Origin of the sequence: Ferrimonas balearica (assembly GCF_019802055.1) — a bacterium.
Lineage (GTDB): Bacteria > Pseudomonadota > Gammaproteobacteria > Enterobacterales > Shewanellaceae > Ferrimonas > Ferrimonas balearica_A.
In genome coordinates, this window is record NZ_JAHVHW010000007.1 from 917,732 (window position 1) to 975,402 (window position 57,671).

Consider the following 57,671-nt stretch of genomic DNA (forward strand, 5'->3'; position numbering starts at 1 on the left):
TTCAGGATGTGGCACTGGCCTTTGAGCCTGCGGAGGGCGATGAACTGAACCAGCCGCCCCGGTCCCCCCGGGAGCGGATCTTTAATCCTCTTATGCTGGAGCGGGTGTTGACCTCGGCGCTCTACATGGGCGTGGTCAGCTTTGCGGTGTTTTACCATGCACTCGAGCTGGGCATCGCTGAGGATGCAGCAAGAAACCTGACGCTGCTGATGATGGTGCTGTTTGAGAACGTCCATGCACTGAACAGTCGCTCCGAGCGCCAATCACTCTGGCGCCTGCCATTCTTTGGTAACCCTCTGCTGCTAATGGGGATCCTTGTTGCCCAGGGGATTCATCTTGGCGCGATGTTTTGGCCTCCATTGGCGCAGATACTGCAGATCAATCCGGTGACTTGGGGGCAGTGGGCAGAATTGCTGGCGCTGGCTACTACGCTACTGGTGGTTGATGAAGCGCATAAGTGGCTAAAGAGAAGACAGAAAATCAGAATCAGCCAGGTCGAATAATAGACGGAATGGCCATTTCACCATGACACGCCCAAAAGTGACTTTTCTTAAGCCAAAACGTCCAGTTCTTACAATGGCGTTACAACAAATGAATCTAAATTCTGATTCGGCCTGATAATCTCATTTAAGTGGTTCTGAATGGATATTTGTCTGGTTTTGTCGAATGTTTAGGCAGTTTTATGGCCGGCTCTAACGATGTAAACCAAGCGCCTTTTTCAGCCTCCCTAATTATTAGCAAGTTGGCATCTAAGATGAACTTTTACTCTAATTTGGGTGAATGTTTACTCTAATTTGTCGCTCCGATTCATTGTCGACACTAGGCGCTTTATACGTCGAGACAGTCGCCCACCGACTCTGATGGTGCCTTATGGATGAGATTCAGGATTTTGTGTGTGATACCGTGCATTGCGCACTGTGCAAAAGAGACGATAAAGACAGGGCGTTGGGGAAAGAGATCAGCTACCGATTTTGCTCTGATGACGATGCCTTCAATCAAAGGGCACTATTACTGCTCCCCGGTAAGGATGAATATCTAAAATGCAGTAACTTTGTGGTGCGGGCATTATGTATGTTCATCAGAAACTTAGGTGAGCCAGTAGCCAAAGAACAATTGGCAAAGTTTGTATGGGCAGGTCGAATGGTAGGAAATAATAGCCTGCCGGTACTCATTAACGATTTGCGTAAAGTGTTGAAGGGTTGTCGATATCGCATCGTAACGCTTCGGGGTGTCGGCTATATGATGGTTGAAGATGCCGTGGAGTCTGACACTAATGTTGATTGATTCGGGCTATTGCTCATTCACCACCACCTCCTCCTCCGGCACTTTCGGGGACCTGGCTTGAACTGACAACCAGAGTCCCGATTGCTTCATCAGAAAGCCAAATACGCCTCCCAGTACCAGTGATGGAACGACCAACTGCCATTGGCCCGCAGCCGCGAAGGTGGCGCAACAGCCAATAAATGTGCCGGGGATGAAGGTCAGCCAACTTTGTCGGGACTGAACACACATCAGGAAGGCCACCAGACCGGTTAATCCATATCCAAGCATCTCGGTACCCAGCCAATCACTGCCGGACAGGATCAACATGGCCCAAAAGACACCGGAGAGGTTGGTGGCCAGGCTCACGCCCAGACCTTTAAGGCTGTCATCCGGTGAGGCGAAGTAACTGGTGCAGCCTAGGAATCCCGCCCAGGTCAGAAGCCCTAAAGCGACAGACAACCAACCCCAAATCGCAGAGAGAATACCTGTTGTAACAGCGATGGCAACGAGAGTAGTCATGGCTTGCTCGCATATGAATGAAATTCACGGGCGAGTGATACTACCTCATTAGAACCGGAAGGCGAGTGATCAAGATCACGTCGGTTGAGGGTGGCCATCGTACGCGAAGTGGAGTTGGGTTTGGAGTATTGAATTGCGCCCACAATGCGGCAGTTCGCTTTAACGCAGGCGACAGGCTGATGAACGGTGGGTCAGAATCGAGTGTGGTCCAACCCGTGGCTGAGCCAATACGCTTCGTTATAGACGGCTTGCGCCTCCAACTGGGAGCGACCCGCTTGCTTGCATTGAGCACGATCCAGTGACATCACGCCGCTTTCTTGGCGTCGGTTGATCTCTTCGCCAGCAAAGTTTTTTAACGTGAGATTCTCACCAAAGTAGGCGTGATATTCGCACAGCCGGATGTCACTCCAGCTCCGAATGTTACTGAGATCCCAGGCTGAGATTGAACAGCCCGTCAGGGTAAGTAGCCCCATCATCATTAATGTCAGTCTCATGGTTCCACCTCCTGATGGAATGGGCGACCAACCGAATGTTGCAATAAAGTAATAGCGTCCAAAACGCGACAATACTGTGGTCGGGATCCGGTTTTGCTTTGTTTGTGTTGCTTATGGGCAAAGCTGTGACGGCGATCCCCTGTTCATTGCGCGGAGGGAGGGTGCTAAGAAGCCCCCAACCTTGCGGTTAGGGCTTCTTAGGGTTATTTGGTCGGCCAGAGAGGATTTAACCCGGTCCGACGCTCGGTCCGACCTCAAACGCCAGCGGCGTTTAGCCGGGGGAGGTCAGATGCAAAAAAGCCCCAACCTTGCGGTTAGGGCTTCTTAGGGTTATTTGGTCGGCCAGAGAGGATTTGAACCTCCGACCCCCGACACCCCATGACGGTGCGCTACCAGGCTGCGCTACTGGCCGAAAACGAGGCTTAGTTTAGGCCCTTCAGTCTGGGATGCAAGGGCTTTTTTCTCTAATGAAATCGTTTGCTTAGCCTTTGTGCAATTCGGTTAATCCATCGGCTCAAGCTGACTTTTTCATGCGCTTCAGCGCGCACTTACAGGCTTTTCCCTGAAGGGCAGGGCAGCTTTTACAGGGACGGCGTTTCAGGGGGGTCATCGGATCAAGAGAGCCGGGGAACAGGGTAAACACCGGTGCTTTACCTTCATCCAGAATCGACTTTACCCACGAATCTGCCAATCGATTTCGTTGCTCCTTGGAGAGGTCAGGCAGCGCGCCTTGCTCCTTCAGCGCTTTCTTAAGGGTTTTGACCACGGCCTTGGTGGTTTTCTTATCCCGCTTCTTTTGGGCTTTGGCTGCTTTTCCCATTTCCGACTCCAGAGATCACTCGAGAACGCATCCATTGTAAATGGGATGCGTTCTCATTCAAGTGAAATTTATTGTGGGTGAAGCGTCAAGTCGGGTTTTCCGTTAATCGGAGCGAGCTGGGTGGCCCGGTATTCGCCTTTGGCGTACCGTTCCGCCTGGTCAGCAAAGTGGGGGGAGAACGGAATGCCACTTTGCCCCAACGGGGAGATGGCGTAGGCGGAGTTTGGCGCGCCAATATCCACCAGACGCCGCGTAGAGGGGCCAAAGGTGGCGATGGGAGTCTCACTGCCATATTGATACGCCATATTGTTGATTGCCCGCTTGGACCCGGTAATGGGCAGAGCAGGCCCCTCCAATAATGCAGCCAATGCTGGAACCTGTCCCATCGGATGACGATGACGCATCTTACCCTGCTCCTGCCAGGTTGGGATGGGGTCAGGAAGCTGAGCAAGGGCATCGGCCCAGGCGGAACGTAAAATGCTCTTCTGACTGTCGTATTCTGCCGTGGCTTGATGATCCCACCAGGGCGAGCCCGGGTCATTCAGCAGCTCCGCCATAATTCGGTCAACCAGCGACTGATGCTGCAGGGCGCTGAACAGCTCCGGGCCAAGCTCATCCGCCAAAGTGGCTTCCAGCAGAGACTGATACACCGCTTCAATCAGGGTTGGGCCGGCACTGTCCACACTGTAGCGACCGTCCCAGCGGGCCAGTAGAGCCCGTTCCGGACTGTCGTCAATGGCATCCAACAGTAAGGCTTTTAACGCCAGAGCCCGGCCATTACGGGAGTCGGTCTGAACCGCTTTGAGTTGCTCTATGCTCCAGACCTCTTGCGCCGACAGCGCTTGCTCAAGGGTCGCTGGTCGGAAGATGGGGGCATAGTAGCCGGCTCGCTCCATCGCTTGCCAAGGGGCGCCGTAGGGATGGTTTGCCGAGAACACGATGCCGGATTCCGGGTTGATAAAGCGAGGGTTGTGCTCAAAGGGGTGGTAACCCTTTGGCAGTGTCGCACTCAGGCTACCATCCAGTATCAATGCCCCGCTGACCCCGTCACTGCGCTCCAGATAACGGGCCACAGCCCATTTGGCGATGTTGCCTTCCGAATCCCCATAAAGCACGTTCACACCCGGTGACCATATCGGCTCCAGTGCGGCCTCAAACTCCTGCAGATTGGTGCTGTTCAGCAGTTGGTAGAGCCCGGAAAGCGGGCGATTACGATGCTCTGTGAAGGTCCACAGTAGAGCGGTGGGCTCTGGCAGGCCAAGCACACCATCGACCAGAGGCCCATGGACACTGTGGCGGATCAACAAAGGTTCGGGTTCGCTGCCCTTGACTGGGATCGATTCGGAGTGAGCGATAAAGGGCACCGGCTCATCATCTAGAAGATAGTGGTCTCCGTCGGCATTCAGTTGGTACAGATCCGCGTCATCATTGAGCAGCATGGTTAAGCCCCATGTGCGCTCGGGAGTGCGGCCCAGCAGTGGAAGGGGAAGCCCGGGGAGATAGAAGCCGTAGAGCTCGCGGGTTGGGGTGCGGAGGTGCGCTTCGTACCACACCTGGGGCGTTGAGAAAGCGATGTGGGGATCGTTGGCGAACAGCGGCATACCTGTATCACTGCGTTTGCCACTTAACACCCAGCCGTTTGACCCTTGCAGCGTCCCCAGGGGCAGCAGACCGTCCAGCTTGTCGGCAAAGGCGCTCCAGGCGACGAACTGCTCGCTTGATGGGGTGGCGGCGTACTGATCGGGCCAACCGCTGACCAGAGCGTGATGATAGATAGGATCCAACTGGCCAACCAGTGCGGTAAGCAGCGGGTCCTGCTTGAAGGCGCTGGTAAAGCTGTGGGCCATGTAACTTAAGGTCGCAAAGGCATCGACGCGGCTGAAGGGCTCGGGCTCAGATTCGAGCAGATGATATTCCAGCGGCATCGGGAGTGAGGCAATCGCTTGGTTAACTCCCTGGTAGTATGCGTCCACCCAAGCGGTCAGCTGTGGTTCACTGGCTTCCATCTGGCTGGTTTGAACCGCTGCCCACTGGCGTGTGCCCAGGGTTCGAAACAGTCGATCCGTTTCCAGCGCCGGCGCACCGAACAGAGCTGCCAGTTCCCCTTTGCCAACGCGACGCAACACATCCATCTGGAACAACCGCTCCTGTGCGTGCAGCCAGCCAAGTGCCCTCAACGCATCGGTGTCGGAGTGCGCCTCAATGGTCGGGACACCATAGTCGTCAAACTTGATGGCAACAGAGTCCTCAAGTCCCGTCAGCGTCCTTCCGCCAGAGTACTTTGGCTGCTGATGAGTGATGCCAGCCCAGGTGGCCGCTGCCAGTGCGCCTGCCAATATCAGCAGAGCCCCAATCCATCGGTTCATGATTCCTCCTTAACCAGATCACATTAGGTTAACCATTGCGGACGACAGATCACAGTCTTGCAACGGGCTTACATTTGGAAACGATTCATGCGGGCTGGAAAATTGACCGAAATAGTGGGGAAGACTAGGGTTGAGCCTACGGGACAGGTTTCCCAACCACCCGTTGACAACCAATACCCCCGCCACCTGCGGGGGATTTTTTTGCCTGTGTGCCAGCCAGGGATAATTAGACTTGGCGCAACGCTAGGCCCGGCCCCAAACGCCAACGGCGTTTAGCAGGGGGCGGATACGAAAAAAGCTCCAACCTTTCGGTTAGAGCTTTTCTCTTTAAAATGGTCGGCCAGAGAGGATTTAACCCGGTCCGACGCTCGGTCCGACCCCCAAACGCCAACGGCGTTTAGCAGGGGGCGGATACGAAAAAAGCTCCAACCTTTCGGTTAGAGCTTTTCTCTTTAAAATGGTCGGCCAGAGAGGATTTGAACCTCCGACCCCCGACACCCCATGACGGTGCGCTACCAGGCTGCGCTACTGGCCGACAACGGAGGCCATAATACGTTTCCTGAGGGCAATTGCAAGCGCCACAGGGGTTAAGTGCTTTATCTTTGCGCAATCCCCACGTTATCGGGCAAGGAATCGACGACCCTCATCCATCACACCCAGCAAAACCTGCACATCAAGGCCCGCATCGCGGCGTCGTTTGTACTCGGGGGAGTAGACCCGGTAATCGCCGTGCTTATCGATCACCGTGATGGATTTCGCGGTACGAATGGCAAAGTACCGATCGTTCCCCATCACCAGGAAGGGGTGTGCCGGTGGCTGGTACAGGGTGTCGCCGAGACTGTAGTCCGTAGTCGGGTTTTCACAGCTCAGCAGGCGGGTCATCAGGGTGCCGACCACGCCGTAGTGGCTGGACTGGTGTGGGGCTGTCCAGCCGTTGTCTCCCGGGAAGTGCACCAACATCGGCACTTGGGTGGATCCTGAAGAGAAGTTGCGCTGTGCGCGTGTGCTGCTGTCTGTGGTGAACATCTGGCCATGGGTACCGGTCACAATCACCACAGTATCCTCTCCCACACTGTCCAGCAGGCGATCCAATTCACCATCCAGGAAGTGCAGAGACTGCCGGTACTGGTTGTAAAGTACCTGCTCGGCGTAATTCAACCGCACATCCGCTTTAACACTGGGGATCCCAACCGAGCCAATCGGCGTGCTGTAGTAGGCCGGTGAGTGGTAGGTCACCAGAGCAAATTGCGGCCCCTCAGCGCTCTTCAGGTACTGGAGTACGGCATCGGTGGTCTCGATGTCTTGCTCGGCCAGATTGTCCTGCTCCTCCACTGACGCCAGACTGAAGGGAGCCAGCATCGCGCTCAGGTTGCGGTTGGTGAGCAGTCGACTGTCGCCAAACAGCGTGAAATCGTAATCCCGCTTGGCAAGTTGCTCAATCAGAACCGGCGTTTTCTTGTCCGCATTCAGTGATGCTTCATAGGCGGGCAGCATGCCGTAGAGCAGGCTGTAGAGACCGTTCTGATAGTCATTGGCACCACTGTAGTGGCGGGGGAACCAGTGATTCTGGGGCGCCCGTTCAAGCAGTTTAGGCATGGTTTGCTGGTCCACCATATCCGCACGCCAGGCCTCTACCGCAACCACCAACACGTTGGGGCTGGATTGCGCATGACACTGGAGGGGGGACAAAGGGTAGGCCAGCTGTCTGGTCGGTGCGGCCAGACGTTCCGCTTCGACCAGACTGTCCTCATCCACCAGACCCTGCCGGGTCATAAAGCTTTTCGCCGTTGCCGGGTAATGCAGCGGGAACATGTCGTCCTGCTGAGTGATAGGGCGATAAACGGTGGCGTCGGCCCAGACATGGACAAAGTGAGTGGCGAAAAAGCAGGTAATCAGGGTGCCAACGATACGGGTGCCAAGTTTGCGCCGGCGGATCCGGTGCAGCCGTTTCCACAGGCCGTTCGCCAGAACCAGTTGGAGAGCCAACAGCAGCAGTGGGCCGGCAACCAGCATTGGCGTATTGAACAGCGCGAGGAGGTCACTGGCTGCGACGTCGAGTACGAAGGGATTCAGGTGCAGCCGGTAGTGATCAAAAACCAGGGTATCGAACAGCAGGGCACTTTGGGCCAGGGTGGCCACCACCGCAGCGTAGCCGCGCAAAATCCTGGAGAAGGGCAGCAGCAGCGTCACCGGGAACAGGGTCAACAGATACACCGCGAAACCCAGGAAGGCGAAATGGCCCACCAGGTTGGTCAGCAGATAAGCTTGTCCCAACAAGGTATCCGGCCAACCCTCGGTAGCGATGTAGCGAGTGGCGATAAGCATCGCCAGAATCATGTTGAAAAAGGTGAACCAGTGTCCCCACAGCACGAGCTGTGACACCTTGTCCTTCTGTTGATCTTGTGCGTGCATGCGGTGGCTCGGCGCCTGTATGTGCTGTTTATCCTACGGTGAAAGAAACGACAATTCCAGCCAAGAATTTCAGCTGTTTAGGCGTCAGAACGAGCGTCAACGGAGGCTTTCAGTGCTTCGGCAAACTGTTCAGCCAGAGGAGCACGCATTGCCGGGCTGACTTTACTGTTGATCAGTACTGTCGCCGCATTGCCCAGAGCCATCAGTGCCAGGTCAGTCGGGGTCTTATTCTTTTCCAGTACCAGCAGCAGTTCGTGCAGCAGTGATTCAACCTGTTCGTTGGTGTATTTGGAAACGATTGCCATGAAGGGATCCTGTTTCGTGATTTAAGGGAGGGAGTTCGGGCACTTAGCCCTTGCCGGAGTGGCGCGGGATTGTACCTGAATCCGTCGCTTGCGTCGCCCTTGCCGAGCGAAAAAAAGGGGGATGCCCTTTGGCTTCCCCCTCTTATAATAGGTGGCTTTGTGCCCCAGTCCTTTGTGGTGTCTATGAGCCTAAAAATCGACCAAGCCATCCTGCACGCCGTAATCCGTGCCGATGATGGCCAGTTGCAGTGCAAACTGCGCCCCCAGCCCCTCAGCCATTCGAATGCCCTGGATGATCTCGTCGGTGAACTGCACCGCCTCTATACGGCTAAGGCCGGTAAAGGCTACGGGCACTTTGGTGTGCCCGAAGGAAGCGATGCCGAGCCAAATGACGCGTTTCGCGAGGCGTTGACCGCCTGGCGCACCGGCAACAAAGGGTTTGTGGAGTTTTCCGCCGAAGCGGGCCAGCTGCTGGGTCAGGAGCTGGCCAAGTACGATTTTGCCACTGGTGGTTACCTGTTGATGGCGGCATACAACCACGTTGCCTCCGACTATCTGTTTGTTGCTCTGCTGTCACCCAAGCCATCCGTGTCGGTTTCCGATGAGATGGAAGTGCAGGGTTCCGAGCATCTGGATCTTAGCAATCTTCAACTTGCCGCCCGTGTTGATTTGACCGAGTGGCAAGCGGACCCCACCTCGAAGAAATACCTGACCTTTGTGAAGGGGCGCGCCGGACGGAAAGTGGCCGACTTCTTCCTGGATTTCATGGGGTGTGTCGAAGGGGTGAATGCCAAGGCGCAGAACCAGCAGCTGATGAAAGCGGTTGAGGATTTCGTTTCTGAAACCGAACTGGATAAAGGTGAGCGTCAGCAGGCCCGGGAAGCGGTGTTTGATTACTGCAAGAGCCAGGTGGCCGTGGGTGAGCCGATTCAGTTGAAAGATCTTTCCGATGAACTGGCGGATCAGGGGCTGGATGCGTTTTACCAGTTTACGTCCACCGGCTCCTATGAACTGGAAGACACTTTCCCGGCGGATCAATCCACCTTGCGACAGCTGAAAAAATTCAGTGGTACCGGTGGAGGGGTGTCAGTGAGTTTTGATTCACAGCACCTCGGTGAGCGAGTCCAGTGGGATCCGGTTCGGGATACCCTGACTATTCACGGCGTGCCGCCCAATCTGCTGGACCAGCTTAAACGTCGCCTGGCTAATGATGAGCAGGATTGAGTTTTGAGCAAATCAGCACATGTGTGAATGGCTACCCACTTGAGGTGAATAAATATATGTGATCCCGGTCTCACTTTTTGGGTGGGCGGGGGGTTTTCAATCTTCAGGGATAGGGGTACTCTGTGCCCCGTCATCCCCCCACAATGAATATTCATTCATGGTGGCTGAGGCGAACCCCCAAACCCAGAAGTACGATAAGAGGGTCGAAGCCGTGAATAGCGAGCAGACTTTGCAACTCCAGGACGTCAAGTCCACCCGGAACCTGTTGATGTTCCTACTGCCATCCCTGATTGGGGTTTTCCTCTTTATGACCCCCGTGTCTGTGAATGGCAATCTGACCATTCCCGTGGCAGTGCTGGCCAAAGGCCTGCTGGCAGAGATGGATAGCTTTGGCGTCACTCTGGTGACCACAGTGATCGTCTTCTCGGCCGTGATGACGCTGGTGACCAAACTGGTGAAGCCGGGCGTGATCGTGAATCACCCCTTTATGAACAGCCTGTTCAATGTGACTCCGGCGTGGGCCGTCACCCGTGTTGTGGGCGCCGTGTTTGTGATTCTGACCTTCTTCACTGTCGGCCCGGAAGCGATTCACTCCGGCAATACCGGTGGTCTGGTACTGAATGACCTGGCGCCGTTGCTGTTCTGCGTATTCCTGTTTGCGGGACTGTTCCTGCCGCTGCTGGTGAACTTCGGTCTGCTGGAGATGGTGGGCACCACCATGACCAAACTGATGCGTCCGCTGTTCAACCTGCCAGGTCGTTCCGCCGTGGATTGTTTCGCCTCCTGGGTAGGTGACGGCTCCGTGGGTGTGTTGATGACCTCCAAACAGTATGAGCAGGGACACTACACCGAGCGTGAAGCGGCTGTTATCGGCACCACCTTCTCCATTGTTTCCATCACCTTCTCTCTGGTGGTAATTGGTACCGTTGGCCTGGAAGCCTACTTCCTGCCTTTCTTTGGTACCGTGTGTCTGGCCGGTATTGTGGTTGCGATTGTTGTGCCGCGCCTGCCGCCCCTGTCCAACAAGAAAGACCAGTTTGTCGACGGTCGCACCCGCACCGGTGATGAAGAGGTAATCCCGGCTGGCGAAACCACCCTGAGCTTTGGTTACAAACTTGCCCTGGCACGTGCCAGCAAGGTGAAAAGCATGGGCGATGTGGCTCGCGAGGGTGTGCACAATGCCGCTGATATGATTTTGGGTGTGCTGCCGGTGGTGATGGCCATTGGTACGGCGGGCCTGATGGTGGCCGAATACACTCCGCTGTTTGCCATGCTGGGTAAGCCGTTTGTGCCGCTGCTGGAGCTGCTTCAGATCCCCGATGCGGCTGCAGCCAGCCAGACCATGGTGGTGGGCTTCGCGGACATGTTCCTGCCTGCGATTCTGGCAGAGGGCATCAACAGCGAGATGACCCGCTTTGTGATTGCCGCCCTCTCTGTGACCCAGTTGATCTACATGTCTGAGATCGGTGCACTGCTGCTTGGCTCCAAAGTGCCGGTGAAGCTGTGGGAACTGTTTATTATCTTCCTGCTGCGTACCTTGGTGGCGCTGCCGGTGATTGCAGGTATGGCTCACCTGATTTTCTAAGTCAGTCTCTGGGAGAAAAGCCGGGCATATGCCCGGCTTTTTTTTATGTGCAACGCTCTGTTATGTTGGCTTTTTTAGTTATGCCGAGGCAGCAGAAGTGGAACTGATCATCACCAATATTGAAACCATCCCGGGGAAAGCCATTGTTCAGCACCTGGGGCTGGTGCAGGGCAATACGGTTCGGGCCAAGCACGTCGGCCGGGACTTTATGGCCGGACTGAAGAACATCGTCGGTGGTGAGCTTAAGGGCTATACCGAACTGCTGACGGAAGCGCGCGAAGAGGCGATCGGCAGGATGATGGAGCAGGCACAGGCGATTGGTGCCAATGCGGTGATCAACGTGCGCTTCTCAACCTCCTCGGTTACCGCCGGTGCCGCAGAGCTGTTCGCTTACGGCACCGCCGTCGTCGTGGAGTAGGGCAATGGAAGCGCTTGTCATTACCCTGACTCTGCTGGTGGTCGGCTACCTGTTTGGTCGTCATGCAGAACAGAGCCATTTCCGTTCGTTACGAGAGGGCGAATCGCAGCTTCAGTCGATATTGCTGTTCTCAGACAAAGCGATCCCCGAGGCGTTTCAGCCCTGTGAAGTCCAACTGGTTGGAGGCAATACGGTGATCGCTGTGGATTACTTCAAGAGGATGGCAGCCTCGCTCAGAAACCTGTTTGGCGGTCGGGTAACCGCTTATGAATCCTTGGTTGAGCGTGCCCGCCGTGAGTCGATTCTTCGGATGAAGCGAGAGGCTGAGGCGATGGGCGCTTCGGCGATTTTCAATGTTCGCCTCGAAACGGCGTCGATCAGCAAAGGCGCACGGAATCAGCAGGTTTCGGTGGAGGTCTATGCCTACGGCACCGCAGTGATCCCAAGCCATGGCGCGCTTTGAAAATCGACCGGTACCGGAGAACAATGTCTCCGATTCACACCCTTTAGCGGAGTTTATCTGGCTCGGACTTGCCGCTCTGCTGCTCGTTGTCGGGCTGGCCGCAATGCTGATGTTTGCGGGCCACAGTCTGGCCCGCCATATCCCCTTTTCCTGGGAGTCACATCTCCGTTTTGACTGGCCGGAATCCGAGGTAGCCAAGGCGGAAAGTGAGCCGGTAAAGGCGTTGCTGGACCAGTTATTGCGCGCCGATCCTCTGCCCGAGGGGATGTCGGTACGTTTGAGCGTGGTCGAGGGCGATACGCTTAACGCCATGGCAGGTCCGGGCGGAGAGTTGATGATCTATCAGGGATTGGTTGAAGAGTTGGATAACGAGGTCGCTCTGGCCTTTGTCCTGGCCCATGAGGCCGCTCATGTCCGCCACCGGGATGTGATTGAGTCGCTGCTTGGTCAAAGCCTTCTGGCGCTTGGTGCTGCAGTGATGATGGGTAACGACAGCCAACTGGTGCATCTTGCCGTATCGGCAACCAGTCTGGGCTTCAGCCGTCAACAGGAGCTGGAAGCGGACCGGCGGGCGATGGAAACCCTGTGGCGCTACTACGGACACGTGGATGGGGCCGAGCGTGTCTTCCAGGTGCTGAAGCAGGAAAGCGCATTGGGGGAGTGGTTGATGAGCCATCCTGACAGCGAAGCACGTTTAACTCAGTTGGAGGACTTTAAAGCAACCCACTGATATTCCGGTTTCTTCATCTATGCTCACTTTGTGCCGCATAAATACAATTGGGATACCTCCTCACTGCCGCCAGTTGGGCGGCATTCTGTTTTAATGAGACCTCAGTTAGCTCGAAGTGATGGGGGTTAAAGACGTTCCCCGGCAGTTTGGGTGTTTTAGCGAAGAGCGAATTCGCTTTTTCGGGCGCGAAACAACGAAACCGTGCGGCAACACCAACAATAACTTTTGCCGCCAAAGGTGCGAATTGAGGCGATCTCATCTCATTCGTCCTAGCGACCGCCCCGGCGCTGACGCCGGGCCCGATCTGGAGGGGATCATAAACCTATGAGCATATTGGCCCATAACCTGTATGAAGCTTCGAGCCTGTGGCAGTGGCCGCAGCGAGCATTTCGGCAAGCGCCTATTACCGTTTGGCTGGTGGGTGAGCAGACTCACCTCTACGGTTTGGAGTCATACTGGCCGTGCCAACACATCAATGACGCCGAGACCCTGGCTCAGTGTGTTGCCGGTGAGGACCTGAATGAGGTGTTGGTGCTGCTGGTGGAATCCAGCGGGAATCAGGATTTCACCACGACCCTGGATAATCTGGTGGCGGAGAAGCGGCTGCCGGTCAATCAGTTGATTCGCGTGCCAGGCTCCCCGGATGCCAGCCAGACGCCTCTGATATGGGCGCTGGCGGTACAGGGCATTGAACGTCGGTTCGAGTATGAACTGAGCGCGCTTGAAGCTCAGTTGATACGCACTCATCAACCCGCAGAGCAAGCGCGTCTGTGTTCTGATCTGGTGAGTCGCTGGCTGGACGTGTCCCGCATCGAGTTTCTGCTGCCTGGCAACACGGAAAGCCGAAAAACACCGCGCTCCCAGGCGATAGAGTTCTGTTGGCAGACGGTGCCTCATTGCGCCATTCTGGTCCATTTTGAGACGGTGCAGCCACAGGTTGACTGGATCCACAGCCGCTTTGAGGCGTTAAAGCTCACCCAGGTGGCGTGTCGGCAATCGTTCCCGAATCTGCAACAGGCTGGCTATCTTGGTCGACTGCATGAGCAGCGACACCGCATTCTGTACCTGGTTGGGGCCAATCAATACTGCGAGGTGGTTTGGGCCGACACCAGCAAAACGGAACTGTTGTCGATGCCTTTAAAGATGGTGCACCGCTACATGCATAAAGAGCTGGTTCAGGTGCACCGTTCCTACCTGGTTAATCCTGACAGGGTTCAGGGTGCCCGACGCAAACGTAATGGCCGGGTGGAACTGTTTCTGCATCTGACCCGGATCCCGGTGGGAGACACCTACAAGCAGATGCTGGAAGAAACGCACTCGCACTGGTTTGACCGTGCAGAGTCCACAAGAAGAAAGGCGCCCTGAGGGGCGCCTTTCTTTTCACTGGTTCACTGGAAACGCTTAGCGGTTAAAGGCAAGGCGCTGGCCCAGAACCTCAGTCGTGGCAAAGTTGCCGTCATACGCGTGGTGGCCGTTCACCCAGGTGCCAGCGATGGTGGAACGCAGGGTGTTGCCCTCAAACGGTGACCATTGACACTTGTAGAGCAGGTTGTCCTTGGTCACGGTGTAGGGGCGGTTCAGATCCACCAGCACCAGGTCGGCAAAGTAGCCTTCGCGCAGATAGCCGCGATCCTTCAGGTTAAAGCGCTCCACCACGGCGTGACTGGTTTTCTGGACGATGGTGTCCAGAGTCAGGTCGCCATTGTGGTAATGCTCAAACAGGGAGAGCAGAGCGTGCTGAACCAGGGGAACACCGGAAGGGGCCTTGAAGTAGGTGCCCTGCTTCTCTTCCCAGGTGTGCGGTGCGTGGTCTGTGGCGATGATGTCGATCACATCACGGCGAACAGCATCCAGAATGGCACGACGGTCGCGCTCCGTCTTGATGGAGGGGTTGCACTTAATCTGGGCTCCCAGGCGGTCGTAGTCCGCATCGGAGTAGTAGAGGTGATGCACACAGGCTTCTGCGGTGATGTTGGCCCGCCCCAGGCTATCCAGAGACTTGCCCGCTTCGAACAGCGCCAGTTCATCCGCGGTGGAGATGTGCAGTACGTGAAGACGACTGCCGTGCTTTTTCGCCAGCGCGATCGCCATCTCGGTAGACTTGATGCACGCTTCGCGGGAACGGATCTCACCGTGCAGCTTCATCGGTACCGCTTCACCATATTTGGCGCGGGCGGCCTCTTCGAGCGCCGCGATGGTCGGAGTGTCTTCACAGTGGGTGGCGATGGGGGTCGGGGCGTTGGCGAAGATGCCGTCCAGGATCTCCTCCTTGTCCACCAGCATGTTGCCGGTAGAGGCCCCCATAAACACCTTCACACCACAGGCAGCGTTCGGATCCAGCGCCTTGATCTCTTCGAGGTTGTCGTTGGTGGCACCGAGATAGAAGGCGTAGTTGGCCACGGAAACTTCAGCAGCACGGCGATATTTGGCTTCCAGCGCTTCGGCGTTCGTGGTTTGGGGATTTACATTGGGCATCTCCATAAAGCTGGTGATGCCACCGGCAACAGCGGCACGGGATTCAGTGGCCATGCTGCCTTTTTGGGTCAGGCCCGGCTCACGGAAGTGAACCTGGTCGTCAATCATGCCTGGGATCAGCAGCTTGCCTTGTGCATCCACTACCTTTGCGTCTGCGGGCGCGCTGATCTGGCCTCCGATCTGCTCGATCCGGCCATTACGGATCAAGAGGTCGCCCTGTTGACGGATCCCTTCGTTCAAAATCTCGGCATTGGTGATCAGAGTGCTAGTCATGGGTACTTCTATCTTATTGTGAGGTTATCGTCGCGCCCTATAATAGCCTCAAATGCGTTTAAAGCCCATTCGAGAGGGGATATTCATGGTACGCCGAACCTGGCTGAGTACGCTGTTTTTCATTAGCTTTTCCCTGCTGGGTGCAGAAGTTGAGCGGTTTTCATTGAGTGGTGAGTTGACTCAGGGCAGCCTGATCCGGGGCCAGACTCTGCCTGGTACACAGGTGTGGCTGAACGGTCAGCCGCTGCCGGTGACCCAGGATGGTCAGTTTGTTATGGGGTTTGGTCGGGATGCACCGTTGGAGCATTCGTTAACGCTGCACTTTAACGATGGTGACAAGTCGGACTACCCGCTGGTACTGAGTCAGCGCGAATACAAAATCCAGCGCATTGAGGGGATCGCCCAGCGCATTATGAAGCCCCGTCCGGAAGATGTGGCCCGGGCTCAGGAGGACGCGAGGCAGACCCGTGAAGCCAGGGAGCATTTCGATACCCGAACCGACTGGCAGCAGGCGTTTGTTTGGCCTCTCCATGGCCCGATTACCGGGGTGTACGGCAGCCAGCGGATCTACAACGGCGAGCCACGAAACCCCCACTTTGGCGTGGATGTGGCGGCACCGACCGGTACGCCAGTGGTCGCGCCCGCTGATGGCGTCATTACGCTGGCAGTGCCCGATATGTTCTATTCAGGGGGCACGCTGATCATCGACCACGGTTTTGGCGTGAGTTCCACCTTTATTCACCTTCACAAGCTGTTGGTGGAGCCGGGAACGGCAGTGAAGCAGGGCGAGGTGGTTGCGGAGGTTGGGGCCACAGGTCGAGTGACTGGCCCCCATCTTGACTGGCGGCTTAACTGGCATCAGGAGCGGTTGGATCCCGCATTACTGGTTGGCCCGATGCCAGCAAAGTGATCACTGCTCGGGTTGGGCGGACTTGGTCCAGAACATCCAGATGATGTAGCCAACGATACCGCAGGTGGCCAGGATAACCAGCATAGACATCCAGCCAACCGGGCTTTCCATGATCAGGTCAATCCAATGAGACATGGGGCAACTCCTTCTTGTTAATGCACTGTTGCCACCCTAGCTCACTCTGCTACAAGGGCTTATGATCCGGATCAAAAGAGAAGGCGGAGCCGGTTTTAAAGCGTGAGCGCGATCGGGTTCGATTAAGGAGCGACAATGGAATGGGATTTTGATCGGGTCATCGACCGCCGCAGCAGTGACTCCATCAAGTGGGGCCGGTTCCGCGACAGGGATGTGTTGCCCCTGTGGGTCGCGGATATGGACTTTGCCGTTGCCGAGCCGATTCAAGAGGCGATTGAAGCCCGGGCCCGTCATGGTGTGTTTGGCTATGCTGCCGTGCCTCAGAGCCTGCTGGACGCCGCTCAGGAGTGGCTGGCTCGCCGCTGGGACTGGGATGTGTCGAAATCCCACTTTGTGGCGTTGCCTGCGGTCATCCCCGGCGCCAACTTTGCGGTTCGGGCGTTGGCGAGTCGAGGCCCGGTTCATCTGACCTGGCCTCAACCCCTTTACCATCCTCTGGCTCAGGTGGCCGAAAACCAGGCCTTACCCGCGACCCCATTCCCGTTGGATTCATCCGGCCAGTGGGACCTTGCCAGTCTGGACCGTGCCATCGCATCTGGCGCCAATACTTTGCTGCTGAGCAACCCTCATAATCCGATTGGCAGCCGTTTTGATGAAGCGGCGTGCCGGGCTTTGGCAGCACGAATCCAGCGTCATCGGTTATGGGTGATCTCCGATGACATCCACGGCGACATTCTGCTGGAAAAGGGGGCGCGTCATCGCCCTCTGGCAAAGCTCTGTCCGGAGATCTCTGAGCGGGTGATCACCCTGATCTCTCCCGGTAAGGCGTTCAATCTTGCCGGATTGCCCTTTGCGCTTGCAGTAGTGCCCTGTACAGAGATGCGCAGGCAACTAAAAAGCACGTTAAGAGGCAATGTGCCTGCGGGCAACGTGGTGGCGATGGCGGCAGCGGAGGCGGCGTATCGTTATGGTGAACCCTGGCTGGAAGCGATGCTCGACTATCTTCGGGGCAATCTGGCGCTGCTGGAGCAGCGGATAGCCGGGATGGAGGGGATAACACTGGTGCGGCCGGATGCGACCTATCTGGCGTGGCTGGATTGTCGTGGCAAGGGCTGGGACAAGCCGGGCAGGGTGCTCGAATCGTTTGGGCTCGGGCTGTCTGATGGCAGTGAGTTTTCGGCTCCGTCTGGTTTTGCCCGATTGAACTTTGGCTGTCCCAGAGCCACCCTCGAGGCGGCTCTGGAACGGCTGGATCATGCCGTCGCGTCGGGCTGACGCAGACCCAGTACGTCGCGCATATCGTGGGGGTGAACTTTGATTGTCACCCCTTCGTGGCGGAAGGCCACGGTGGGGTTGGGCAGTGGTTCACCTTCCCCTTTGGGGCAGCTGGTTTTGATCTCAATGCCCAGGCTGCCGTCCTTGAGCACAGGCCACTTGGCGATCATCGCCGGGATCTGCTTTACCACCTCCAGCATCTGATGCTTGTCGGTGGCGTCACAGGGCAGAACCAGTTCAACGTGCTCCCAGCCATCCCGACGCTTTTTGCCATCAGGGAAGGGCAATTCCACCAAGTCGATGGCCCAGGGGCCAACCTGTATCGGCGTATCCAGCTGAATCAGCAGAATGGGACGTCCATTGATCTCCTTATCGGAGAGCAGGGTGCCGCGCTGCAAAAACGCATCGCGCATCGCCTCCGCATCCGCCCGTTCGGTGATTCGCAATGCCACGTGGTCGGCTACCAGGCCCGCGCGAAGCAGGCCCAGGCGGTCAGCCAACTGGCTGGCTTTTTCTGAGAAGACCGGCAGTTCGGCCATCAGTTTATCGAGAGTCATTGTGGCTTCCATGTCGTGCTGACCAACTCCTTTCCGTTGAGATCCAATACCCGAAACCGCTCACCATCAAAGTGACCCAGGCTCTCGCCATGGCCCCCTTTGCCCAGTGTTACTGAGCCGGGATTAAAGTGGAGGATGCCCTCCTGCCATTGGGCAACTGGCACGTGGGTATGGCCATAGGCGATTCCGTCCCCCTTTCTGAGTGGCGGCAGCGCATCGGGGTTGATGCGGTGTCCGTGCGTCAGACAGAGGCGGCGACCTTCGATGATCAGCCAGTTGTACTCCGCCATCAGAGGAAAGTGGCAGAGCATCTGGTCCACTTCACTGTCGCAGTTTCCCCGTACCGCAACAATTCGGTCGGCAAACTCATTGAGCCGCTCGGCGACGTTGGCGGGCGCGTAACCCGGCAGCACCGGATTGCGGGGGCCGTGATTAAGAATATCGCCCAGAACAATCAGTTGCTGGTAACCGAGGCGTTCACCCAGTTCAAGCGCGCGATCCAGCGCCGGCAGGACACCGTGGATATCGGAGATGAACAGCATAGTTTCGAATTCGAGGTGAGGGTGGCGCTAAGTCTACTGTGTGGCGGCGAACCGTGCCAGCGTCGGCCGCGGAAGCACTCGGGAGTGGAGGTAAAACGCACTATCTTTGGCCGATTTCGTGGTGTAGGGTGAAAGAGCACCACAAAGGCATAACGCCATTACAACAAGTGTGCGCCGGTGAATAATCCGGGAAGGGAGGGTCAATGAAAGACAGTATGGAAACGAAGTTAGCGATCGGCCCCTTTGGCAGTCAGTCTGGTACGGAAAACGAGGAAAACCTGCCCAGTCATCTGGTGGCTACTATGTGGCTCTGCATGTTGACGAGTCTGGATACAGACAGTCTGGAGGCGCTGGGGGACTGCAACATGGCGGTGGCGTTCGACCTGGGCATTGCGGTTCAGGTCTCGGACGAGGAAAACGTGCCACTGGCAGAGCTGATGGCCGAGGTGTTTGAGTTCTACAACGAAAAGATGGAACTGACCCTGCCAAGCGCTGAACTGGGCGTTGCCATGGCGGGAAGTTATCACAGGGCCCAGGCGGTTCAGAACCGCATCCACTGACAGAGAGAACCAGCTACGGCTGGTTCTTTCGTTATTGTGGGATTGATTTGCTTTCTGTTCAGCCGGTTAAGCTAGAATTTCGACGGACATTCATCGACCAGAAGAGGACACCAGACCCATGGTGAAACGATACTGGAAAGCCGTCCTGCTGATGGCACTGCTGCCTTTGGCCAGTGCGACCTTTGCAGCAGAGAAGGCGATTATTGGCCCGGTTGCGCGGTTGAACGTGGTTGAGGCGGATCTCAGCTACCTGGCCCGAATCGATACCGGTGCTTCCAAAACCTCCATCCATGCTGAGAACATGGAGGTTGTCGGAGGGGAAGTCGAGGACTGGGACGACAACATCGGTAAGACCATCCGTTTTGATACCGCGAACGAGTCGGGTACCCAAGCCACCATTGAAGCGGAGATTGCGGATGTGCTGCACATTCGAAACTCCCAGGGCAGTGAGGATCGCTATGTGGTCTGGCTGCATGTGGGTGAGCAGGACAAAGAGCGGAGGGTGCTGGTCACGCTCAAAGAGCGGGGCCCGATGACCTATAAGCTGCTGATTGGAAGAAACTGGCTACAGGGCCAGTACCTGGTGGATGTCGAGCTTCCCGACGAGAAGTGATGTGCCGCTGAGGAGATAACAAAAAGGCGCCCATCGGGCGCCTTTTCTAGCTTTTAAGCAACCAATTAGATCTTGGTTACGTTAGCAGCTTGCGGGCCTTTCGGGCCTTGCTCGATATCGAAAGATACCTGCTGACCTTCAGCCAGAGATTTGAAGCCGTCACCAGAAATAGCACGGAAGTGAACGAATACGTCAGCGCCGCCGTTGTCTTGAGTGATGAAGCCGAAACCTTTGTCGTCGTTAAACCACTTCACGGTACCAGTTGCTTTGGACATGATGTCTCCTGAATATACAAAAATTAAAACACGCAATTTGTGCCCGAAGTACAGCGTAGCAGCTGAATCGGGCTTGAGCGCTTCAGACAACATGACTTTAGCAGTAAAGCGATGGAGCGAAGTGTTCAGTATCAAATTGTTGCGCATGTCAGGCTTTCGCCAAACACACTGCACTATAACACCCTTGAACCGGGGATACATCGTTAATTGAATTCTTTTACAGAAAAAGCGCCCCTGGGGGCGCTTTTTTTCTTACCAGACTCGCAAAGCGAGGCCCTTGAGGTAGAAACCTTCCGGGTAGGCCGAGCCAATGGGGTGGTCAGAGGCTTGGGTCAGTTTTTCAATAATTTGGGCATCCCGGCCCGCATCCAGTGCCGCGTCAGCGACGATCTTCTGGAACAGCGCGGCGTCCATCAATCCGGAGCAGGAGTAGGTCAACAGGATGCCACCGGGTTTCAGGCACTGCATAGCCACCAGGTTGATGTCCTTGTAGCCGCGGCAGGCGCCGGGCAGCTGAGCCTTGTTGTCGGCGAACTTCGGCGGATCCAGAATGATCACATCAAACTGCTCACCTTCATCGCGGTACTGGCGCAGCAGCTTGAAAACGTCCGCTTCCACATTGTTCAGGCGGGACAGGTCCAGACCATTGATCTCCGCACTCTGCTGAGCCAGAGCGAGAGCCGGCGCGGACACGTCGACATTCACCACTTCAGCTGCACCGGCCTTGAGAGCGTAGGTGCCAAATCCGCCGGAGTAGCTGAAGCAGTTCAGTACCCGTTGATCTTTGACATAGCGGCTGGCGGCCAGACGGTTGTCACGCTGGTCCAGATAGGCGCCGGTTTTGTGGCCATGCTCCACATCCACCAGCAGTTTGACGCCATTCTCTTCAAACACCATCGGCTGAGCGGGCAGGGTGCCGTGCAGCAGCCCGGAAACCGGCTTCAGACCCTCTTTCTTCCGCACGTCCACGTCGGAGCGCTCATAGATGGCGCAAGTGGGGAACTGGTCCACCAGCACTTTGACCAGAGTGTCACGATGCATTTCAGCACCGGCGCTCAGCAGCTGGCACACCAGCACATCGGCAAAACGGTCGATGGTGATGCCCGGCAGGCCATCAGACTCGCCGGCAACCAGACGATAGCCGGTCAGGCCATCACGCTCGATCAGAAACTCGCGGCCGGCTTGGGCACGTGCCACACGGCGGGCAAAAAACGCCTCGTCGACCGCTTCGTTCTTGTCGAACGTCCAGATACGAACCCGGATCTGACTTTGCGGTGAGTAGGCACCACGGCCCAGCCATCGTCCATCCTTGGCGTAGACCTCGACGGTGTCGCCCAGCTCTGCGTGGCCTTCAACCCGCTCGATGCCATTGGAAAACACCCAAGGGTGACGGCGCAGCAGGGATTTCTCTCGGGATTTTTTCAGGATGACTTTGGCGACCATGGTGCTCGGGTCCGGGAAGGGAGGAAAGAGGGCGGATTTTAGGCCCAGTGTGCGACACAGGCAAGGGGCGCGGTGGAGTTTTCGTCGTTTGGGCAGACGCTTGAGTTCAATTGCATCGCCTTATGCGACAATGGTTCCGTGTGATTGAGGAGCGTTGAGTGAACGACACCAACTTTGACGGCCGAGCCCGCAAGTTTGCGGACAACATTTATGGCACCAGCAAGGGACAGGTCCGCGAAGCGGTACTGTGGCACCAACTGCAGCAGCGCTTTCTGCCGCGCTTGAGCGAGCAAAGCCCGATCCTGGATGCCGGCGGCGGGCAGGGCCAGATGGCGCGCCGTATGGCGGACGCCGGTTTTCCTGTGCTGCTGAACGATCTCTCTGGCGAGATGCTGACGATGGCGCGCGGCAGGGCAGAGGAGAGTGGCCTGGCGGACCTGTTTGACTACCTTCAGGGGCCGATTCAGGCGTTGCCCGAGCAGATTGAACAGCCCTTTATGGGTGTGGTTTGCCATGCAGTATTGGAGTGGTCCAACGAGCCGCAGGCGGTCTTGGCGGCTCTGGCTCAGTGCCTGGCACCCGGTGGCGTACTCTCTCTGGCGTTCTTTAACCATTTGGGCGCGGAGTTCCACAACCTGGTGGCGGGCAACTTCGATAACCTTGGGGAGGCGATGACCAGCCGCAAGACCCGACGGGTACGAATGGTGCCTCATTCTCCGTTGAAGAACGAGGATGTGATCCTGTGGCTGGAGGCGCTGGGGCTGAGAGTCGAGCATCAGTGCGGCGTTAGGGTGATCCACGACTACCTGAGAGACAAATCCCTGCAGCGCACGGATTTGGAGCGTCTGATTGAACTGGAACTGGCCTACTGCGAGCGTCCGCACTATCGGGACCTGGGTCGATACACCCATCTTTTGGTGAGCAAACCGGAATAGAACCGACACAACAAAGCCGGCTTCAAGCCGGCTTTTTTATTGTTGCTGATAACCCTTAACGCAGCGCTACCCGAACGTCCTGAATGTACTTGTTACCGCTGAAAATCGGGTGATCCACCAGAGAGGGATCCAGCGCAAAGCAGTCCTGATGTTCCTTGGGCAGGCTGTCGAAGGCGCCAATCACCTGGTACAGCCAGGCTTCCTGTGGCCAATCCAGCGCGTTGTGCTTCAGGTATTCCAGAGCAGACAGGGGCTCGGCGCGATCGATCGCCGCGCAGTAGAAGCGATCCACATCCTGTTTGAGACCATCGTCACTCAGGGTGTAATCCTCAGCCTGAGTCAGCTCAAACGCTTCGCCATGGGCCAGACGGGCGGCAGCCGCGTCCCGCTCCGGCCGTCGGATCTGGGCAACCAGCTCCAACAACACCTGCTCTTCGTCCGCCTGAGTGATGTCTACCGCTGCGGGAGCAAGAATCGCCTCCGCCTGGGTGAACAGGGAGGGGACATGAACCCGATCCAGATGGGGCCCAACCCGGTAATCCGGGTGCTGTTCGCAGTGCAGCAGGAAGCCTTTGAGCAACCGGGTACGCCCCTGGATCTCGCGGAAGCGTCCCAGCAAGGCCAGCAGGCGACTCTGCACCACCGCCATCTCCTGGGTGCAATCCACCAGCGTGTGTTGCAGGCCAACCACCAACAAGCGGCGTAGCTCACGGGCGTCGCCGGCCAGTTCCGCCAGTTCGTCAAAGCGGAACAGCTCCAAACTGGCCAGCAGTTCGATCACCTGTTCCTGAGCCAACCGGTTTTCCCGGATCTTGGCCTCAATGGTGCCGACGTAGCCGAACTCATTGTTGATCCGGGACCAGAGGCTGCGGGTCGAGTAGCGCAGGCTCTCTTTCAGGCCAAACACCAGCTCCTGCAGTTCCTGCAGATGGACATCCGCTGCTGGGTAGTCGTGCAGGTGCAGCGCTTCCTTGTAATGACCCGCCAGGGTTTTCATGGTCGCCAGCGCTGAGCCGATGTTGGCGTCCACCTGTCGGTTGCGCTCATCTTTGAGCGCCTCTTCCAGCATCTGACGAACCGGGCGGGCGAGGCGCAGCGGCTCATCCGGTTCGCTGCGCTTGAGAATGCCGTTCTGGACCAGCTTATCGATCGCCTTGGCGTTCTCTTCGTTAACTTCAGCCGTGCCCGCCACGTAGGTGTCCATCACCAACGCGGAGTGACGACTGAGCAGACTCAGAAAGCGTTTGCCTGCGTCGTGCAGATGATCGCTCACAACAGGGTCTCCTGCTTCATCACTTCCGCTTTCTGCTCAAGCGCCAGGGATTCGGTCTCGTCGATAAAACGCAGCACCTCGTACAGATATTCCACTTTGCCGGTGGCCTGGTAGATCTGCTTCTCCGCGTTGGGGCGTACCAGGTATCCCATCTCGCACAGGCGCTTAAAGATCTGCTTAAGCTGACCCTCAACGCTGGTGGAGGTGGAGTTGAACAGACGGAAACGGGCGATCTTCGCCAACTGCTCAGAGAGCGCAGGAACGTCTTCGATGGTGGTTTGCAGCTCATTGAGGCGCACCCGGACGCCCTGGGCCAGCGGTTCGTCACCGGAGCCTGCTTCCTGCACCAGAACCATCCAATGCACCAGAGGTTGAAGCGACTGCACCACTTCCTGAAACTGCTGGCCCAGGTGCTCACGTTCCGGCTCGCCCAGGTCCTGATAGCTGGCGTAGAACACGGTCTCCCCGGCAGCGCTGCTGACGCTCCGGTTCAACACGGCCAGGTGGTCATTCACCTGTTGGCGCTTGCTCTCATTGGCAAGCAGTTCCCAAGCGGCTTCGTCGCTGATTTTGCAGATGAACTCACCACGCAGCAGGCTTTCAATAACACGACCGGTTTCGCTTCTCATGCGGTGAGCTCCTCCTGCATGGCGCGGGCTTTCAGGCGCTCCGCGATGGGGCTGACTTTGGGTTGCACCACCTGCAGCTGGCGGGTGGTCTTATTGATGATGTAGCGGTTTTGGAACAGGGCCAGCACCTCGGATTCCGGGTTGGGGAACGCCCCAAGCACGGCAATCCGGTTGTTTTCACAGGCGTCGAAGATCTTCTTCACGTTACCGTGGTGCAGGGTACCCAGCTCATCAATGGGCCAGTGAATGATGGTGCCCGCATTGCCCCGAAGCAGGCGGGTGAAGGCCAGCAGGAACTTACAGAGGATCAGGTACGCCATGCCGTGACTGGAGGATTCATTCAGTTGACGGTCGGTGCGGATGATCAGGTCAGAATTCCCCTCCCGCAGACGCAGCTCAATCTCCAGCAGTTTGGCGATGCTGCCGGACAGTGCAGCGCGGCCAATCACTTCAAGGGCGCGGCGCAGACGCTGGGCGTACTCCTCGCCGGGCAGACCCGCAAAGCCCTGTGCCTGCCACTGCTGGTGGCTCTGAATAAAGGCAGTCAGCTCGTCCCAGAACTCCAGCTCACTGATGCGGGAGCGGATCTTCACCTCGGAGCCGGAAACGCCGTCCAGGAACAGCTCTTCACCCACTTCGCGGGTGATGCGGGCGGACTGTGTGCCGATCCGCTTATCGATGTCAGCCAGAACGTGGTAGTAGCTCTCCAGCTCCTTACCGAAGGTCTGGCCGGTGGTGCGCAGCACCTCCATACGGGAGGGCAGCAGGTGGTTCATCATGTACTGCAGATGAGGCACCAGCTTCATATGATCCAGCTTGGCGACACCGAGTTCGTTGTCCGGGGTGCTGAGGCAGTCGCTGCGCCACTGCTCCCAGTTGGCGGCCAGTTCCGGGCCAGCTTTCTGGCCAATCAGGCTGTCGAAGTGCTCCACCTGCTGTTTGATGACAGAAAGGTGCTGCTCCCGGGCCTGAAGCTTCTCCTGAGCATCACGTAGGCGTTCATCCAGCGGCGCGGCAGCGTAATTGTCGGCCTTGGGTTGAGCCGCCAGAGCGAGCTTGGTCAGCGCCGACAGCAGCTGCTTCAGTTGCTCAAGTTGCTCGTTGGCGCGGGTCAGGGACTGTTCTGCCTGCTTTTGGGACGCTTTCAGCTCGTCACAGAGGACCTTGTGCTCGCGCTGCAGTTTAGCCAGTACCTGATCCAGCTCCAGAATCTCACGCTGGGCGACCGCCAGCTTGTCCTGCAATTGGGGCTGCTCAAGGCTGAAGGGGCCCTTAAACCAGATCTGGTAGTTGGCCACCTTGTCTCGCATCGATTCGGTACGACCAATCTTCTGGTCCAGATCGTGGATCTGCTCTTTCAGGGCCAGGATCTGGCTGTCATCGACGCCGCGCTCTTTCAGCTCCGCCTGGTACCAGCGTTCACACTCGGCCAGTTCCTCGCTCTTCTGAGCGCGACGGTTGGCCAGTTCGCCGGAGAGCTGGGTTAGCTGCTCTTCAACATTGCCCAGACGCTCCTGCCAGAACGCCTCTTTATCCATTCGGGCTTCAATCTGCTGGGCTTTGAGGTCCTCCACAAAGCCTTCGTACTCGCTTACCAGCTTTTTCAGCTCCGCCTGTACGGCCTTGAGCTGCTTTTCAGACGCCAGCTTGCGCTCGGCAATCGCGGCGCGCAGAGCGTGGGTCAGCTGCTTTTTCTCATCCAGCAGACGAGCGTGCTGGCTCTTGGCGCTCTGGTATTGGGTCTGAGCACGGATAACCGCTTCGCTGGCAGCCTGAAGCTCGGACTGCTGTGCTTCGATGCGCGCTTCCAACTGGCTCTGTTCATTGCGGCACAACTCCAGCGCCTGACGGGCCAGCTCCGCACGCTGTTCCAGTTGCTGCTCATTCTGCGCGTATTCCGGCGCGTCCAGATTGCCCAGCTCCAGCTCGACGCCAAACAGCACCGGCTCATCGTTGCCAAGGGCGGGTTTCAGATCGCCACGCTTCAGCAGTTCCGGGCGGATCACTTTACCGATGGTGTGGATCCAGTCCGGTTTCTCCTGACGTAGAAACTTCAACAGGGAGTGGTCTTTCGGGAAACGCAGCTCGTCGATGGCGTCGTAGTCGGCCTGACACTGGGTCTGGCGCTGACGCAGCTGTCTGAGCTGCTCCTGAAGGCCCTGACGGGCCTGCCGCTGACGCTGTTCCTCTTCACGGTGCTGGTCAAGCACCTGCTCGGCACTTTGCTGCTGCTGATAGGCTTCATCAATGCGGGCTTCCAGCAGCTCCAACTGACGGCGCTCGTCGGTGCTGTAACCGGCGCTGTCGCAGGCCAGTTGAAGACGCTGTTGCTCCAGCTCAAGGGTTTTCAGTTCAGACTGGTGGCGCTGCTCGGCAGCCTGGCTCTGGTTGCGGAAACCGTCCTCAAGGGCGCGGATCTCGTTCTGCTGCTGGCGCTGCAGATCCGCCTGCTGGCTGCGGGCCTGATCCTGGCGTTCACGCAGGGATTCGATGGCCGCATTATTGCGTACTTCGATCTGGCCGCGGTGCTGAGTGTAGGTGGCCTCAATATCGGAGTGTTTTTCGGTCAGCAGGGTGTGACGCTCGCGCAGATCCTGCAGGTCGGCGCGCCATTGGCCGATGCGTTCCAGGTCCCGGGCGGCGGACTCAATGTCCATCTCCAGCCAGTTCTGGTGTTCATCTTCGATCTGCTCCAGTCGCTGCTCGTAGCTGTTGGCGTCGGAACGAGCGTCTGCCCGTTTGTCCTTCAGTTCGCTGCTCTGGGCCTCAAACTCGCGCACCGCCTCTTCCAACTGGGCCAGGCACTCGCGACGTTCCCGCTGATGGGCTTCAATCGCCTCCTCAAGCAGGATTTTGTCGCTGCCGAAGCCTGCCTTGAGGCCAGCCAACTCCTGTTCGCACATCAGGAACGCGTCATAGCGCTGCTCCAGTTTGGCAAACTGCGGGCGGGTCTGTTCAAAGTGCTGCACCAGCTGGCTTTCGCGGATCCACTCATCAACGCGGTTGGCATTGAGTCGGGTCTGCGGGGTTTCCACGCCATCCTCCTCAAGAATGGCGGCCACCATCTGACGGATGGTCTCCATTTTGCCCTCTTTAGAGTGCACGGCGCGAACCAGCTTCTCCATATGGCGGAGGGAGGCGTTGGGCTCACACAGGGCAAACCGGGCGGCGCAGTCGCGCAGTTCGCGGCTGTTGGAGGCGGCGTTCATCAGGCCACGGTCGTTCTGGATGATCGCCCGGTATTCTTTTACCGAGGTGATCTGGTTGGAAACCGCGACCCCCTGATCACGGAACACCTTACGCATCTCGCCGCTGGTGTGGCAGACCACCTTGTCGTCCTGACGGGACTTAATGTAGTCCTCCATGTCGAAGCCCTTGTCGACAAAACGGTACTGCACCCCTTTACCGTCGCCGGCGGAGGAGAGCACGGTTTGCGCCAGGGCGCCACAGGGGCGTTCGTATTCGTAGATGATGTAGCTGGCATCGGTAGGCAGGTACCAGCGCTCAAAGCTGTCCCGGGTGGCGGGCACGACCCGGCTGGGGTATTCGCCATAAAAGACCGGCACCAGACGTTGCAGTGTGGTTTTACCGGAGGCGTTGGTACCACAGATGTTGGTGTGGCCGTCCAGTTTCAGTTCGACCTCACCGGGCAGGTGGGTCGCGATCAGAATGATGCGCTTAAGGGTCGACATAGCCTATTTTTTTGCAAGCCTGATAGCAGTGGCGGGGATCCGCTTGGCCCGAAACGACTGGAAGGGGGCCGGGACCACAGAAGGGGCAGATCCGCCGGGTTTTAAAAACCCTCATCTTATCACCCGAAGTGCGCAGGAAATCAATGGGGAAGCCCGGTTGGTGCATCCTTGAGCGATGCGGGGAGATTTCGTTCGCCTGAATGGCAATCGATGAACCGTTATTGTCGGTGAGATCCAACTCCCCGTCCTATCAGTTGACATCCTCTTACTAAAATCGCATGTTGAACGCCGTTTTATGTAGTGAGGTAGCGGTGTGTTTCGATCTTGGGGCAAGGGGTCGGAGGCGGATGCCATGCGGCGACGCCAACGACGGTTGCAAAATCAGCTGAAAAAGCGACAGGCCTATGCGCCATCGCGGCAGGCTCGCCCCTTTGGACAACCGCATCCGGTGGCCAGCGCGCTGCGCGCCATTCTGCCCTCCCGCCGCACCTCTATGATGGCCTGCGCCGCTGCTGCGCTGGTCGGTGGCGTGTTCCTGATTAAACCCTCCGGCGAGCCCTCTACCGGCAGCAAGACCGCCTCCTCAAACCGCGTTGAACTGGATTGGCAAAGCGCCACGCCAGCGGAGGAGTCCCCCTCCTTTACTGCGGCACCACAGCGTCCCGAACGTCAGCCGGCATCCGAGCCCGAAGTGGAAGCGGCTCAGCCAGAAACGAAGCCGGTTGAGTTGGCGCAGGCGTCCGAGAGCGACGTTACCGTCAATTTCGACCCGGCGGAGACTGACTCAGCCGCTCAACCGCGGGTGGCTGAAGCCGAGCTGGAAGGGGAAGAGAACCTGGCGCATCTCCCTGAACCTGAAGTCCATGCCAAAGCGGGCTGGCTGGCGCGTCTGTTTGGCTGGGATAAAGAGGCCAATGTGGCGGTCGTAACCCCGGACCAGGCGGAAGTGGTTATTCATCCCCCCGAGGTGGAAGAGCCGGCCGTGGTGGAGCCGTTGGGCCCCGAGGTACATCACTACACCATCGCCAAGGGCGATACCCTTAGTGGTCTGTTCAGCCGCTTCGGTATTGGTCAGGCCGAGATGTACCGGGTGCTGGAAGCGGATTACTCCGTGCTGGCGCTGGATACCCTGATGCCGGGCAATGACCTGATCCTGGAGCAAGATCGGGATACCCATGCTCTGAACCGTTTGGAGTTGGTGTTTAACGTCGCCCACCGTGTGGTGTACGAACGCCAGAGCGATGACAGCTTCGCGGTGGAGGAGACGCGTCTCGACGGCGATTGGATCGCCTCCGCGGTGGACACCGAGATCAATGGCAGCTTCTACCTCTCTGCAGAGCGGGCGGGGCTGACTCCGGCCGAGATCACCCGCATCACCACCCTGTTTAAAGACAAATTGGATTTCCGCCGTCAGCTTCGTGCTGGCGACACGGTTCGAGTGCTGCGTGAAGCGCAGTATGTCGAAGGGGAAGCCACCGGCCAGGATCGCCTGCTGGCGGTGATCTTTGCCGGCCGCAACTGGGAGCAAAGTGCGTATCTGCACGATGACGGCAGTTACTACGACAATGAGGGTAACAGCCTCTCTCGCGCATTTATGCGAGTGCCCGTGAAGGGCAAGTACCGCCTGAGCTCCCACTTTAACGGCAATCGTCGCCACCCGGTGACCGGCCGTGTTGCGCCCCATAACGGTACGGACTTTGCCGCGCCGACAGGTACGCCGATTCTGGCGGCGGGTGATGGCCGTATTACCCGGGTGGAGAATCACCCCATCGCCGGTAAATACGTGGTGATTGAGCATGGCGGTCAGTACCGCACCCGTTACCTTCATATGTCGCGCATCGATGTGAAGCGTGGCCAGACCGTGACCCGTGGTCAGCAGATCGGAGCCATTGGCGCAACCGGTCGTGTGACCGGGCCGCACCTGCACTATGAGTTCCACATCAGGGGACGTCCGGTTAACGCCATGACCGCCAACATCCCGATGGCGACATCGGTGGAAAAGGCCGAGAAACAGGCGTTTTTGGCCAAGGTGTACCAATACCAGGCTCAGATGGCTCAACTGGCTAAGACCGACCACGGTGATGACACTGCATCCGGACCCGCCGGGGCGGGCTGAATCACGAACAGAAAAGGCGCCGACAGGCGCTTTTTTTGTGGGTTAAGAACAGGGACAACCTCATTAGACATCGGGATACCGCCTGGCAGCGCTGGGTCATTGCCCTTCCTTACCGCTGTTAATCATGAACGGGTCGCGTTGACGCCGCTGCTATCAGCGATTGCTTTTGTTTCAATGGGATGAATTCGGACAGTGGCATTATTAGAATGAGCTGGCGACTACAGGAAGTGGTCTTAGTCTGAGGATGGAGAATATGCGCTACCGGATCGGTGAATTCACTCTGTGTGCCCGTTCGTTGTCGCTGAGCAAAGCGGGACAACAGGTGTCGATTCGCCCCAAAACCTGCGCGTTGCTTCTGCAACTGGTTTCCAAGCCGCAGGTGTTGCAGAGCAAGAGCGAGCTGCTGACGGCGGTTTGGGATGACGTTCAGGTAGAAGAGCAGGGGCTGTTTCAGTCGGTTGCCGAGATCCGCAAGATTTTTGCCGGAAAGGAGGCGATCAAGACGGTGCCTCGTAAGGGCTATATCTGGTTGCTGCCCGTGAGTGAGTCCTCAGCTCCCGAATCTCGTCGCCGTTGGCCCCAAGCCTGGCCTGCCGTGCTGCTTGTGTTACTGGCTCTGCTGGTGCCCTGGTTATGGCCCCTGGCAACACCCGAGACGGACGACTCGGAGTCCCCCGTGCTGATATTGCCTTTCGAGGTACACGCCACGGGGGCGGATCACCGTTGGGTCAGCTACGGCGGGATGGATCAACTGGGACAGATGCTGACAGCGCGCCTGCCCATGGATCAAAGTCTGGCACTGCTGAGTCGAAACGGTCTGACAGAGCCGCCCTTTGAGGATGACGCCGTAGCCCGCCTGTTTGCCAGTGCCAAGCTTTCGGCTGTGGTTGCCACAAGTCTGTTTGGCAGTGTGGGGGACTACCAGCTCAGCTACCGCCTTTATCGGCCCGACTCTGTGGAGCGGGACATACTGCGGGGCGATGCGGTACCGGCGTTGCTGCATCAGTTGGCGGATGTGCTGGCTGCGCGCCTGCACACAGAAGCGAGCCACCCTCGAATTGACCATAAGCAGGAGTTGGCCAACGCCCTGTTAGCGCAAGGATTGGTGCCGTTTCAACGGCAGGAGTACGACGCCGCCATTGCCCTGTTTGAAGCCGCTCTGCAGCTTGCCCCCCGCCACCCCCTCATTCTGCAACTCTGGGCGCAAGCCAGGCTTGCTTTGGGAGAGGCAGAATTGGTGTCATCGACGTTGGCGGATTGGCTCACCCAGCCAGTGCCAGTTGAGAACCTGCCCGCACTGTATCTGCTCCGGGCGCAAAGCCAGGTACAGATGCAACTTCCATTTGATGCCAGTCTGCAACGGCTGCGCCAGCATGCCGATCCGGACCGCCATGGCCTTTACTTGGCCTATGCCTCAGAGCTCGAAGCACAACAGGCCTTGGAGAACGAAAACTGGCAGGGGGCCGAGCAGGGCTTCCGGCAGGCTCTGGCTTATCATCAGCGCATCGCCTGTCCGTATGGTCAGGCCGAGAGTTGGCGCCAGCTGGCACGGTTGTCGCGGCTGACCGGCGATGCTGACTCTGCGCAGGAAGCTGAGCAAAACGCCCAGCGCCTCTTACAGTTTTAATCTTTAATAACAACGGTTTGATATTTTTATAGGGCATTATTGAAGGCCCCCTTGCCGTTTCGCTGCACACTGGCGGCTCCCCAATTTGAGAGCCATATCATGTTAAACCTCAAAGGTCGCTTGCCGGCCCGGGCGCTGATCAGCTGCGCCGTCCTATTGCTGTTTTCTACCTTGAGCGTCACCTCCATTCTGATGTATCTGCAGGCACACAGTGTCAGCACCGCCTTGCTGCACACGGTGGCAGGCTTCACCTTTATGCTGGCGGTGGGTTGGCATATGAAGAACAACTTTCCCGGCCTGAAGCACGCGTTGCGATGGCGCCAGGGGGGCCGGATAAGTTGGGTGCTTCCCACCGTGTCGATATTGGTGCTTGCAGTGATCCTCGGCAGTGTCAGTCAAAGCCAGCCTTTGCTTTCCGTCTATGAGTGGGGAAATCGGATTCGGGCCGGCCAGGCTGGTGAAGTGGAGCGGTTAAGCTATGAGCGGATTACCCTGGGGGGGAGTGAGGCCCCCGTCGTGTTGGAGCTGGACCTGCGTCGCGGCCCCTTCTGGCGCTGGCCTACCTATGCCTTTTGGCTGGAAACATTGGAGGGGGAGTTTATCCAGGCCTTGTATGCCACACACAAGATCGGCAAAAACGATTTCTTTATGCAGGCAACCCGGCTGGCCAACGGAGAGTTCCAGTTTGAGGAGGCACCTGAGACCAAATCGGAACGAGAGCGTCCGGAGTCGTTGCCGGTGTTTTTGCATCGCCTTGGTCGACGGTCAGAGACGGGCAGGTTGGTACCAGCGGGCGATCAGGTGCTCGCCGATGGGGTAACCGGTGCTACGATGGGCACCAGCTTTTTAGCGCAGATTGCTGGCGTGGCGTCTGGCCACAATAAAGTGCGCCTGATGTTCGAAATGAACCAATCCTTTGACTACAACGACTACTACAGTCACGACCGCTTCCCGGATGATCCCATCTATTCCGGCAACGGTTACAGCGCTCAACCCTCTTTGGTGTATGGGGTGGAGATCGATCTGAGTCAGAGTGGCCAGATCAGAAAGCTTGAGCTGCTTGGACATGGCCATCACTCAGGCCGGGATGGCGAGATTTACAAGGATGTCAGCCGGTTAACAACGGCGCTGGAGTCTGTTGAGCGGCTTTTGGTTGAGGTGATGTAAGCACTCCGGAAGATGGCCGGTTTGTTCCGTGCTGGCTTTTGACGCCTGGCTTTTGGACATCCACACGTCAGCGCGTTGTGGCAATGAAAGAGGGAGGCGTTTGCCTCCCTTTATCGAACCGGGAGTGGCTATAATGGCGCTTTCAATCGGCATTGACGGAGGCCTTATGGCCATCATCCCCAAAAACTATGCCTCGCTGGAGCAGGGCTACCGCGACAAGGCATTGAAGTTGTTTCCATGGGTTTGCGGCCGCTGCGCTCGCGAGTTTCAGTACTCCAATCTGCGGGAGTTGACGGTTCATCATATCGACCACAACCATGAGAACAATCCCTCTGATGGATCAAACTGGGAGCTGCTGTGCCTGTTCTGTCATGACAACGAACATGAGAAATACACTCAGGCTGCACAATATGGCAGTACCGTGCAGGCGGGGGAAGATCTAAAGCGCGATGTGGCCACTCACAACCCTTTTGCTGATCTTAAGGCGATGATGGGCAAGAAGTAGCTCTGTCCCCCAATACTAATAGCAAAGGGCCCCTGTCTTATCAGGAGCCCTTTGCTATTTAAGAGTGTGCTCCAGTTTAGTTGCAGCCGCCTTTTAGTTTTCCGTGCACGTTGCCAGATTCCAAACAAGTTCCTTCACCTGGAATTATTTTAAAAGTGCCAATGACTGTATTGTCTGTAGCGTATGTGTCAAAGTTATCAATAAGGGAAAGGTCCTTTCCCACGTAGCCATTGATAATAAAGGACTGTTCGTTATCGGAGGACCTTATAGATCCTGCCACATTATCCAATAGTGATATGGCGATAACATTTGTAATCAGCTTTAAGCTTCCATCAATATGATTTTGCTGTGTGAAAGATATTTGAATTCCAACAACCTTCACATCCCCATAAATTATATTATTTGCAATGGTGGCACTCTCGCCATTACCAGAAATTTCTAATGAACCATTGGTGGTTGAGTTTACTATGGAAATATTCAATGTGTTTTTCAACAACATGTTGCCAATAATGTCCATTTGATTGAAGTTGGAAACAGTAGATTCGTGTATTAAAACATTGCCATAAATATTGCTATTGGAAGATTCTATATCTCCACTACTTATATCGATGTTTCCGTCAATGTTCGAGGCACTTGAAATTTTTATCTGTCCACCTTCTATTACACTCACATTACCAGTTAATGTGGCTCCATTTATCAACTTCAGTGTCCCACCATCAACGATGACATTATTCTCAAGGTATCCGCCGTCGATGGTGACTTCCTCACCAGCGCTGATGGTCAAACTACCGTTATCTTCTGAATCTGCAGATAGGTTGAGCGACATAAGTGCCTGAGACATAAAAATAACCCACAGCCACTGTTTTCGTATAGACATCTTAGACTCCGAATGTTCAATACCAAGCGGGAAAGCCAATTGTAGTTGATTACCTATAGCTCAGTGTATTGAAACCTGGACGGTAATAACTTCAACTTTCCATTAAATTGATTTGTATGAAATCCAGTGTTTTAGGATTGTATGCTTAATAAACTGTTTGATGCATAGGTGGCAGCATAATCCTATAACAATTAACATAATCAATGCTTTGATTTATTTGCTCTTCGTCGAGGATTGAATCTTTGGATCAACAAAACATAAAGAGTTCTTTCCAGGTGTAAACAACCTTTTGTAGAGGCAAATTATTGAAATGATGAGGCAAATACTTTTGATGATGCACTGCCGTAAGTGACACAGGCGACCTGTGGACTAGCCACTTATCGATGTGGGAAGACTCAGGCTCTTGACCAACTCCGACTTATAGAATCGAGGCCTTGCTGGAAGGCGCACTGTGAGTGTGTATTGAGAGACAAAATGTGTGGGGGTGGAATTCGAGTGGTTAGGTGTGGGGGTATGAGAACAATCCTTCTGATGGATCCAACTGGGAGTAGCGGTGCCTATTCTGTGATGACAACGAACATGAGAAATACACTCAAGCTGCGCAATACGGCAGTACCGTGCAGGCGGGGGAAGATCTTAAGCGCGATGTGGCCACCCACAACCCCTTTGCTGATCTTAAGTCGATGATGGGCAAGAAGTCGTCCTGATAGTGAGAAGCCCTTTTTCTGATATCAAGAAATGGCTGTTCTAGGCGGGTCATTGATGGGTTAACTGTACATTGACCTGAGGAGCCAAACTCCAGTCTGTGGTGCTCGATCCTCGAAGAATAAAGGGGCCAAGTGTTGGCCCCTTCTTTACAGCAGCACATCATTTGCCTTTAGCTGGTGGGGCGTTTCCTCTCCCCCCTCCCGATGACCTTCCAGTTGTACTAGGCCAGTTTCCACCAGGTCTGGAAGGGCTTGCAGGAGCGCGACTACCTTTTGCCATAATAGCTCCCTCTTTAACGCAAAGCAGTACCGCTTAGCTTACTAAGTGTAGTGATTGAAAAGGTAACTGGTACCTGTCTGTTGACGCTTAAAGTGTTAGCTTTTACCAACGCTCAACCTTAATAGATAAGCCTTACCTCTACGACGACTGGCGCCGTTTCCCCAATATCACCGCCCATATTCCCCCCAGTATCATTAAAGAAGACAACATAAGACGCCCAGAGAGGGTTTCACCGGCAAACAGGATGCCGCCTAAGGCGGCGATTATCGGTACCAGCAGCTGCAATATGGCGGCTCTGATGGCAGATAGGCCGGATAGGGCCATATACCAGAGGGCGTAGCCAATGCCTGACATTACTCCGCCGGACAGTACCGCCAAAAGAACGCCCTGAAAGGAAAGGTGCTGGGTGTTCAATGTCAGGGCAAGCAGGACAAGGGTAAACGGCAGTGTGCGTAGGAAATTGTCGTTGGTTACGCTGAGGGGGTTTTTGGCTCCTCTGCCGAGAAGGGTGTAGGCGCCCCAGGCGATACCGGCAACGGACATCAGGATGAAGCCGGTCAAGGACGGTGCGCTCACCCCGGGCAGCATCAGGTACACAAACCCGGTAAAGGCCATTATCAGGCCCAGCCATTCGATGGGGTTGAACCGGTCTCCGGACAGAAAGCTGAACAGCATCATCGAGACCTGAACGGCACCAAACAGGATCAGGGCGCCGGTTCCTGTATCCAGTGTCATATAGGCATAGGAAAAGGTGATGGCATACAGGAACAGGAAAAGAGCCGCTTTCCAGCTGCCTCGGCTGACCTGGGTTCCTTTTCTTTGGCTTAAAGAGACGATCAGCAGCAGTACGACGATGCCGGAGAGCAGCCTAATCGCCGTGAAACTGGCGGCATCAATCCTTTCGCCACCCAGCGCCAGGCGGCACAGCACCGAATTGCCAGCAAAGGCGATCAGCGCCAGTGCGGTCGAGAGGACGATTTTCATGTTGGGTTTACTGGGTGGAATGGCGGTCAGGCGTTGAAGTAAACATAGCGTTTATCGTATTGCCAGTATTCCTATTCTGAAATGCGCCTTGAGAAGATCACCCTCAGAACAAAACAATATTGATGTTTCCGTCTGGCTGAAGTCTGGTTAACGTGTTACCAACTTCCTCAGCTGCAGCCTCCAATAAGCCCTGTTGCTTCTCTGGAATCAGTATGACCCCCATGAGAAGAGGGCCGATGATCACTTCACCAGATTCGTCTTTAAGGATCAGCTCTGTAACCAGGTTCCCGGTCTTCATCTCTATGATCCTGATGCTCACCCCTGCTTCCTGGCTGCAGGGATAGGCCAGAATATAGATGTCACAACTTCCGTTGTAACCGAGGTAATAATCTATGTACAGCAGATAGTTAACGGACAATACGGGGCTGCTTTGAAACTCCTGATAACGCTTCCAGACCTCCATAAAACGGCCGTGCTGTTGGTCTACGAGCGAGTACAGAAACAGCGAACTGTCCCGAATATGTATCTGAGGAAACTGCTTTGTCAGAAGGTTGGCAAGGCGAAGATGAAAGTCCGGTTCGGGTGCGGAAAGGTAGTAGTCATACTGCTGGGGGTAGGGCTGAGCGTTGACCGTGATTTCGGGTTCGGGCGTATACATTACGGGAACGCAACAGCACAGCAGCAGGAGCGAAAGTAATGCAGCCGCTCTGAGTGCTGCTGGCACTGAAAACAGATGGCGTAATCCATGGATGCTCAACGACCGATAGCCCGTTATTGACCATCATAAATAGAGCTTAGCCAAGGGCTGAAAAGGCGTTGCCAGCTAGCGCCGTTTTGTTTGTCCAGTATCAATTCGAGACCGGATTACCGTCTGTGCCGGGGAGGTTACGTTTCAATCCCCTGGTGCATCGCGCCTACGGTGGCGTGGTTGATGTCATTGTCATTACTGGGGGGCAGATGGGTTTCGAGGGTGACGGTGAACTCGCCATCGTCATACACCAGTTCCGTGGGGTAGCCCTGGCTCTTCAGCAGTCTCAGCATCGGGTGGTTTTCGGCATGCACCAGCGCAATCACCCGGTTGATGCCCCACTCTCGGCCGGTCTCCAGCAGACGGCTTACCAGAACCCGACCAATGCCCCGATGCTGCATCTCATCGATCACCAGGCAGGAGAGTTCCGCCACATCGGAGTCGGCGGTAGCGCGAATCAAGCGGCCTGCCGCCACCATCCGTTGTTCAGGCCCCCACAGCGCCACCAGAGCCAGGTGGGTGTTGAAATCCACATCGGTATAGCGGGCGATCGCCTCCAGGCTGGGGGCGCTGATCACGCGGAAAAAGCGCATATAGAGGGTGCGCTCAGACAGTGTGGGGTAGAGATCCCGCATCTCATACTTGTCCTCCGGCGTGATGGCACGGATAGCCACAGGCGCGCCATCCCGGGTTTGATCGATGACGAACAACCGGGCGGCGTCCTCGGCGGACAAAGGTGAGCAGTGAGCGGGCGCTAATTCCATCGGCATTGAACAATAAAAAGTTTCACCATGGCGATTGTAGCAGGACAAAAAGTCGCCACTGTTTGACGATGATCTCAATTCCTTCCTGACGCGCACCAACGGATGAGCGAAAAAAGGCCCACAGATGTGGGCCTAAGGGTCGGGAATTGTGGCCGAATCAGTCTGCCTGACGGTTCAGACGGGTATCGATCAGATGATCCAGTACCGTCGGATCGGCCAGGGTGCTGTTGTCGCCCAGGCTGCCCACTTCGTCTGCGGCAATCTTACGCAGGAAGCGGCGCATGATCTTACCGGAGCGGGTTTTCGGCAGGCCCGGTGCCCACTGAATCAGATCCGGCGAGGCGAGGGCGCCAATTTCGCTGCGTACCCACTGACGCAGGGTCTGGCGCAGCTCTTCGCTCTCTTCGACGCCCTGGTTCAGGGTGACGTAGGCGTAGATGCCCTGGCCTTTGATGTCGTGGGGGTAACCCACTACAGCAGCTTCGGCCACCTGCGGGTGAGACACCAGCGCAGACTCGATTTCGGCGGTACCCAGACGGTGTCCGGACACGTTGATAACGTCATCCACACGGCCGGTGATCCAGTAGTAGCCGTCCTCATCGCGCTTGGCACCGTCGCCGGTGAAGTACATGCCGCGGAAGGTCTTGAAGTAGGTCAGCACAAAGCGCTCGTGGTCACCATAAACGCTGCGCATCTGACCCGGCCAGGAGTCCAGCAGCACCAGGTTGCCTTCGCCAGGGCCTTCAATCAGGTTACCCAGATTGTCCACCAGCGCGGGCTGTACACCGAAGAAGGGGCGGGTGGCGCTGCCGGGCTTCAGGTTGGTGGCGCCGGGCAGGGGGGTGATCAGGCAACCGCCGGTTTCGGTTTGCCACCAGGTGTCGACGATGGGGCATTTGCCGCGGCCAATCACCTCGTGGTACCAGCGCCAGGCTTCCGGGTTAATGGGCTCACCCACGGAACCCATGATGCGCAGGCTGGAACCGTCCATGGTGTCAAAGTGATCGCTGCCCTGCGCCATCAGGGCGCGGATCAGGGTCGGAGCGGTGTAGAGGATGTTGACCTTATGGCGGTCGATCATCTCACCCAGTCGGCCTGCAGTGGGCCAGTTGGGCACGCCCTCGTGCATCAGAATCGTGGCGCCGTTGGCCAACGGACCATACACCATGTAGGAGTGGCCGGTGATCCAACCCACATCGGCGGTACACCAGTACACCTCACCCTCACGGTAATCGAACACGTACTCGTGGGTCATGGAGGCGTACACCATGTAGCCACCCGTGGTGTGCAGTACCCCTTTGGGCTTGCCGGTGGAGCCGGAGGTATAGAGGATAAACAGCGGGTCTTCCGCGTTCATCTCACGGGCTTCGCAGTACTCGGAGGCGATGCTCATCACATCGTGCCACCAGATGTCGCGACCCGGTACGAAGTTCACGTCATCGTTGCCGGTGCGCTTGAGCACAATCACGCGCTCGACGGTGGTGACGTCGGGGTGATCCAGAGCGGCGTCGACGTTGGCCTTAAGCGGAACGATGCGGCCACCACGAACACCTTCGTCGGAGGTGATCACCACCTTGGACTGACCGTCATTGATGCGGCTGGCGATGGAGTCAGGAGAGAATCCGCCAAAGATTACGGAGTGAACGGCGCCGATGCGGGCACAAGCCAGCATGGCCACCGCAGCTTCGGGCACCATCGGCATGTAGATGGTGACCACATCACCGCGACGAACTCCCTGGCTGCGCAGGGCGTTGGCAAACTTGCACACTTCGGCGTGCAGTTCGGCGTAGGTCAGGGTGCGCTGCTCGGAGGCGTCGTCCCCCTCCCAGATGATCGCGGTCTGGTCGCCACGGGTTTCCAGGTGGCGGTCGACACAGTTGTAAGAGGCGTTCAGGGTCCCGTCATAGAACCATTTGATGTAGAGGTTGTGATCGTCAAAGGAGACGTCACGGATCTTGGTGTAATCCTTGAACCAGGAAATGCGCTGGCCATGTTCGCGCCAGAAGCCTTCCGGGTTCACCACGGACTCCTGATACATCTTGCGGTACAGTTCTTCGTTAATCTTGCTGCTCTCCGCCAGCTCGGGGCTGACGGGATAGAGAGACTGCGTACTCATCGGGTTTCCCTCTCCTGAATTGGGCGTGTTCAAAGTTTTCCAGCCACACTCAGGTGGTGCCATTCGACCATCGTCTAGTCGATGTGAGGCCCGTCCTCTTGCGAAACGCTTTTGAGGCCAAAGGTTTACTGGCACACTGTTGGCAAAACCACCGTAACATCGGATGTTATGCTCTCTTCGTTGACTGTCATTTCCGTTTCACTTGGCTATGTGACCCTGCTGTTTTTGATCGCCTGGTTGGGCGAGCGGTGGGTTGGAAAACGAAAGGCCAGACTGGGCCCGTGGGTTTATGGCCTGTCACTGGCGGTCTACTGCTCTTCCTGGAGTTTCCTCGGTACGGTGGGGCAAGCCAGCACCTCGCCCTGGGCGTTCCTGCCCATCTATATCGGTCCCATCCTGCTGTTTACTCTGGGGTTTGGCTTTATCCGCAAGCTGGTGATGGTGGCGAAGGCGCAGAACATCACCTCGGTCGCAGACTTTATTGCCGCCCGCTACGGCAAGTCGCAACTGCTGGCGGTGCTGGTCACCCTGATCGCCACCCTTGGGATCATGCCCTACGTGGCTTTGCAGCTGAAAGCGATGGTGTTTTCGCTGGGCCTGTTCTCCACCGGTTCCCTGATGGAATCCGACACCCTGGCGCTGTTGATTGCCCTGACGCTGGCGCTGTTTGCGATTCTGTTCGGTACCCGAAAGCTGGATGCCACTGAGCACAACCCGGGAATGATTCTGGCGGTGGCGTTTGAGTCCTTCGTCAAACTGTTCGCCTTTGTGCTGGTTGGCGTCGTGGTGACCTTTGGTTTGTTCGATGGCCCCATGGACATTCTTAACCGGGCTCAGGAGCAGCAGGTGGCTCCCTCCATGGTGCTGGATCTGGCCGACATCGGGCCGGAAGTGCTGATCTCCATGGCGGCGTTTGTCTGTCTGCCGCGGATCTTCCATGTGATGGTGGTGGAGGTTGAGCAGACCGAGCACGTCGACAGGGCCCGTTGGGTGCTGCCCCTTTATCTGATTCTGTTCTCCTGCTTTGTGATTCCCCTGGCGCTGGCCGGACGGGTGCTGCTTGGGGACGCGGTGGCCGCCGATACCTATGTGATCAACCTGCCGCTGGCCATCGGAGCCGATGCCTTGGCGGTCATCGCGCTGTTGGGGACCATCTCTGCCGCCAGCTCCATGGTGATTGTGGCGGTGGTGACCATCGCCATTATGATCTCCAACGAATGGCTGGTGCCCCTGCTGCTGCGTTCCGGGCGCATAAGAGGGAAGAGTTTCGACCAGTTCTCCATCGGCCTGCTGAATGCCCGCCGCCTGGTGATTCTGGTGCTGTTGCTGGCGGGCTTCCTGGCCTATCGGCTGCTGGATAACACCGACACTCTGGCCCGCATCGGCATGCTGGCGTTTGGCGCTTTTGCCCAATTGGCGCCGGCGCTGGTGGGGGGCCTGTACTGGAAAAAGGGACACCGTAACGGCGTGCTACTCGGGCTGGCTCTTGGGTTTGGTGGCTGGTGTTACGTTATGGCCCGTCCGATGCTTGGACTGGAGCTGGAGGAGCTGCGTCTGCTCGGCAACATGAGCGACGACATGAACCACATCCTGTTGGCGCTGCTGGCCAACTGCGGCGGGTACATTGCGGGCTCCTGGTTCTCCCGTCCTTCGGTTACGGAGCGGATCCAATCCGGTGCCTTTGTACAGCTGCCGGGCATGCCCAAGGCCAACCATGGCCGGGTGGGGTCCATCAGTCAACAGGACCTCCTGTTGTTGGCCAGCCGCTTTGTCGGCCCGGCCCGGGCGTACGCCTCTTTCTCCCAGTTTTTCCCCGACGCCATCGCTCGGGAGAGCTGGAATAAGCCCGCCAGCGAGGCGCTGATTGAACACACCGAGCGTCTTATCGCCTCCGTGCTGGGGGCCTCCTCAGCGTCGGTGGTGATGGACAGTGTGATGCGCGGCCGTGACCTGGCGCTGGATGAGGTGTTCTCCCTGGTGGATGAAGCCAGCGCCAAGATTCTGATGAGTCAGGACCAGCTTAGAGGTGCGATTGAGCACGCCTTTGAAGGCATGAGCGTGGTGGATGGCGATCTGAATCTGGTGGCCTGGAACCAACGCTACGAAGCGCTGTTCGAGTTTCCCGAGGGGTTCCTCAAAACGGGTTTGCCGGTGGCGGAGATCATTCGTTATAACGCCCGGGTTGGCCGTTGTGGTCCCGGAGAGGTTGAGCACCATGTTGAGAAGCGGATCGCCTTTATGCGGGCGGGCTCAGCGCACACCTCTGAGCGCCAGCATGGTGATGGCCGGGTGATCCGGATCCGGGGCAATCCGATGCCGGATGGCGGCTTTGTGATGACGTTCAGTGACATCACGGATTTCCGCGCCCAGGAGGCGGCCCTGAAAGAGGTGAACGAGAACCTGGAAGCCCGGGTGGCGGAGCGTACCAACGAGTTGGGCCAACTGAACGCCCAGCTGTTGGAGTCGAAAGCCGCTGAGGAGCAGGCGAACCAGTCCAAGTCCCGCTTCCTGGCTGCAGTCGGGCATGATTTGATGCAGCCGCTAAACGCCGCCCGCTTGTTTACCGCGTCCCTGATGCAGGAGACCCGGATGCACCCGAAGGACCATGAAACCGTTGTCCACATCGCTGGCTCTCTGAAGGCGGCGGGGGAGATGCTGTCCGACCTGCTGGACATCTCAAAGCTGGACTCCGGAACCATGACGGTGGAGCGTCGGGCGGTGAACCTGGCCAGTGTGCTGGAACCCCTGACCGTAGAGTTTTCGGCGATGGCGGCCAATAAGGGGCTGAAGTTCCGCCACCGGTTGCGGGATTTGACGCTGGATACCGATCCCAATCTGCTGCGACGTCTGGTGCAGAATTTCCTCACCAATGCGCTGCGCTACACCGATTCCGGCACCATACTGCTGGGCTGTCGCCGTCGGGGGCAGGCGGTGGAGATCCAGGTGCTCGACACCGGCTGTGGCATCGCCGACGACCAGGTGGAGGAGATCTTCAAAGAGTTTCGCCAGGTGGAGGGGCAGGGCGAGCGTGCGGGTCTCGGCCTGGGGCTGGCAATTGCTGATCGCATCGCCAAGGTGCTGAACACGCCGTTGAAGGTGGAATCGTCGCTGGGCGTAGGCTCTGTATTCTCGGTTACGGTGCCTCTGGCGCGTTACAAGGTACAGGCTACCAGCGTCAGGCCGGTACACACTGCGCCTCTGCAAGGGGTGAAGGTGCTCTGCATCGATAATGAGGAAGCGATTCTGGCGGGACTGGAAAGCTTGCTTAAGCGGTGGCAGTGCAAAGTGGTGACCGCGCGCGACCTGGCGGACGCCCGGATTCGTCTTGGTCTCAAGGGGTTTGCGCCGGACATTGTGCTGGCGGACTACCACCTGGATAACGGCCAGAGTGGGCTGGAGGCGATGGACGGGATCCGCAAGCTCTATGGCGCAGAACTGCCCGGCATCCTGATCACCGCAGATACCCGTAAAGAGCTGGTGGAGGAGGTCGAGAGTCGAGGCTACCGCTATATGGCGAAGATGGTGCGGCCAGCGGCGTTGCGAGCGATGATTTCCGCCTCGGTAAAGTGAGTGCATGCCACCATAAAAAACGCCCCCAACAATGGGGGCGTTTTGCTTTCTAAGGCGTTATCGGGGCTCAAAGGCCCACGGATACTGAGATGGAGTCCTGAACCAGGCCTTGGAAGTTGGCGGTCAATGTGGCGGAGCCGGTGGCGATGCCAGTTGCTTCCCCATCAGACGTTACCGCCACAACCCCATTGTCACTGCTGGACCAGGCCACCGAGGGGCTGACGTCATCGCTGCTGCCATCGTCGTAGTGGAGCCAGGCGCTCAGAGGCGCCGAGTCACCGACGGCCAGGGCCAGGCTGTCGGGGCGGATCTCCAGAAAGGTCACCGCTCGATCCACCACCGTGGCGGTGGTTTCTCCCCGGTAGGTCACACCGGAGAGGTTCAGTTGAGCGGAGAGTGTGGCACTGCCCACTTCCAGTCCGTAGGCCAGACCATCGGCGCCGCTGAAGGTGGCGACGCGATTATCGCTGGAGATCCAAGCGGCGTAATGGGTCACGTCCACTTCGGTACCATCACTGAGCTCGGCGGTGGCCGTCAGTGGTTTGATGGTGCTCACCTGAATGGTCGGAGCCTCGGGTTCAATCCGGATCCGGGTGATGGTGACGGCACTGCCTTTAACCGTGACCTCAATGGTGCCAACGTAGGTTTTGTTGCCGACAGTGTACTTGCCTCGGAAAGCGGCAACCCCTTCGGTGATACCACGCACCTGGCCGGGTAGATCGGTGAGTACGGCGATGGCGGGATCAAACGCTTCCCACACCGCGTCTTCTGTGACATCCACCTCGGTGCCATCCACCCAGATGGCGGTGGCAGTAAGCTGGAGCAGACCGTCCTGAAGAATGGTTTGGTTCTTGGGCGCGTACGTTACTGAAGTGACGGTGCTGTTTGGATCGGTAATGTTGGTGCTGACCGCTGTGTTGACCCAGGAACCGATATTGACCGCGCCATTGATCGGCGTGTGGCCGGTTTTCAAGCCGGTCACCAACCCATGGCTGTCCACCTGAGCGATGTTGTCGTTACCCGAGTTCCAGATGGCGCTGTTGGTAACGTCAACCAGCGAGCCATCATCAAACACCGCAGTAGCAAACAGCTGGCGGCTGCTGCCAACCGGCATTTTGAGCAGTGCTGGTTCGATATTCACCGACACCACACTGACGGACGGGCCAAGCACCTTGAGGTTGGCCAGCGCCAGATAGCTCTGGCCAGCATACTGGTATTTGGCCTGAATGGTCGTTTCACCTTCCGCGAGTCCCAGGAATTTTCCGGCACTGCCCAGATGGGCCGCAATATTAGTGTCATCGATTGCCCACAGGATCTGATCACTGACGTCAATGCGTCGACCGTCGTCCATTACGGCGGTGGCGGTAAGGGTGACCACATCGTTGATCAGAATGGTCATCTGATTCGGGCTCAGGTCCAGCGCCAGAACCTGCACATCCGGGGCTTTTACCCGAATCGTGGCTTGTGCCTGATACAGCTGTCCCTGATAACCTCGAGTGGCAGTGATGACCGTTTCACCAACGCCATTGGCAATCACATGGCCATCCGGAGTCACACTGGCGATGGATGGATCTGCAGATTGCCAGCGAACGTCGGCGGAGACATTCTGCTCACTCCCATCCTCCAGTTGGGCAAGCGCCTGGAGGCTGACGCCACTGCCCAGAAGCAGGTCGGACTGACCCGGACGCACCTGAAGCGACAGGATGGCGATGTTGGGATCGGTGACCCACAACTCCCCCGGGGCCTGATAGAGCACACCATTGAGGTTAAAGCTGGCCCGAACAGGGGTGTTGCCTTCATGGTGGCCCGTAGCCACGCCATCCTGGGTGAGGGTGGCAATTGCGGCATCGTCCGCCAGCCAGCCTACCTGATCGGTGACATCCATGCGGGTGCCATCTTCCAGCGTCAGGGTGGCTTGATAGGGCTGAGTGCCGGCTACAAGCACCGAAGCGCGGTAGGGCGTGATCGCGAAATCTCTCACCTGCACCGTTGGTTCAAGCACAAACAGCGTAGCCTGTGCCTGATAACGCTGACCCTGGTAGCCCAGAGCGGCTTCAATGGTCGCTTGGCCGGCCATCAGGCCTTCTGCCACCCCACTGGTGTTGATGGCGGCGTTGGTTGAGAGCGAGCGCCAGGCGACCTGATCGGTGACACGCTGTTTGCTGCCATCGCTGAACTCCGCTTCCGCTTCAAAAGCGAGGGTTGCCCCGGTGAATACGCTGTCGCGATAGGGGAACACCTTCAGCGATACCAATGACAGGGTCGGGCTCAGGACCGTCAGGCTGGCATCGGCTTCCAGCAAACTGCCGGGCAGCGTGGCGAGAATGCCCGCTGAGCCAGCGCTGAGCCCGGTTGCCCGGCCAGACGAATCCACAACGGCAATGGCGTTTGAGTCGCTTTGCCACAACACCTCTGCGGTAACGTCACGCTGGCTGCCGTCGCTGAACTGGGCGCTGGCGGAGTAGGCCACCTGGCCCCCAATCAATGCGCTGGCGCGATAGGGCGTTACGCTCAGGGACTCGGCAACCGCATCGGTCACGGTGAGCTTGGCGTTGCTGTTCAGCCCCAGGTAGCTGGCCTGAATAGCAGCTTCCCCCGCAGCGTGGCCCTGTGCCAGACCGGCTGCGCCGCCACGATTGCCGACGGTAGCCAGGGTTGGCTGATTGCTCTGCCATTGACTGAACTGGGTGACATCCTGAACCGAGCCATCGGTAAAGCTCAGCAGCGCCTGGAACGGCTGGGTGCGTCCAATCGGCACAGAGGCCTGGGCAGGGGTCACCGTCAGTGCAACCGGCGTCGCCTGGGAGATGGTGATGGCGGCAGTGGCCGACAGTCCACCAAACGCCGCTTGAACGGTTGCGGTACCTGGAGATGTGCCCTGAATGCCTCCGGCGTTCGGGCCTGCAGCCACAAGCCAGATCGTTTCGGGCTGCTCTGTACTCCAGGAAGCCCGTTCGCTGACAGGCTCTTCATGGCCATCGGTATAGCGGGCGATGGCGTGCAGCTGAGATTGAACGCCTGCAGGCAGCTCAATCTGGGCCGGGGTTACCCGCAATGACTCGAGCACGGCATCGGTTACGGTCTGTTCCGCTTCCCCTTCCAGCCCGCCGAATCGGGCTGAAATGGTGGTGCTGCCCGGTTTGAGTGCCAGTGTCTGGTTCGAAACGGCTCCGCTGCCGGAGAACTCCGCCACGCTGGTGTCGCTGCTCTGCCAACTGATCCGTTGAGTCAGTTCCTGAATGTGACCATCACTGAATACGCCAATGGCCTGGTAGGCCACTCTAACCCCTACAGGGGCAGTGGCAACCGGAGGAGAGACCTGGATGGCGGTCAATACCGCATCGGTAATGGTGACACCGGTGGAGGCATCTACGCCGCCAAAGCTGGCCTGGATAAGGCTCTCACCCGGCTGCAATGCCACGGCGTCGCCAGCCTCGGAACCCGCATTGACCATCTGAACCACGTCGGGCTCACTGCTGCTCCAGGTCACCTCACGGGTGACATCCATAACCTGCCCATCGCTGTAATAGGCCAGCGCGGTGTAAGTTCCGGTGGTGCCAGCAGGGTAGATCCCGTTAACCGGGGTTAGCTGCAGGGCAGTGACGGTGGCATCGGTCACCGTAATACCGGTGACCACTGATAGTGTCTTCTTCGGCAATGTCAGCGTGGTCTGAACGACTCCCAGACCGGTGGCAATACCGGTTACCAGGCCGGGATGATTAACGTCGTCCACGGCTTGCAGGTACTGGTCGTCCAGGCTCCATTCCACCTGGTTGGTAACGTCAATACGCTGTTGATCGGCCAGCACCAGGGCGCTGTGCATCTGCAGACTGGTGCCTAGCGGCATGGATGCGCCGGAGGGCGTCACTTCCAGTGCAACCGGCTCGGCATCCAGCACCACAAGACGAGCCTCCTGAGAGGCGCCTTTCCAATTGACCTGAACCTGGGTGTCACCCATGGCGAGCGTCTGAATCTGGCCCGGTGCGGTCACATTGGCTACGTTGGCGTCGGCCACTGTCCACTGGGCCACATCGGTTACGGGGTGTTCAGTACCATCCAGATAGAGCGCCAGCGCCTGGTAGCTTTGGGTCAGTCCAACCAGAGTCATAGTTTCAACTGGCGTAATTCGCAGGCTTTGCAGCGGCTTATCGACGACCGAGAGCTGAGCTTCGTTGACCATGCCGTCAAATTCGGCGCGGATGGCGGTCTGGCCAACGGCCAGTGTGGTCAGTAGGCCACTCACATCCATATTGGCCACGTCGGTGTTGGCCACCTGCCAGATCGCTTCGGCAGTGACATCGGCTTTACGGTTATCACTGTAGATTGCGGTTGCCAGGTAGGGTTGCGTGACACCGACATCCAGAGTCTGATTAAGAGGAGTCACTTCCAGAGCAACCAGATAGGCCGGGCAAGGGTTGTCTGGCTGACCGCATCCTGCGGACGGAAAACCACTGTGGCTGCCATCGCAGCCGAACAGCAGCAAGCTGAACAGGAAAATCCAGAAACGTGAGAGTTGGTGCATTGCCTTGCCTGCAGTGCTGCGTTGTAATTTTCCCATCATGGATTCACCTCCAATCCTGGCAGGTAGAGGTGAACACGACGGTTCTGCGCGCGGTGTTCTGCGGTCTCGTTATCCAAAACCGGGTTTTGTTCTCCGAAACCTTCAACAGTAATTTGGTCGGGATTGACGCCCTGCCGGACCAGCTCAGCCTTGATCGCTTCCGCCCGGCGTTCTGACAGCTTCATGTTGTAAGCGTCGGGGCCAGTGGCATCGGCGTACCCCTTTACAATGACCCGGGCATCGGGATAGCGGACCAGTCGGTCGACGACAGCGGTCAGTGGTGGCTCATCCAGTGGGGTGGCGCTGTCAAAGGCAAAATGCACCTCACTGTGCATTGCAGGAAGCACAACAGGAGCTGGCGGCGGAGGCGGCGGTGGCGTGGGCTTCTGTTGGGGCTGCGGCTGAGTCGGCCCAAAGCGATATTGCACGCCCACACTGGTAAAGAAGAGATTACTGCCGCCGATGGATTCGCTTCCCACTCCGTCGGCGTACTGGGTTTCTGCGCTGATGCTCCAGCGTGGAGAGAAGTGGTAGTCCAGACCGATGGCCATCATCGGAGCCCAATCGTTATCCTGACGGGTAGAGCCCGGCCCTTTGACTTCACCATCCCAATAGAGGCTGCCCACTTTGCCGTAAAGCTCGGTCTTTTTGGTCAGTGGCAGAATGCCTTTCAGTGCAACGGTCCACCCCGCCATTGAGCCGGTGTACTGATTGAGTTGACCGCTCTCCCGATACGTTGCAACGGCATCGCCGAAATCGAGATATTGCGCCTCAAAGGCCCAGTGTTCCGTGGCCCGGTAACCGAGTTGCGCCCCCCAGCCTCCGCTGTCCTTATCACAAGACTCCGCCTGAGCTTCGCAGCCGTTGTGAAAATGGCTCCAGCCAATTTTGCCGCCTACGTACCAGTAGGAGAGATCGTCCGCAGCGGACGCTATTGAAGCGGTCAGACTGAATATTAGGGGTGCAGCAATGCGAATTATCTGGGCTTGGGAAAGGGCCATATCAGGAGTCTCTCGCATGAAAATTTTGTGGAATGGCCTCTGAGCCAGGCGATGCGGCGTCAGTGAGCCAAAAGCGCGGAAATGAATGAATATCGGGTGAATCCCATAAATATGGTGGGGGAATTAAGGGCATAAAATCAACCATTCTACTTGGTCATTGCTAATGGACGGATGAATTGGGTGAATGTGAAAAAGTATTTTTTGGTAAAAGGAGGAGCGTCATCCATATCAGAAACTGGAAGCCATGGGCCCCGGGAAGGGACCAGCCGTAAGCAATGGCGAGCACCAGCAGCGTGAGTGTGATGGTTGTTGGCCATCCTGGAAGGCCAATATGCCGTAAGCGTTTTGCCATCAGATTCAAACCAGATAATCCCAATGGGATCGTCATCAGCAAAAGCAATACAAAGCCGGGAAGCGAGAGTGTGAGTGATATGCTTTCTATTCCGTTGGCGCCACGTTCGACGCCATTTTCGAGCAGCACTGCACTCAGTCCAATCAGAATGAGAAGCAAACTGACCAACAGTGAATATCCCAGATAGGGAAGCCGGGCTAGCTGTCCTTGCTGAATGTCGCCCCATAAGATTGAGAACATTTTTCCCTCCCTTACCACTCAAACGATAACCGAACTATGAGTATATAAGCTTCTAGATTTGAGTCGGTTAGGGGCTGAAACCATGTCGCCACCCTGTTTCAGGGTTCTCATTAAGCTGAAATTCAAAATAGGGTTACCGAATCAGGAAAAAGCGTTTGATATCCGATGACTAAAGTTGATTTAATGTGTCGCCAATGAGGCAGGGTGTTGGATGGCGGTATTAAATTGGTGAGCTGGTTGAAAATTTCGACTCCAGTGTTGCGCAGGGTGATCTCCCTGGCGCTGCTGATGGTGTTGGGATTGTCCCAGATATTTGCCAGTTGCCTGACTGTAGCACCTGAGTATTCCGGTGATGAGCATCACCTGGAAGCCGCCGCAATGGCGTGCGATTCTGCCGTCCAGACCTTGACGCCAGGGGAGGTGTCGGAGCATGACCACACACCGCACTCCCACCTGCCCTGTCACCCGCCAACCGATCACAACCTGCACTTTGAGCAGCCTGATTCCACTTTGATTCTGTCGCGAGCGGTCTATCGTCCGGATCGTCGGGCAGCACCCCCGATCCCCCCTCCGAACGTCTGAACTCACACGCAATTATCCCATTTCATAGCTATACCGGCTCGGCGGTAAGGCCGTGCTGGCGTGTGGAGTCATTATGTTTTGTTTATTCCAATCCGGCGTCGGGCTTACCCGATGCCTGTCGGCACCGCCTGGGAACCCTCCTCAGGTGTGGCGACGCCAATGGCGTGTCCTGACGACCTGTCTGCTCCTGGCACTGGTCGCTGCTCCGGCAAAAGCGGAGCGTCTGGTTCTGGGGGAGGTGTTGCAGCAGACACTGCTCAGAAATCCGGAGTTGCAGCTGTTTCCCTATGAGCAGCGTGCCGCAGAGGCCAATGCCATTCAGGCCGGGCTCCGCCCCAACCCCTCTTTGTCACTCTCTGTAGAGAACGTGTTGGGCAGCGGCGAAGCCCAGGGGTTTGAGAGCGCCGAAACGACGCTGCAACTGAGCCAACTCGTAGAGCTGGGCGAAAAGCGCCAGCGGCGAGTCGACCTTGCCACGGTTCAGCAGCGCCAGAAGGTCATCGATTACGAGTTCCAGCGAGTTGAGGTGCTGACGGAGGCGACCCGGCGCTATTACGAGCTGGTGTATCGCCAGACGTTGCTGGAGTGGAGTCGTCAGCGCATTGTCATCGAGCAGAAGGCTCTGGATCAGATCCGTGCCAGAGCAAACGCAGGTGCAGCGCAACAGGCCGACGTGAGTGGATTGGCCCTGCGATTGGCCGAATCCCAGGCGGAGCAGCATCTGCTCGAAGGGCAACTGAGATTGGCACAGCGTCGACTGGCGGTGATGTGGCAATCCGAGCCCGAAGCGATGTGGGCAGAGGGCGATCTGGCACAACTGGAAAGGATACCCAGTGCGGCTCAGGTGCTGAATGCCATGGACCGGGCCCCCAGCTACCTCCAACTGCTGGAGCGGGTGCGCCTGATGGAGGCCCAGCGACGGCTGGAGGAGGCCAATGGCCAATGGGATGTCACTTTGGGCATGGGGCTCAAACGCTCTGAAGAGACCAATGACACCAGTTTGCTGTTTGAACTGAAGGTGCCGCTGCAGTTGAACTCGCCCAATCAGGGCAACCTGCTGGCGGCTCGCGCCGAGGAGGAGCAAGCCCTGCATCATCAACGCCTGGCACGACAAACGTTGCGACTCACCCTGCTTGGCGTTCATCACTCCCTCAGTAATCAGATGGACCGGATCGAGCACCTTGGTCAGTCGCTGCTGCCGCTGGCCCATCAATGGTTGGAGCAGGTCGAGACCGGGTATGAGACGGGACAACAATCGGTTCTCTCATTGCTGGCTGCTCAGTCCAAACAGTTTGAGCTGGAGCGGCAGCGTATCGATGCTCGCTATTCGGCCTGGCTCCAGTTACTCGAACTAGAGCGTCTAACCGGCCAATCCTTTGAAACCGTGACTCAAACCGACCCGTCTCCGGAGAATCAATCATGACCATTATTCAACTTCGCTTGGCGGCGTCGCTTCTGTTTGCGGCTGTCGCGCTATTGCCTGGCATGGCGTCAGCCGGTGGTAACCACGGCCACCATGATGACCATGAGGAGGAGGCTGAACCCAAGGGCCCCAATGGTGGAACCTGGCTTCAGCAGGGAGAGGTGGCGGTTGAGATCACCCTCTATGAGCATGGGATCGAACCAGAGATGCGGGCTTATCTGTATCGCTCCGGAACACTCGTAAGCCCGGACCAGGTTGATCTGACCATTGAGTTGGCGCGTCTGGGCGGTGTGGTTGAGCCGATGCAGTTTTATCCCGAGCGAGACTACCTGGTCTCACCGCAGCCCGTCAGGGAGCCACACTCCTTCGATGTCAGCGTGCGGGCGAGCATTGCGGGCGAATCCTACCACTGGGAGTACGAGTCTCATGAAGGCCGGACCGAAATCCAGGAGCGCATGCTGACCTTAGCTGGTGTCGAGACCGAAATGGCCAGCAGCCAGGTTCTGACCGTTACCGAAACCGTCTTTGGGGTGGTGCAACCGGTACAACAGCAGGTCTACTCTGTGTCCGCTCCCTATGAGGGGATTGTGGAGAGTCTGCTGGTGCACGTCGGCGACAAAGTGAATAAGGGCCAGACCATCGCGATCGTCAGCAACAGCAAGACCCTCCAGCGCTACAAGGTGACCTCACCGGCTAGTGGCGAGGTCACCCAGCAGTGGCTCCATCTTGGCGATCACACCGGTGGTCGGGCTTTGATGCAGGTCGCCGACTTCTCTCAGGTGTGGATCGACCTTTCGGTGTTTCCAAACGCCTTGGACAAGGTCTCGACTGGCATGCCGCTGACTCTGTTCTCCATGCATGCCGCTGAGTCTGGTGAGGCGGGCGTGGCGTCCACCATCAGCTACATCGCGCCCATCATGACCGGGGGGCATATCGCCCGTGCCAGAGCCGTTGTTGATAATGCGGACGGCCATTGGCGTCCGGGGATGCATGTTCAGGCGAAAATCCTCACCAGCCGTCGGGAGGTGCCTCTTGCGGTGAGCGTTGATGCCTTGCAGCGTTTTCGGGATAGGGATGTGGTGTTTGCTCGATATGGCGACACCTTTGAGGTGCGAATGGTTGAGCTGGGTGCGCAGGACGGTGAGTACGTTGAGGTACTCAGTGGCCTGGAGCCGGGTACCGAGTACGTCACGGCCAACAGCTACCTGCTGCTGGCGGACGTGATGAAAGACGGTGCGAGCCACAGCCACTAGGAGTAACCGATGATTGATAAGATTATCGCCTTCGCTTTGCGACGGCGTGCTCTGGTGCTGGCGCTGACCCTGCTGGTTGTGGCCCTGGGAGTGTATCACGCCCTTAAGCTGCCGATTGATGCCGTACCGGACATCACAAATGTTCAGGTTCAGATCAACACGTCTGCGCCTGGCTATTCCCCTTTGGAGTCTGAACAGCGCATCACCTTCCTGGTGGAAAACGCCATGGCGGGGATCCCGGCGCTCGACTATACCCGCTCGATTTCGCGTTATGGCCTGTCACAGGTCACCGTGGTGTTTGAAGAGGGCACCGACATCTATTGGGCCAGGCAGCAGATAAGTGAGCGCCTTCAGAGTGTGCGCGCTGAGTTGCCTGGAGGGTTGGAACCCATGATGGGGCCGATCGCCAGTGGCTTGGGTGAGGTGTTCACTTACGCCCTGCGTGTGGAGCCGGGGGTAACGAAAGCCGATGGCAGCCCTTACCAGGTGGATGACCTGCGAACGATTCAGGAGTGGATCATCCGCCCTCAGCTGGTGCAGGTGCCCGGCGTAACGGAGATCAACAGCATTGGGGGCTATGAGCGTCAATACCAGGTGGCGCCGATACCGGGCAAACTGCTGGCCTTCAAGGTGACGATTCAGGATGTCATTACGGCACTGGAGCGCAACAACCTGAACGCCGGTGCGGGATACATTGAGCGTAACGGCGCTCAGTGGCTGGTGCGTTCCCCTGGGCAGCTACAGAGCCTGGAAGAGATTGGCGATGTGGTGGTGACCAAGCGAGATGATGCCCCGGTACGGGTGCGTGATGTCGCCCGTGTGTTCTACGGCAGAGAGCTCCGTACCGGCGCCGCCACCCTGAACGGTGAGGAGACCGTCCTGGGCACCGCCTTCATGCTGATGGGAGAAAACAGCCGGGTGGTGGCCAAAGCGGTGGGTGAAAAGCTGGTTGAAGTGAACGCCACGCTGCCCGCTGGCGTGATCGCCGAACCGCTCTATGATCGAACCACCCTCGTGGACAAAACCATCGCCACGGTGAAAACCAACCTGTTTGAAGGGGCGGTGCTGGTCATTGTGGTGTTGTTCCTGTTCCTGGGTAACATTCGAGCTGCCCTGATTGCCGCGCTGGTTATTCCTCTGAGCATGCTCTTTGCGGTTTCCGGGATGGCTGCCAACCGGGTATCCGGCAACCTGATGAGCCTCGGGGCGATCGACTTCGGTCTGATCGTGGATGGCGCCGTGATTGTGGTGGAAAACTGTTTGCGCCGCCTTGGTCTCGCGCAGCATTCACATGGCCGCCTGTTGTCACTGGAGGAGCGTCTTCGAGTGGTGGCCGATGCCACCAGAGAGGTGTTTCGTCCTGCGGTGTTTGGCGTGCTCATCATCATGCTGGTTTATCTGCCAATCTTTGCCCTGTCCGGCGTTGAAGGAAAGATGTTCCACCCGATGGCATTTACGGTGGTGGCTGCGCTGCTTGGTGCCCTGATCTTCTCGATAACCTTTGTGCCTGCCGCGATCGCCCTGTTTGTGAAGGGGCGTATTAATGAGAAGGAAAATCGGCTGATGCGGGGGGCCAGAGCGCTCTATCAACCGGTTCTCAAGGGCGCGTTGAAGTGGCCCCTGGTTCCTGTGGGGCTGGCGGTTGCCCTGGTGTTGATGTCGATTTTGCAGTTGCGACAGTTGGGCAGCGAGTTCCTGCCGCAGTTGGATGAGGGCGATATCGCGGTACATGCTTTGCGCATTACCGGTACCGGGCTGGAGCAATCCGTTGATATGCAGCGAAAGCTCGAAAAGGAGCTGGGGATGCTACCGGAAGTGGCGTGGGTGTTCTCCAAGATCGGCACGCCGGAGGTGGCGACCGATCCGATGCCGCCCAGCGTTGCCGACACCATACTGATCATGAAGCCTCAGGAAGCCTGGCCGAATCCGGAGAAGAGCAAGGCCGACTTTATGGAGGAGTTGCGAGCGGCCGCTGAGGCGGTACCCGGAAACAATTACGAGTTCACCCAACCCATCGAGATGCGCTTTAACGAGCTGATTGCCGGGGTTCGGGCCGATGTCGCGATTCGTATCTACGGCGATGATCTGCCCACCCTGCTGGCGGCGGGTAATCGGGCTGAACAGATCCTCAGCCGAATTGAAGGGGCGACGGACCTGCGGGTGGAGGCGATGGATGGGTTGCCCGTGCTCTCTGTTGAGCCGGACCGCAACCATCTTGCGCTGTTGGGACTGACCGTTGAGGACATACAAATTGCGGTACAAGCCGCAGTGTCCGGCGTACAAACCGGATTGATCTTTGAGGGTGACCGTCGCTTTCCACTGGTTGTCCGAATGGATGAAGCGGTTGGCGCGGACTTGAGCGGCTTGCGGAACCTGCCCATCGCGCTGCCGGAAAAGCTGAACCCTGATCTGAGCTACGTTCCTCTGGGAGAGGTCGCTGAGATACGACAACTTCAGGGGCCGAATCAGATCAGTCGCCAGAATGGCAAGCGCCATGTTGTTGTGACCGCCAATGTTGACGGCCGCGATCTGGGCAGCTTTATTGATGAAGCGAAACAAAGCCTGTCGCGACAACTGGCTCTGGAACCGGGCTACTGGCTGGCCTATGGCGGCACTTTTGAACAGCTGGAGTCGGCCAGCCAGCGTCTTGCCATTGTGGTGCCGCTGACTCTGTTACTGATTTTGGGTCTGCTGTACAGCGCATTTGGTTCTTTGCGCGACTCACTCATCATCTTTACCGGCGTTCCCCTGGCCTTAACCGGTGGGGTCCTGGCGTTGGTGGTGCGGGATATGCCCCTGTCCATCTCGGCTGCCGTGGGCTTTATCGCGCTGTCTGGCATCGCGGTGCTCAACGGGGTCGTGATGCTGACGGTCATTCGGGAGCTCTCCTCACAAGGGATGGCACTGATTGATGCGGTCCGACAGGGCGCCAGTGCCCGTTTGCGTCCGGTGCTGATGACCGCTCTGGTAGCGAGCCTGGGTTTTGTGCCCATGGCATTGAATATGGGGACCGGGGCTGAGGTACAGCGTCCATTGGCGACTGTGGTGATTGGTGGGATCATCTCCTCAACACTGCTGACTCTGGTGGTGCTACCCACACTTTATCTTCTGACCTACCGGTTGAGCGGGTGGGGGACAGCCTTAAGAGGCATGGCTAAACAGCCGTAATCGCTAAAAAAGCCGGGCCATCTGGCCCGGCTTTTTACTGGATTAAGCGGGGTTCAACTCCCGGCCATTACTTGACTTTATTTAGCACCGCAAAGAGTTCTTCCTCTTTGAATGGCTTGGTCAGGAAGTCCCGGATCCCGGCTTCACGACACCGTTCGCGCATGTCCCGAGTGATGTTGGCCGTCAGTGCGACGATGGGTAAGTCAGGGGTGAGAGTGCGAATGTAGCCGGTGGCTTCGATGCCATCCATCACCGGCATATGGATGTCCATTAACACCACATCAAACTCTGAGTTGTGCGCTTTCACCTTTTCCACCGCTTCCTTTCCGTTTTTGGCCATGTCGACCCTGGCGCCCACTTTCTCCAGCAAGCGCTTCATCACCAGACGGTTAAAGTCGACGTCTTCGGCGAGCAGGATGGATACCGGGTGCTTGAGTCGATCTGCGCCACAGCAGGACTGGTTGAAATCCACGTCCGTCAGATAGTAGTAGGGGTGGGGAGGGAGATCGATCAACACCTCCACGTTGGCCTGTGTGAACTCACTGGTTGGAAACTTCAATCCCTTCGACGGCAGTATGTAGAGTCGGTGAAACTCGGAGTTGAGCATCCTCTCTTTACACTCGAGGTAGTGCTGCTGTGAACACAAAACGATCGTGACGCTTTGCGTGTCCGCACTGTCCTTGACGGTGTCTAAAGTGTGGTGGAACTGAGCGATATGGACACGCTTGAACTGGCTTTCGATGGTCGCCACTACTTGGGGGGACTCATGCAGACAGACGACGTGAAGGTGGCAGAAGGAGAGTGCGGAAAAATTTACGGCATCGGAGGCTGGAGCGACCTGCACATTAACCCGGCAGGTAGTGCCTTGGCCCGGAGCGCTGTCGATAAGCAGTTCTCCCCCCATACGCTGGGCAATGCGCTCAATAATGGGGATGCCCAGGCCTGTGCCACCAAACTCTTTCTTAATCGATAGGTCAGCTTGCTCAAAGGGCTTACGCACCTGCTCAATCTTTGACTTGTGCATGCCGATACCGGTATCGGCGACGGTAATTTCAAATGTCCCGTCTGGCGACATCTTTAAGGTCAAGCGTACACAACCATTTTGGGTGAATTTGATGGCGTTGGAGAGAAGGTTCATCAGCATCTGTTTAATGCGAATTTCGTCGCCAATAAACGCTTGTGGCATGTCGTGAAGGTCAAACTCTATCGTGTTTCCTTGAACCAGATTTTGATTCTTAATCATCAGGTACACGTTGTTGACCAATTGGAGCACGTCAATACGCTCTGCTCCAATGATCATCTCCCCTGACTCGATCTTTGAAAAATCGAGAATGTCTCCAATGATGGTGGTGAGGTCATTAACAACGGACGCCGAATGGGTCACATATTCCTGCTGTTCGGCGTTTAGGTTGGTCCGCTCCAGCAGAGAGATAAAGCCCCGTAT

General features: G+C 57.3%; 46 protein-coding genes, 2 tRNA genes and 1 pseudogene (2 of these 49 running past the window's edge). 23 read left to right on the forward strand and 26 right to left on the reverse strand.

Translation table 11 applies throughout. The annotated features are described in order from the left end of the window. On the forward strand, nt 1-503 hold the final stretch of the coding sequence (locus KUV52_RS11795) for a cation-translocating P-type ATPase (protein WP_222526133.1). The gene continues 2,104 nt to the left of window position 1, outside the view; only the last 503 of its 2,607 coding nucleotides appear in the window; its start codon lies beyond the left edge, outside the window; its stop codon occupies nt 501-503. Nucleotides 504-870: 367 nt separating this feature from the next. Beyond that, nucleotides 871-1,284 carry a transcriptional regulator gene (locus KUV52_RS11800; RefSeq protein WP_222526134.1) on the forward strand — a complete coding sequence of 138 codons (414 nt, stop codon included), beginning with the start codon at nt 871-873 and terminating at the stop codon, nt 1,282-1,284. Between the two features lie 6 nt (nt 1,285-1,290). Here KUV52_RS11800 and KUV52_RS11805 read toward each other — a convergent pair whose 3' ends face one another. From KUV52_RS11805 to KUV52_RS11840, 8 genes are all read right to left on the reverse strand, one after another. After that, nucleotides 1,291-1,782, reverse strand: coding sequence for a DUF1097 domain-containing protein (locus KUV52_RS11805; RefSeq protein ID WP_222526135.1), 492 nt, complete (start codon nt 1,780-1,782; stop codon nt 1,291-1,293). Between the two features lie 191 nt (nt 1,783-1,973). Next, the gene (locus KUV52_RS11810) at nt 1,974-2,276 is read right to left on the reverse strand and encodes a hypothetical protein (protein WP_222526136.1); all 303 of its coding nucleotides are present in this window, start codon (nt 2,274-2,276) and stop codon (nt 1,974-1,976) included. 335 nt (nt 2,277-2,611) lie between these two features. Further along, nucleotides 2,612-2,688 (reverse strand) — tRNA-Pro (locus KUV52_RS11815). Between the two features lie 102 nt (nt 2,689-2,790). Further along, nucleotides 2,791-3,096, reverse strand: coding sequence for a hypothetical protein (locus KUV52_RS11820; protein ID WP_222526137.1), 306 nt, complete (start codon nt 3,094-3,096; stop codon nt 2,791-2,793). 68 nt (nt 3,097-3,164) lie between these two features. Next, nucleotides 3,165-5,462 carry a penicillin acylase family protein gene (locus KUV52_RS11825; protein WP_222526138.1) on the reverse strand — a complete coding sequence of 766 codons (2,298 nt, stop codon included), beginning with the start codon at nt 5,460-5,462 and terminating at the stop codon, nt 3,165-3,167. A 458-nt stretch (nt 5,463-5,920) separates the two neighbouring features. After that, nucleotides 5,921-5,997, reverse strand: a tRNA-Pro gene (locus tag KUV52_RS11830). Nucleotides 5,998-6,080: 83 nt separating this feature from the next. Further along, on the reverse strand, nt 6,081-7,874 hold the full coding sequence (locus KUV52_RS11835; RefSeq protein WP_222526139.1) for a DUF3413 domain-containing protein: 1,794 nt from the start codon (nt 7,872-7,874) through the stop codon (nt 6,081-6,083). Between the two features lie 77 nt (nt 7,875-7,951). Then, the gene (locus KUV52_RS11840) at nt 7,952-8,179 is read right to left on the reverse strand and encodes a DUF1414 domain-containing protein (protein WP_222526140.1); all 228 of its coding nucleotides are present in this window, start codon (nt 8,177-8,179) and stop codon (nt 7,952-7,954) included. A 183-nt stretch (nt 8,180-8,362) separates the two neighbouring features. On the opposite strand from KUV52_RS11840, the gene yejK reads away from it, so the two are divergent. The 6 genes from yejK (at nt 8,363) to KUV52_RS11870 (ending at nt 13,964) form a co-directional block, all read left to right on the forward strand. Then, a complete protein-coding gene (yejK, locus tag KUV52_RS11845) occupies nt 8,363-9,403 on the forward strand; it encodes a nucleoid-associated protein YejK (protein ID WP_222526141.1) in 1,041 nt (346 codons plus the stop codon). Nucleotides 9,404-9,671: 268 nt separating this feature from the next. After that, on the forward strand, nt 9,672-10,988 hold the full coding sequence (locus tag KUV52_RS11850) for a YjiH family protein (RefSeq protein WP_222526142.1): 1,317 nt from the start codon (nt 9,672-9,674) through the stop codon (nt 10,986-10,988). A 103-nt stretch (nt 10,989-11,091) separates the two neighbouring features. Continuing rightward, nucleotides 11,092-11,406 carry a YbjQ family protein gene (locus KUV52_RS11855; RefSeq protein ID WP_222526838.1) on the forward strand — a complete coding sequence of 105 codons (315 nt, stop codon included), beginning with the start codon at nt 11,092-11,094 and terminating at the stop codon, nt 11,404-11,406. Between the two features lie 4 nt (nt 11,407-11,410). Then, a complete protein-coding gene (locus KUV52_RS11860; protein ID WP_222526143.1) occupies nt 11,411-11,869 on the forward strand; it encodes a YbjQ family protein in 459 nt (152 codons plus the stop codon). Then, nucleotides 11,856-12,599 (forward strand): M48 family metallopeptidase, encoded by a 744-nt coding sequence (locus KUV52_RS11865; RefSeq protein WP_222526144.1) that lies wholly within the window; start codon nt 11,856-11,858, stop codon nt 12,597-12,599. The genes KUV52_RS11860 and KUV52_RS11865 overlap by 14 nt, the downstream gene beginning before the upstream one ends. Before the next feature lie 324 nt (nt 12,600-12,923). After that, on the forward strand, nt 12,924-13,964 hold the full coding sequence (locus KUV52_RS11870; RefSeq protein ID WP_222526145.1) for a LytTR family DNA-binding domain-containing protein: 1,041 nt from the start codon (nt 12,924-12,926) through the stop codon (nt 13,962-13,964). Between the two features lie 36 nt (nt 13,965-14,000). On the opposite strand, the gene KUV52_RS11875 is transcribed toward KUV52_RS11870, so the two are convergent. Further along, entirely contained in the window at nt 14,001-15,347 is a 1,347-nt protein-coding gene (locus KUV52_RS11875) for a dihydroorotase (protein WP_222526146.1), read from the reverse strand. Between the two features lie 85 nt (nt 15,348-15,432). Between KUV52_RS11875 and KUV52_RS11880 the strand changes: the two genes are divergently transcribed. After that, complete coding sequence (locus KUV52_RS11880; RefSeq protein ID WP_222526147.1) at nt 15,433-16,257, forward strand: M23 family metallopeptidase; 825 nt, start codon at nt 15,433-15,435, stop codon at nt 16,255-16,257. Here KUV52_RS11880 and KUV52_RS11885 read toward each other — a convergent pair whose 3' ends face one another. Beyond that, nucleotides 16,258-16,392: a DUF3149 domain-containing protein gene (locus tag KUV52_RS11885; protein ID WP_222526148.1), complete on the reverse strand. Its 135-nt coding sequence runs from the start codon at nt 16,390-16,392 to the stop codon at nt 16,258-16,260. It abuts the gene before it with no gap. A 135-nt stretch (nt 16,393-16,527) separates the two neighbouring features. On the opposite strand from KUV52_RS11885, the gene KUV52_RS11890 reads away from it, so the two are divergent. Next, nucleotides 16,528-17,667 (forward strand): MalY/PatB family protein, encoded by a 1,140-nt coding sequence (locus KUV52_RS11890; RefSeq protein ID WP_222526149.1) that lies wholly within the window; start codon nt 16,528-16,530, stop codon nt 17,665-17,667. Here KUV52_RS11890 and KUV52_RS11895 read toward each other — a convergent pair. Together KUV52_RS11895 and yfcE are read right to left on the reverse strand one after the other, a co-directional pair. After that, the gene (locus KUV52_RS11895) at nt 17,646-18,224 is read right to left on the reverse strand and encodes a VOC family protein (RefSeq protein ID WP_222526150.1); all 579 of its coding nucleotides are present in this window, start codon (nt 18,222-18,224) and stop codon (nt 17,646-17,648) included. The genes KUV52_RS11890 and KUV52_RS11895 overlap by 22 nt on opposite strands. Then, on the reverse strand, nt 18,221-18,766 hold the full coding sequence (yfcE, locus tag KUV52_RS11900; protein WP_222526151.1) for a phosphodiesterase: 546 nt from the start codon (nt 18,764-18,766) through the stop codon (nt 18,221-18,223). The genes KUV52_RS11895 and yfcE overlap by 4 nt, the downstream gene beginning before the upstream one ends. A 215-nt stretch (nt 18,767-18,981) precedes the next feature. Between yfcE and KUV52_RS11905 the strand changes: the two genes are divergently transcribed. Beyond that, nucleotides 18,982-19,326, forward strand: a complete 345-nt coding sequence (locus tag KUV52_RS11905; protein ID WP_222526152.1) for a hypothetical protein — start codon at nt 18,982-18,984, stop codon at nt 19,324-19,326. A gap of 118 nt (nt 19,327-19,444) precedes the next feature. Continuing rightward, nucleotides 19,445-19,939, forward strand: a complete 495-nt coding sequence (locus KUV52_RS11910; RefSeq protein WP_222526153.1) for an ATP-dependent zinc protease — start codon at nt 19,445-19,447, stop codon at nt 19,937-19,939. Between the two features lie 65 nt (nt 19,940-20,004). Here the strand turns inward: KUV52_RS11910 and KUV52_RS11915 are convergent, their stop codons facing one another. After that, nucleotides 20,005-20,214 (reverse strand): cold-shock protein, encoded by a 210-nt coding sequence (locus tag KUV52_RS11915; RefSeq protein ID WP_222526839.1) that lies wholly within the window; start codon nt 20,212-20,214, stop codon nt 20,005-20,007. Nucleotides 20,215-20,466: 252 nt separating this feature from the next. Then, nucleotides 20,467-21,657 carry a class I SAM-dependent methyltransferase gene (locus KUV52_RS11920; RefSeq protein WP_222526154.1) on the reverse strand — a complete coding sequence of 397 codons (1,191 nt, stop codon included), beginning with the start codon at nt 21,655-21,657 and terminating at the stop codon, nt 20,467-20,469. Between the two features lie 158 nt (nt 21,658-21,815). Between KUV52_RS11920 and KUV52_RS11925 the strand changes: the two genes are divergently transcribed. Beyond that, a complete protein-coding gene (locus tag KUV52_RS11925) occupies nt 21,816-22,592 on the forward strand; it encodes a methyltransferase domain-containing protein (protein ID WP_222526155.1) in 777 nt (258 codons plus the stop codon). Nucleotides 22,593-22,647: 55 nt separating this feature from the next. On the opposite strand, the gene KUV52_RS11930 is transcribed toward KUV52_RS11925, so the two are convergent. From KUV52_RS11930 to KUV52_RS11940, 3 genes are read right to left on the reverse strand one after another with little or no spacing between them, the layout of a single operon-like run. After that, a complete protein-coding gene (locus KUV52_RS11930) occupies nt 22,648-23,865 on the reverse strand; it encodes a phosphoenolpyruvate carboxylase (protein ID WP_222526156.1) in 1,218 nt (405 codons plus the stop codon). Beyond that, the gene (locus KUV52_RS11935; RefSeq protein WP_222526157.1) at nt 23,862-24,494 is read right to left on the reverse strand and encodes a condensin complex protein MksE; all 633 of its coding nucleotides are present in this window, start codon (nt 24,492-24,494) and stop codon (nt 23,862-23,864) included. Before KUV52_RS11935 ends, KUV52_RS11930 begins: the two co-directional genes overlap by 4 nt. After that, entirely contained in the window at nt 24,491-28,186 is a 3,696-nt protein-coding gene (locus KUV52_RS11940) for an ATP-binding protein (RefSeq protein ID WP_222526158.1), read from the reverse strand. The genes KUV52_RS11935 and KUV52_RS11940 overlap by 4 nt, the downstream gene beginning before the upstream one ends. A 352-nt stretch (nt 28,187-28,538) precedes the next feature. On the opposite strand from KUV52_RS11940, the gene KUV52_RS11945 reads away from it, so the two are divergent. The 4 genes from KUV52_RS11945 to KUV52_RS11960 all read left to right on the forward strand — a co-directional run bounded on the left by KUV52_RS11945 (nt 28,539) and on the right by KUV52_RS11960 (nt 33,601). Beyond that, a complete protein-coding gene (locus KUV52_RS11945) occupies nt 28,539-30,302 on the forward strand; it encodes a peptidoglycan DD-metalloendopeptidase family protein (RefSeq protein ID WP_222526159.1) in 1,764 nt (587 codons plus the stop codon). A 253-nt stretch (nt 30,303-30,555) separates the two neighbouring features. Continuing rightward, a complete protein-coding gene (locus KUV52_RS11950) occupies nt 30,556-31,929 on the forward strand; it encodes a winged helix-turn-helix domain-containing protein (RefSeq protein ID WP_222526160.1) in 1,374 nt (457 codons plus the stop codon). Between the two features lie 99 nt (nt 31,930-32,028). Further along, nucleotides 32,029-33,096 carry a DUF4405 domain-containing protein gene (locus KUV52_RS11955; RefSeq protein ID WP_222526161.1) on the forward strand — a complete coding sequence of 356 codons (1,068 nt, stop codon included), beginning with the start codon at nt 32,029-32,031 and terminating at the stop codon, nt 33,094-33,096. A 166-nt stretch (nt 33,097-33,262) separates the two neighbouring features. Continuing rightward, on the forward strand, nt 33,263-33,601 hold the full coding sequence (locus tag KUV52_RS11960; RefSeq protein ID WP_222526162.1) for a YajD family HNH nuclease: 339 nt from the start codon (nt 33,263-33,265) through the stop codon (nt 33,599-33,601). Nucleotides 33,602-33,677: 76 nt separating this feature from the next. On the opposite strand, the gene KUV52_RS11965 is transcribed toward KUV52_RS11960, so the two are convergent. Beyond that, nucleotides 33,678-34,478 (reverse strand): hypothetical protein, encoded by an 801-nt coding sequence (locus tag KUV52_RS11965; RefSeq protein ID WP_222526163.1) that lies wholly within the window; start codon nt 34,476-34,478, stop codon nt 33,678-33,680. Nucleotides 34,479-34,990: 512 nt separating this feature from the next. Here KUV52_RS11965 and KUV52_RS18890 point away from each other — a divergent pair. Beyond that, nucleotides 34,991-35,185: pseudogene (locus tag KUV52_RS18890) on the forward strand (HNH endonuclease); the annotation flags it as partial. Nucleotides 35,186-35,603: 418 nt separating this feature from the next. On the opposite strand, the gene KUV52_RS11970 reads toward KUV52_RS18890, so the two are convergent. The 4 genes from KUV52_RS11970 to acs form a co-directional block, all read right to left on the reverse strand. After that, complete coding sequence (locus KUV52_RS11970; RefSeq protein ID WP_222526164.1) at nt 35,604-36,449, reverse strand: DMT family transporter; 846 nt, start codon at nt 36,447-36,449, stop codon at nt 35,604-35,606. A 103-nt stretch (nt 36,450-36,552) separates the two neighbouring features. Next, nucleotides 36,553-37,107, reverse strand: coding sequence for a hypothetical protein (locus tag KUV52_RS11975; protein ID WP_222526165.1), 555 nt, complete (start codon nt 37,105-37,107; stop codon nt 36,553-36,555). A 227-nt stretch (nt 37,108-37,334) separates the two neighbouring features. Beyond that, nucleotides 37,335-37,961, reverse strand: a complete 627-nt coding sequence (locus KUV52_RS11980; RefSeq protein ID WP_222526166.1) for a GNAT family N-acetyltransferase — start codon at nt 37,959-37,961, stop codon at nt 37,335-37,337. A 157-nt stretch (nt 37,962-38,118) separates the two neighbouring features. Beyond that, on the reverse strand, nt 38,119-40,077 hold the full coding sequence (gene acs / locus KUV52_RS11985; protein ID WP_222526167.1) for an acetate--CoA ligase: 1,959 nt from the start codon (nt 40,075-40,077) through the stop codon (nt 38,119-38,121). Between the two features lie 168 nt (nt 40,078-40,245). Between acs and KUV52_RS11990 the strand changes: the two genes are divergently transcribed. After that, nucleotides 40,246-43,647 carry a NahK/ErcS family hybrid sensor histidine kinase/response regulator gene (locus KUV52_RS11990; RefSeq protein ID WP_222526168.1) on the forward strand — a complete coding sequence of 1,134 codons (3,402 nt, stop codon included), beginning with the start codon at nt 40,246-40,248 and terminating at the stop codon, nt 43,645-43,647. A gap of 67 nt (nt 43,648-43,714) precedes the next feature. Here the strand turns inward: KUV52_RS11990 and KUV52_RS11995 are convergent, their stop codons facing one another. From KUV52_RS11995 to KUV52_RS12005, 3 genes are all read right to left on the reverse strand, one after another. After that, nucleotides 43,715-48,208 (reverse strand): Ig-like domain-containing protein, encoded by a 4,494-nt coding sequence (locus KUV52_RS11995; RefSeq protein WP_222526169.1) that lies wholly within the window; start codon nt 48,206-48,208, stop codon nt 43,715-43,717. Then, nucleotides 48,205-49,209, reverse strand: coding sequence for an OmpA family protein (locus KUV52_RS12000; RefSeq protein ID WP_222526170.1), 1,005 nt, complete (start codon nt 49,207-49,209; stop codon nt 48,205-48,207). The genes KUV52_RS11995 and KUV52_RS12000 overlap by 4 nt, the downstream gene beginning before the upstream one ends. A 160-nt stretch (nt 49,210-49,369) precedes the next feature. Further along, entirely contained in the window at nt 49,370-49,801 is a 432-nt protein-coding gene (locus tag KUV52_RS12005) for a hypothetical protein (RefSeq protein WP_222526171.1), read from the reverse strand. A gap of 237 nt (nt 49,802-50,038) precedes the next feature. Between KUV52_RS12005 and KUV52_RS12010 the strand changes: the two genes are divergently transcribed. The 4 genes from KUV52_RS12010 (at nt 50,039) to KUV52_RS12025 (ending at nt 56,227) form a co-directional block, all read left to right on the forward strand. Continuing rightward, the gene (locus KUV52_RS12010) at nt 50,039-50,383 is read left to right on the forward strand and encodes a hypothetical protein (RefSeq protein ID WP_222526172.1); all 345 of its coding nucleotides are present in this window, start codon (nt 50,039-50,041) and stop codon (nt 50,381-50,383) included. Between the two features lie 145 nt (nt 50,384-50,528). Continuing rightward, nucleotides 50,529-51,806, forward strand: a complete 1,278-nt coding sequence (locus tag KUV52_RS12015) for a TolC family protein (RefSeq protein WP_222526173.1) — start codon at nt 50,529-50,531, stop codon at nt 51,804-51,806. Beyond that, nucleotides 51,803-53,059 carry an efflux RND transporter periplasmic adaptor subunit gene (locus KUV52_RS12020; RefSeq protein ID WP_222526174.1) on the forward strand — a complete coding sequence of 419 codons (1,257 nt, stop codon included), beginning with the start codon at nt 51,803-51,805 and terminating at the stop codon, nt 53,057-53,059. The genes KUV52_RS12015 and KUV52_RS12020 overlap by 4 nt, the downstream gene beginning before the upstream one ends. Before the next feature lie 9 nt (nt 53,060-53,068). Then, nucleotides 53,069-56,227 carry an efflux RND transporter permease subunit gene (locus KUV52_RS12025; protein ID WP_222526175.1) on the forward strand — a complete coding sequence of 1,053 codons (3,159 nt, stop codon included), beginning with the start codon at nt 53,069-53,071 and terminating at the stop codon, nt 56,225-56,227. A gap of 67 nt (nt 56,228-56,294) precedes the next feature. Here the strand turns inward: KUV52_RS12025 and KUV52_RS12030 are convergent, their stop codons facing one another. Then, nucleotides 56,295-57,671, reverse strand: partial view of a response regulator gene (locus KUV52_RS12030; protein ID WP_222526176.1) — the 3' portion only. The gene runs 996 nt beyond the window's last position; 1,377 of the gene's 2,373 nt are visible here — the last part of the coding sequence; its start codon lies beyond the right edge, outside the window — the gene reads right to left on this strand; it ends in the stop codon at nt 56,295-56,297.

Excerpts from the sequence above, each read along its gene's own strand:
- KUV52_RS11800 (WP_222526134.1), top strand. The coding sequence starts at position 871 with ATGGATGAGATTCAGGATTTTGTGTGTGATACCGTGCATTGCGCACTG.
- KUV52_RS11805 (WP_222526135.1), bottom strand. The coding sequence starts at position 1,782 with ATGACTACTCTCGTTGCCATCGCTGTTACAACAGGTATTCTCTCTGCG.
- KUV52_RS11810 (WP_222526136.1), bottom strand. The coding sequence starts at position 2,276 with ATGAGACTGACATTAATGATGATGGGGCTACTTACCCTGACGGGCTGT.
- KUV52_RS11820 (WP_222526137.1), bottom strand. The coding sequence starts at position 3,096 with ATGGGAAAAGCAGCCAAAGCCCAAAAGAAGCGGGATAAGAAAACCACC.
- KUV52_RS11825 (WP_222526138.1), bottom strand. The coding sequence starts at position 5,462 with ATGAACCGATGGATTGGGGCTCTGCTGATATTGGCAGGCGCACTGGCA.
- KUV52_RS11835 (WP_222526139.1), bottom strand. The coding sequence starts at position 7,874 with ATGCACGCACAAGATCAACAGAAGGACAAGGTGTCACAGCTCGTGCTG.
- KUV52_RS11840 (WP_222526140.1), bottom strand. The coding sequence starts at position 8,179 with ATGGCAATCGTTTCCAAATACACCAACGAACAGGTTGAATCACTGCTG.
- yejK (WP_222526141.1), top strand. The coding sequence starts at position 8,363 with ATGAGCCTAAAAATCGACCAAGCCATCCTGCACGCCGTAATCCGTGCC.
- KUV52_RS11850 (WP_222526142.1), top strand. The coding sequence starts at position 9,672 with ATGTTCCTACTGCCATCCCTGATTGGGGTTTTCCTCTTTATGACCCCC.
- KUV52_RS11860 (WP_222526143.1), top strand. The coding sequence starts at position 11,411 with ATGGAAGCGCTTGTCATTACCCTGACTCTGCTGGTGGTCGGCTACCTG.
- KUV52_RS11865 (WP_222526144.1), top strand. The coding sequence starts at position 11,856 with ATGGCGCGCTTTGAAAATCGACCGGTACCGGAGAACAATGTCTCCGAT.
- KUV52_RS11870 (WP_222526145.1), top strand. The coding sequence starts at position 12,924 with ATGAGCATATTGGCCCATAACCTGTATGAAGCTTCGAGCCTGTGGCAG.
- KUV52_RS11875 (WP_222526146.1), bottom strand. The coding sequence starts at position 15,347 with ATGACTAGCACTCTGATCACCAATGCCGAGATTTTGAACGAAGGGATC.
- KUV52_RS11880 (WP_222526147.1), top strand. The coding sequence starts at position 15,433 with ATGGTACGCCGAACCTGGCTGAGTACGCTGTTTTTCATTAGCTTTTCC.
- KUV52_RS11885 (WP_222526148.1), bottom strand. The coding sequence starts at position 16,392 with ATGTCTCATTGGATTGACCTGATCATGGAAAGCCCGGTTGGCTGGATG.
- KUV52_RS11890 (WP_222526149.1), top strand. The coding sequence starts at position 16,528 with ATGGAATGGGATTTTGATCGGGTCATCGACCGCCGCAGCAGTGACTCC.
- KUV52_RS11895 (WP_222526150.1), bottom strand. The coding sequence starts at position 18,224 with ATGACTCTCGATAAACTGATGGCCGAACTGCCGGTCTTCTCAGAAAAA.
- yfcE (WP_222526151.1), bottom strand. The coding sequence starts at position 18,766 with ATGCTGTTCATCTCCGATATCCACGGTGTCCTGCCGGCGCTGGATCGC.
- KUV52_RS11905 (WP_222526152.1), top strand. The coding sequence starts at position 18,982 with ATGGAAACGAAGTTAGCGATCGGCCCCTTTGGCAGTCAGTCTGGTACG.
- KUV52_RS11910 (WP_222526153.1), top strand. The coding sequence starts at position 19,445 with ATGGTGAAACGATACTGGAAAGCCGTCCTGCTGATGGCACTGCTGCCT.
- KUV52_RS11915 (WP_222526839.1), bottom strand. The coding sequence starts at position 20,214 with ATGTCCAAAGCAACTGGTACCGTGAAGTGGTTTAACGACGACAAAGGT.
- KUV52_RS11920 (WP_222526154.1), bottom strand. The coding sequence starts at position 21,657 with ATGGTCGCCAAAGTCATCCTGAAAAAATCCCGAGAGAAATCCCTGCTG.
- KUV52_RS11935 (WP_222526157.1), bottom strand. The coding sequence starts at position 24,494 with ATGAGAAGCGAAACCGGTCGTGTTATTGAAAGCCTGCTGCGTGGTGAG.
- KUV52_RS11940 (WP_222526158.1), bottom strand. The coding sequence starts at position 28,186 with ATGTCGACCCTTAAGCGCATCATTCTGATCGCGACCCACCTGCCCGGT.
- KUV52_RS11945 (WP_222526159.1), top strand. The coding sequence starts at position 28,539 with ATGCGGCGACGCCAACGACGGTTGCAAAATCAGCTGAAAAAGCGACAG.
- KUV52_RS11950 (WP_222526160.1), top strand. The coding sequence starts at position 30,556 with ATGCGCTACCGGATCGGTGAATTCACTCTGTGTGCCCGTTCGTTGTCG.
- KUV52_RS11955 (WP_222526161.1), top strand. The coding sequence starts at position 32,029 with ATGTTAAACCTCAAAGGTCGCTTGCCGGCCCGGGCGCTGATCAGCTGC.
- KUV52_RS11960 (WP_222526162.1), top strand. The coding sequence starts at position 33,263 with ATGGCCATCATCCCCAAAAACTATGCCTCGCTGGAGCAGGGCTACCGC.
- KUV52_RS11965 (WP_222526163.1), bottom strand. The coding sequence starts at position 34,478 with ATGTCTATACGAAAACAGTGGCTGTGGGTTATTTTTATGTCTCAGGCA.
- KUV52_RS11970 (WP_222526164.1), bottom strand. The coding sequence starts at position 36,449 with ATGAAAATCGTCCTCTCGACCGCACTGGCGCTGATCGCCTTTGCTGGC.
- KUV52_RS11975 (WP_222526165.1), bottom strand. The coding sequence starts at position 37,107 with ATGTATACGCCCGAACCCGAAATCACGGTCAACGCTCAGCCCTACCCC.
- KUV52_RS11980 (WP_222526166.1), bottom strand. The coding sequence starts at position 37,961 with ATGGAATTAGCGCCCGCTCACTGCTCACCTTTGTCCGCCGAGGACGCC.
- acs (WP_222526167.1), bottom strand. The coding sequence starts at position 40,077 with ATGAGTACGCAGTCTCTCTATCCCGTCAGCCCCGAGCTGGCGGAGAGC.
- KUV52_RS11990 (WP_222526168.1), top strand. The coding sequence starts at position 40,246 with ATGCTCTCTTCGTTGACTGTCATTTCCGTTTCACTTGGCTATGTGACC.
- KUV52_RS11995 (WP_222526169.1), bottom strand. The coding sequence starts at position 48,208 with ATGATGGGAAAATTACAACGCAGCACTGCAGGCAAGGCAATGCACCAA.
- KUV52_RS12000 (WP_222526170.1), bottom strand. The coding sequence starts at position 49,209 with ATGGCCCTTTCCCAAGCCCAGATAATTCGCATTGCTGCACCCCTAATA.
- KUV52_RS12005 (WP_222526171.1), bottom strand. The coding sequence starts at position 49,801 with ATGTTCTCAATCTTATGGGGCGACATTCAGCAAGGACAGCTAGCCCGG.
- KUV52_RS12020 (WP_222526174.1), top strand. The coding sequence starts at position 51,803 with ATGACCATTATTCAACTTCGCTTGGCGGCGTCGCTTCTGTTTGCGGCT.
- KUV52_RS12025 (WP_222526175.1), top strand. The coding sequence starts at position 53,069 with ATGATTGATAAGATTATCGCCTTCGCTTTGCGACGGCGTGCTCTGGTG.